This is a genomic window from Bradyrhizobium sp. MV1.5 (assembly GCF_055807615.1).
This window is the reverse complement of the sequence record NZ_JBVVPL010000046.1, coordinates 1-46,499: the sequence shown is the minus strand read 5'-3', so window position 1 is coordinate 46,499 and position 46,499 is coordinate 1. Positions and strand designations below refer to the sequence as shown.

The window sequence follows — 46,499 nt, the reverse complement described above, 5'->3', positions numbered from 1 at the left end:
GCCGCATTGTTGTTCAGGATGCCGCCGCTCAGAACGGCGTTGCCGGTGAGGTCGATCTCGCCGTTGTCCGTGACCGTGCCGGCACCGCTGATCGTGGCGCCATTGACCGTCAGCTTGCCGTTGGCATCGACCGTGACGTTGCCGGTGTTGGCGACGGTCGAGCCCTGGTCGATCGTCAACCAGCCATTCGCCAGCACCTTGATCGTGCCGGCGGAGACGTTGGAGACGGTCTCGTGGGCGAACTCCGCAGTGCCCTTGACGTTGACCGCTCCTGAATTGTTCAGCGTGCCGTCCTCGAGGACGCTGCTGCCATCGAGTTCCAGCGTGCCGGCGATGGTGACCGTGCCGCCGCTGATGGTGGCGGTGTCGACGATCAGCGTCGTGCCGGCATCGGCCTTCAGCGTGCCGCCGGCATTGTTAATTCCTGCAAGCGTCTTCAGCGTGCCGCCGAACAGCTCGATCGTGCCGGAATTGGTGATCGTGGTGCTCTTGGCAAAATCGCCGCCACCCTTGAACGTCAGATAGCCGGCATTGGTGAGCACGCTACTGTCCAGGAACTCGGCCTTGCCACCAACGGAGATCGTGCTTGCCGTGAAATTGGTGAGCTTCGAATCGGCCTTGAGGCTGATCTTGCCCGCAATCGTCAACGCACTTTTGTTGATGACTTCCGGTGCCTTGTGGCCGATCGCGGTGTCGTAATCGTTCATCGTGATCGACTTGGCGTAGGCTGCCGTGTCGATCGTCACCGGATAGGACGGCGTCAGCCCATGCAGCTGGTCGGTGATGACGATGACGTCGTCATTGATGGTCGGGACCGTGCCGGTTGCCCAGTTGGCCGCATCCTTCCAGAAGCCGCCGGAGGGAGCGCCGGGCTTGTCGGTCGCGATCCACACCACGGCGGGAGCGTCGGTGCCGGTGATCGTGACGGTGATGGTCTGCTGCGAGATGGCGCCTTGCGCGTCCTTGAGCGTCACGGTGTAGACCAGCGTCAGCACCTCACCCTTGGGGATGAAGTCGGCGAGATAGACCGGCAGGTCAGCCAGCGACCAGTTGATGGTGCCGGTGCCGTCCCCGGTGCTATCGGCGCCCGCCGCGATCGCGACCGACATCGCGCTCTGGAACGCCGCAAGCGGCCCCGGCGGAACGGTGCCGTCAGGCAGGGTCGCGCTGGTCAACGCCACCGAGACCGTATGTTTGTCGGTGAGGTCGACGTCGGTGAAGTCCAGCGTGCCCGTCGTCGGAACATCGCTGGTGAGCGGGCCACCCGGCACGCTGGTGCCGCCTTCGAAGATGATGACCGGAACGCTGGTGGTGATCACCGGCTTGTCGTTGGTGCCGGTGATCGTGATGGTGATGTCGATGGTCGACGTTTCGGGATTGACCGAGAAATTATTGTTGACGCGCACCTTGTAGGTCAGCGTCAACGTTTCGCCCGCCGCGAGGAAGTCGAAGACGTGGTCGGGAATCGCGTAGGTCCAGACCGCCGAGCCGTTGTTGTTGTTACCGGCGGCTGCGGCGACGCTGATCTGGATCTGCGTTGCCGCGATGTCCTGCTTCTGGAGTGCAGAGAGCGCGCCGGTGACATCCTGCTGGCTGGCGTTCTTGTAGACAAAGTTCGGCGTATCGCCGAGGTCTATGCTCACCGTCGGCAGATCGGCCAGGTTTTGATCGACGAAGGTGATGCGACCGGAGATGGTATCGTAATGCGTTGTGTCGCCGGTCGTGTCCGCACGCTCGGTAATCCCGAACGCCGTCTTCACATTGCCGTTGAGATCGAGGCTTTGACGAACGGGCGGGCCGGGAATGCGGGTGCTGGTCGACGGATTATGGCCGGGCGCCTGCGATCCCGGGTCAGGGAGATGCGTGAAGGTCGCGGTCGCGGTGGCACCGGTATCCGTCTTGATGAAGACAATGTTGCCTGTCTGCGTGATCGAGTCGGTGAAATTCTGGGTCAGCTTGGTGTTGCTGTTGTTGTCCGTGAACTTCAGCGTGAACACGTCCGTGATCAGCTTCTGGATGTCCGGCGACATCAGCGCATTGGAGATCGAGACGTTGCCGCCGCTGATCTGGATCATCTGCCCGGCCTGGTTGACCGTCGCGATCGGAAGCAGCGTGACCTTGTCGAACAGGATGTAGGAGCCCGTCGTGCCGTTCGGCTCGACCAGCACCTGGAAGCTTGCCTGCGGCTGCGGATCGCCGCCGCCGGCGGGAACGACGAAGTTGATCTGGCTCAGCACCGCCGTGCCGCGGATGCCCATGGTGGCGACCGGCGTGTCGACCTTCATGTCGCCGTGCTTGGCGGTCTCGCCGGCAACGAAGGTGATGGTGCCCGCGACCAGGCTGAGCAGAGAGGAATTGTTCGACCCGTTGGGGTCATAGACCATCTCGTTCAGCACCATCCGCGCATTGGAGGACAGGCCGAACACCGTGCCGTCGATGAACGTGATGCCGAGCGTCGAGTCGCCACCGGTCGAGACCACGTCGCCCTTCTCGACATTGTCGCCGTTGTTCAGGATGACGGAGACGCCGTTACGGACCGCAGTCGCGCTGCCGGAGAGCTTGGTGACGTGGCCGATGACCTGCGCGGCGGCAATGCCGGAGGCGGCCTGCGCATATTGCACATGGCCGGTGAGTGCGTTGACGACGTCCCCGGTGAGGTGCGCGCCGTCGGGTGAGGCGATCGCCGCGCGCTTGTCGCCCCTGAAATAATCGTGAACGACGAAATCGTGCCCATCATGGGACAGCACGAGGTCGAGACCGGCGCGCTTAAAATCGCCGTTGAAGATCAGGTTCGGGTCGGGAACGACGAATGCGCCATCAGGCACGTGACCGCGGGCCTTTGCGGTAAAAGAATCGACATGGCCATCGGCGGGCGATCGGGAACCCAAGCCGTCCAAGGAAATCGCGGCGTCAAATTTGCCAGCGTAATTCAATCCGGGCACCAAAAAAGGAGTTAAAATCTAAGTAAGTATCGCTCGCCTAAACTTGCATATCATTACCAAGTCCTTAGCGAAACCACCTATTGCTTGTGTGATTTGGCATCACCAAGCAGTCGATGCTCTCAGGCGGCTGGGCGTCCGCAGAGAAGCCGAAGTAATTTTTGAAATACTCATAAGTAAAGTGGCGATTATTTTCGCTCATTTTCAGTAACCCCATGTATTCCATTGTAGAAATCCCACAATCGATACTTCTGTCATCTTTTGTTCGTGGTGCCCCGCACCACACTGCGGCAAATACGGAGCCAAATCTGTGATCCAACTAACAGAACTCGCGAAATAGCGACCCGTTAGCCATAAGGCGCAGAATCAGTTCCACGACAACTTCTGCCTGCAATCGGTCCTTCCTCGCGGCAGCTGCCGCGCTCCTAGCCGGCGAATCGTAAAATTTTACGCAATTTGAGCAGGCCCGTTTCAGCCTGTTGCCCGGTTTTGGGACCCCAGCCGGGCGCGTTAAGCAGAACAAAACCGCCTGCCTCCCACTATCTCCGCGAAAGCAACAAAGCCCGGCACGTGCAGGTCGAGGGGGACCTGGCGAAGCTGGAAGGGGATGTCAGATGGAGACCGCTGCTCGTTCGCGCGCTTGGCGCGCAATCCTTGTGCTGTGCGGATTGATCCTGTTCGGATCGGCCGCCGAGCTTCGCGCTGGCACGCTGCTGTCACCGGGAGCCGGCGTCCTCGTGCGCAAATCCGCCGAGCCGTTCGGCGTGTTCGCCTTCGCCATCTCCGCCGGCAGCCTGCAGCAGAAATGGCTCGCGTTGAGGTCCAGGCTCGACGATGACATGGTACAGCTCGCGCTGTGCGACGGCGACCGGGACAATTGCGCATCGCCTGCGGCACTCAAGCTGCTCGCCATCGTCGACCAAGCCCGCGCCCGCGACGGCCGCGCTCTGCTGGGCGAAACCAATCGCGCCATTAACCTCGCCATCCGTGCGGCCGACGATGGCTCTGACGACGTCTGGAGCTCGCCGCTCGCGACTTTCGCGCGTGGCGCCGGGGATTGCGAGGACTATGCCATTGCCAAGCTCGCCGCCCTTAAGCTCGCGGGCGTTGCCGCCGAAGATCTCCGCATCGTTGTCGTACGCGACATCCGTGCCGGCGAAGAGCATGCGGTTGCCGCTGCACGGCTCGACGGCCACTGGCTGATGCTCGACAACCGCCGCATGGCAATGGTCGAGGACGACGCCGCACGGAGCTACCAGCCGCTGTTCGTGCTCTACCGGTCGGCCGTGATGAAATATGTCGACGAACCCGTGCGGTTCTCGATGATCGCCGCCGAGGCGCGTTGATTTTCTTGCAGCCCGGATGGAGCCACCGGGTCGGCGCACAGCGCCGCCCGATGACGGGCTCCGCGAAATCCGGGGCTGCCGCCTGTCGCACGAATCCCGGATTGCGCTGCGCTCCATCCGGGCTACCAGTATAAAGTACGGCTTGCCCACAAAGCCATTTCGCCGCGCGATCCGGGACGCTAGCATGCCCGCGGCTATGCGGGGGCGACTGGAATGCGGTTCATCGTGCTGACTATGCTTGCGCTGCTGGCCTTGCCGGCGGCTCCACGTTTCACGCAATCCAGCTTCGCGCAATCCGGCCCGTCCGACCGCTCCGTCGCAGACAGGCTGCCGCTGTTCGCCAGGAACAACTGCCAGCAGATCCGCGATCCCGGCAATCAATTGTTCTGCGGTGATGCCGAGCTCGCCGCCGCCGCCGAGAGGCTGAGCACGGGAATCGAGGCGCGGCTTGCCCGCCTGCCCGATCGCCTGCCTGGAATCGAGGAGAACGCGATCTGGATTCGCCAGCGCAACCTCGGTTGCGGCATCGTCAGCCAGACCGCGATCCGCGCCGACGATTTCGACCGCGTGAAGGCATGTCTTCTCAAGGTGACCGATGAGCGCGCCGCGATCGTGCGCGATCCGGATTTCGATTGTCTCGCGGCCAACACCGCCGCGGGCGCGCTGATCTGTGCGGACCCGTCGTTGGCGCTTGCCGAGACCGAGTTGAACAGCCAGGTCCTCGGCCTGATCCGCAAGCTCGATCCGACCGCGGCACGCTTTGCCTTCGCCGAATATGGCCGGTGGACGCGGGAGCGCGACCGCAAATGCAATCTGGTCGGCAAGGAGAACGTGCCGCTCGGGGAGCTCGAGACTGCGGAGGACTGTCTGGCCGGTTATCTGAAGCACAAGGCCGACGAGATCGGCGCGGCGAAAGGCGATCCGAAGAAGGTGTTCGGCCGGCAGGTCACAGCCCGCGCGCCCGACACCGATGCCGTCGACTTCTGCGCCGCGCGAATCCACGCGGCCAATTCCTGCGGCAACTTCCTCCGCATCAACCGCGTCTACGCGCTCGACAGCCAGGTGGCCGAGCAGGAGGCGCAGGTCACGGGCGAGATCGAGATGGCCGTGCTGGCGCCCTTCGCCACCTGCAGCAAGATCGCCACGACGTGCACGGGCACCTGCTGGGACGCCAGAACGGGTCGTCCGCAGCCTGGTGTCGGCAACAAGGAGCGCTCCGCAGACGCCTTCAACGTCACACGCCGCCTGCGAATCCAGCGCACTTTTGCGTTTGTCAAAGCCGCCGATGGCTGGCGCTGCCGGGAAGACGAGTTGGCCCCGGTGAATTCAGGCACCGCGGGCGGGGGATCGTAGATTCTATCTCGGTGTGTCGCGCCTTCTCCCTTCTCCCTTCTCCCCTTGCGGGAGAAGGTGGCGCGAAGCGCCGGATGAGGGGTTGTCTCCGCGAGTTCTACCGAGAGAGATTCACGCCCGGAGAGAACCCCTCACCCGGCTTCGCTCACGCGAAGCCACCCTCTCCCACAAGGGGAGAGGGTGCAGCGCGCGGGCGGCAAGCGATCAAAACATCAGATTGTCCTTCACCAGAACCCAGCGGCCGCCCTTGACCTGCTGCACCTGGGTGATGGTGTTGGCGAGGTGGTCGGTCTTGGAGAATTTGGTCGGCGGCGAGTTGAAGATGTCGAGGAACTTGTCGCCCGATTCCAGCGCGTCCAGCATCTTCTGGCCGGTCAGATCCTTGCCTGCCTTGTTGGCGTAGAACGCGAATGTCATCACCGCGTTGTAGCCGATGATGGCCTGCGTGTTGGCGTCGGTGCTGAACATCTTCTTGTAATTGACCAACCAATCTTTCACCTTGCCCTTTGCGGTGTCCTCGTAGGGGATCTCGAATCCGGACGCCGCGTAGAGCCCTTCCACGGCCTCCTTGCCGAGCATGGGCACCTCCATCACGTTGGTTGGCGTCGCGCCGAGGAAGGTGACGTCCCAGCCGAGCTTCTTGGCTTCCGTCATCGCACCGATGGGCTCACGGAGCACAGCGCCGAGCACGACGAGGTCGCAGCTGTCGGACTTCATCTTGGCGATCTGCGCGCTAAAGTCGGAGGCACCGCGCTTGTAGCTCGTGATCGAGGCCGGCTGGACCTTCATGGCAGTGAGCTGCTGGTTGAAGCCGTCGAGCACGTTCTTCCCGTACTCGTCGTCCTGATGCATGATGCAGGGCTTCTTGAAGTTCTTCCACTCCATCATGTATTTCAGCGCCGCCCGCGTGCTCTCGACATAGGGCAGCAGATTGTTGAACTTCAGCCGCTCCTGCGGCTTGGCGGGATCGAACTTGAACGTGAACTCCGCTGCCGTCAGCGGGAACAGCTGAAGCACGCCGGCGTCGAGCAGGATATCCTGCGCCGCCAGGACGGTCGGCGAGCCCATTGCCCCCACCATCGCGAAGATCTTGTCGCGCTCGATCAGCTTCTGCGATGCGAGCACGGCCTTCTTCGGATCGTAGCCGCTGTCCTCGAGGACAAGCCGAATCTTTCGCCCCTGGACGCCGCCGGCGGCATTGATCTCCTCGACCGCCATCTTCATGCCGTTCGAGACCGGCACGCCCCAGCCTTTGATCGGCCCCGACAAATCTTGATGGGTGCCGATGACGATCTCGGAGGCCGAGATGCCTTCATTGGTGACCTTGGTTTGCGCGACGGCCGGCAAACAGGTGAGCACCACCGCGCCTGCCGCAAAGCCGAACGCTCTCAACGATCTCGACATTGACGTCTCCTCTCCTTGGGGCCCTTATGGTGCGAAGGGTGGGGCCATCACTCCTTCGCTGTTGTTCAAACAAGATTGTTCAAGCCACCGCCCGCGCCGGGTACATCGCGTCGATTTCGGCGGCGTAACGCTTGTTCACGAAGCCGCGCTTCAGTTTCATGGTCGGCGTCAGCTCCTCGTCCTCCGGAGTGAGCTGGCGTTCGATCAGATAGAATCTCTTGATGGTCTCGACACGGGCGAAATTGGCGTTGACCGCTTCGATCTCGCGCCAGATCAGGTCCTGGATCTCTGTCGCGCGGCACAGGCTGGCATAATTGGTGAAGGGGATGTCGTGGTCTTGCGCGTATTTCTCGACATTCTCCTGGTCGATCATCACGAGGCAGGTGAGGTATGGCCGCTTGTCGCCGATCACCACGGAGTCCGAGATGTAGGGCGAGAATTTCAGCTGATTCTCGATCTCGGACGGCGTGACGTTCTTGCCGCCGGAGGTGATGATGATGTCCTTCATCCGGTCGGTGATGCGGACGAAGCCCTCATTGTCGATGGTGCCGACGTCGCCGGTGTGCAGCCAGCCACGATGGTCGATGGTCTCAGCTGTCCTCTCCGGCTGGTTCAGATAGCCCATGAACAGGAAGTCGCCCCTGATCAGGATCTCCCCCTCGGGCGACAGCGCGACCTCGCCCCAGGACACCGCCTTGCCGACCGAGCCGAGCTTGATCCGCTCCGTCGGCATCATGGTGGCGACGCCGCAATTCTCGGTTTGGCCGTAGACCTCGTGGATGTCGATGCCGAGAGCGAGAAACCAGCGGATCAGCTCCGGTGCGATCGGCGCCGCGCCGGTGAAGGCGATGAGGCATCGGTCGAGCCCGATCATGCGGCGAATGTTGCGGAATGCGAGCCGATAAGCGATGCCGTTCGCGATCCGCAACGACAGCGGCGGCGGTTTCCCTTCGATCCTGTAATCGACCATGCGATAGCCGACGTCGATGGCGCGCCGGTAGACCCATCGCTGCAGCGGGGTCGCGTCCTTCAGCGCGATGGTGATGGCGGAATAGAATTTTTCCCAGATGCGCGGCACCGCGAGGAAGATGGTCGGCTGCACCTCGCGCAGGTTGTCCGGCACCGTCTCGGGACTCTCGGCAAAATTCATCACCGAGCCGAGCGCGACCGAGATGTAATAACCGCCGATCCGTTCGGCGACGTGGCAGAGCGGCAGGAAGATCAGCCGGTCCTCATCCTCGCGCGCCGGAATGAAGTCGTTGGCGTGCCGCATCTGGTGAGTGACGCTGCGATTGCCATGCATCGCGCCCTTGGGCGGACCCGTGGTGCCGGATGTATAGACGAGGACCGCGAGGTCGCTCGCGCTGCGACTGTCGACCATCTCCTGCCACAGCGCCTCGCGGCCGGCCATGTGGTTGCGCCCGAGCGCGCGGAACTCGTCGAGCGACATCACCATGTCGTCGGAGAAGCCGCTGAGGCCCTCCATGTCGAACACGATGATCTTTCGCAGAGACGGACAGCGTGCGCGGCAGGCCAGGATCTTGTCGAGCTGCTCCTCGTCTTCGGCGAAGATCACTTTCGTCCGGGAATCGTTGACGAGATATTCGACTTGGGAGGAGGCATCGGTCGGATAGATCCCGGAAGAGACGCCGCCGGCGCACAGAATGCCCATGTCGACATGGACCCATTCCGGCACGGCGTTGGCGATGATGGAAGCGACGTCGCCGGGCCTGAAGCCGATGGCGTGCAGCGCGTAGGCGACCTCCTTCGAGATCTCCAGCCATTCGCGCCAGCTGGTCGGCTGCCAGATCCCGAATTTCTTCTCGCGTATAGCCGGCCTGTCGCCCCGCGTCTCCGCGGCGCGCAAAAAGCTCTTCGCGATCGTATCTGCGACCGTCAGCACCGCCGGTCGGGCCATGCACATCTCCTCCTTCGCGCTCCCCTCCGCTGCCTGCCTTGCCGGCGGTCTAGTGTTGCGGACGGGTCTCCAGATCTAACGCCAAGTCTTCCTTCAGCGCCAAGTCTTCCTTCAGTTCCTTAGCGCCAAGTCTTCTTCTTTTTCCAGCGCCGCTCGCCTCGTGCGCCGGCTTCCTTGGCGCCAAGGTAGAATTCCTGGATGTCCTTCGAATGCATCAAGCGGTCGCAGCTGTCGTTCATCACGATCCGGCCGATCTCCAGCACATAACCATAATGCGCCGTCTCCAGCGCCACCTTGGCGTTCTGCTCGACCAGCAGGATCGACATGCCCTGCTCCTCGTTGACCCGACGGATGATGGCGAAGATCTCCTTCACCAGGATCGGCGACAGCCCGAGCGAGGGCTCGTCGAGCAGCAACAGCGTCGGCCGGTTCATCAGCGCGCGGCCGATCGCGAGCATCTGCTGCTCGCCGCCGGAAAGCTGTCCGGCCGGCTGGTTGATGCGCTCCTTCAGCCGCGGGAAATAGCCGTAGACGCGCTCCAGATCGTCCGCAACTCCGTTACGATCCTTGCGCGGATAGGCGCCCATCATCAGGTTCTCGCGCACGGAGAGGAACGGGAACACCTCGCGTCCCTCCGGCACGTGGCTGAGGCCCAGCCGCACGATCCTGTCCGCCTCCATGCGCTGGATCGACTTGCCCATGAACTCGATGGCGCCCTTCTGCGGATCGAGAATGCCCGAGATCGTCTTTAGCACCGTGGTCTTGCCGGCGCCGTTTGCGCCCAGCAGCGTGACGATGCGGCCGCGCGGCACTTCGAGCGAGATGCCGCGGATCGCCATGATCGGCCCGTAATAACTCTCGATGTTGGAGAGTTTCAGGATGATGTCTGGTGTCGCCACGGCATCCATCGCGTCAGGCTCCAAGATAGGCGGCGACGACATCGGGATGCTGCTGCACCTCGGCGGGCGAGCCCATCGCCAACACCCTGCCGTAGTTCAGCGCGATGACGCGGTCGGAGACGCGGTTGACCAGCGACATGTCGTGCTCGACCATGAGCACAGTGACGCCGAGCTCGCTCTTCAGGTCGCGGATCCAGAACGACATGTCGTCGGTCTCCTCCACGTTGAGGCCCGAGGACGGTTCGTCGAGCAGGATCAGCTTCGGCTCCGAGCACAGCGCGCGCGCCAGCTCGATCACCTTGCGCACGCCGTAGGGCAGACCCGAGATCAGCTTGTCGCGGTAGGGCTCGAGATCGAGGAATTCGATGACCTGCTCGACCCTGCGTCGATGCAGCTTCTCGTCGGCCCGTACGCCTGGCAGGAACAACAGCTCCTGCCAAAGCTGCGTGGTCGAATGCCGGTGGCGGCCGACCAGCAGGTTCGACAACACCGTCGCGTTCTCGAACAGCTCGATGTTCTGGAACGTGCGGGCGATGCCGAGCCTTGCGATGTCATGGGGCGGCTGCTCCGTGATGTCCTGATCCTCGAAGAAGATGCGGCCCGAGGTCGGCCGGTAGATCCGCGAAATCAGGTTGAAAATCGAACTCTTGCCGGCGCCGTTCGGCCCGATGATCGAGAGGATCTCACCCCTCTCGACCGCGAACGACACCGCATCGACGGCCTTCAGCCCGCCGAAATGCAGCGACAAACTCTCGGCGCGAAAATAGCTCATCGGTTGCGCTCCGACTTCACGTAGATCTTCTGCCGCTTGAAGGTAGCGCGCTTGTAGAGCGGGAACAGCTGGAAGAAGAGTTTGATCTTGAGCCAGCGGCCGTAAAGCCCGAGCGGCTCGAACAGCACGAACAATACGATGATGACGCCGTAGATCGCGCCTTTCAGGCCGTTGAGCGAGGCAAAGGCCGCGACCTTGGACTGGACATTGGCTGCGGTTTGCGTGCCCGCTCCGAAGGTCGCTGCAATGCCGGCGATGATGCCGGGCAGGTCGTCCTTGAGATAGGTCAGGAACGGATCGATCATCACGATGAAGATCGCCCCCAGCACCGCGCCGTGCAGGCTGAAGGTGCCGCCGATCAGGATTACGATGATGAACTCGATCGAGAGCTGGAGCGTGAACATCTCCGGCGAGATGAACGAGAGCTTGTGCGCGAACAGGACGCCGGCGAAGCCGGTGATCGCCGCGGAGATCGCAAAGGACTTCACCTTGTACAGCGCGACATTGACGCCCATGCTGCGCGCCGCGGTCTCGCTGTCGCGAATCGCGACGAAGGCGCGCCCGGTCGGCGAACGCAGTAAATTGAGCGTGCCGACGATGGTCAGCACCAGCACGGCGAGGCAGAGGAAATAGAAGGTCGGGCTGTCGCGCGAGACTGTGACCCCAAACAGCGACACCGCCTTGATTCGCATGCCCTCGTTGCCGTTGGTGACGCTCTCCCAACGCGCCAGAATCTCCTCGACGATGAAGGCGAAGGAGATGGTGGCAATGACGAGATAGATGCCTTGCAGCCGCAGCGCGGGGAAGCCGACCAGCGCACCGATCAGCCCGGTCAGGAGCCCGGCGGCGAGAAAGTAGACCGGAAACGGCACACCATATTTCTGCAAATAGGCCGCCGTATACGCACCGATCGCGAGAAACGCCGCATGCCCGAGCGAGGCCTGCCCAGTGAAACCCGTCAAGATCAACAGCGCCACGCCGACGGTCGCATAGATGCAGACGAATACGAGCTGGCTCATCAGATAGCTGGAGAGCACATAGGGCGCGATCAGCAGCACGGCCAGCAGGAGACCGTATGAGACGTAATAGCCCGAATGCGGAAACAGCCTGATGTCGTCCTCGTAGTCGGTCTTGAACAGGAAGCGCATGCGTTCAGACCTTCTTGCGGACGTGAAGGCCGAACAGGCCTTCGGGCTTGAGCAAGAGCACGGCGAGCAGCACGATGTAGGGCGCTACGTCCTTCCAGCCCTCTGCCAGATAGAAGCCGGCCATGCTCTCGATGACGCCGATCAGGACGCCGCCGACGACGGCGCCGGGGATCGAGCCGAAGCCGCCGAGCACGGCGGCCGGAAACGCCTTCAGGCCCAGCACCAGACCGACATTGGAATGGATGAAGGTGATCGGCGCCAGCAGCACGCCGGCGCAGGTCGCAACCGCCGCGCTGATCGCCCACACGATCGACACCACGCGCTTGACCGGGATGCCCATGTAATAGGCGGCCAGCATGTTCTCGGAACTGGCGCGCATCGCGGTGCCGAGCGTGGTCTTGTTGAAGAACAGCCAGAGCAGCGCGCAGAGGATGACCGTCGCCGCGATTACCGAGAGCTTGTCATGGGCGAGCACCAGCGAACCGATGCGCAGCACGCCCTGGCTGAACGGCGTGTCGATCTTGAAATCGTCGGTGCCCCAGATCATGCCGGAGACCGAGCGCAGGAAATAGCCGAGCCCGATGGTGGCCATGATGATGGAGAATTGCGGATAGCCGAGGATCGGCCGCACCACCACGCGCTCGGCCAGCATGCCGAACAGCGCCATCGCCGCCACCGCGCCGGCAAAGCCGACCCAGTAGTTCAGCCCCATCATGCCGATGAAGGTGAAGGCAAAGAAGCCGCCCAGCATCATCAGATCGCCCTGGGCGAAATTGACGACCTCGGTGGCCTTGTAGACAAGCACGAAGCCGAGTGCGATCAGGCCGTAGACGCAGCCGAGCGCAACACCGCTGACCAGCTGCTGAACGAAATCCAGCATCGTCGCGCATCCTCCCGATACAACTGGCGGTTCTTCATGACCGCCTTGCCGCATCTTGTGTTCAGTCGCTACGCAGTCGTTTCGCTGCGCTCGCGCCATTCGTCCCTTCGCCAATTCAGCCTGAACCGCCAAGCGCTGTCAACAAACGGTGACTTGCCATTAGTCCAATCCGGATGACGGAATTTACGGCAGCGCGATTCACGGTGCCGAAACATCTTCGGGGCATGGTCGCGAGCGATGCAAAACCGCAAGGTGTGGCCGTGATGAAGCGGGACGACTCGGCGCTCGAAGTCCTGGGGTTAACGAAGTGTTTTGACCGTCTGGCGGTCGATAACCTCGATCTCACCATCCATGCCGGCGAATTCTATGCGCTGGTCGGCCCCAACGGCGCCGGCAAGACCACCACTTTGCGCATGGTTGCAGGCCTTTTACGGCCCGATGCCGGCGCGGTCTCCATCTTCGGCGTCGATGCGCTCCAAAATCCCGTCGCCGCCAAGCAGGTGATGGCATGGGTCTCCGACGAACCCATGATCTACGACAAGCTCACGCCGCTCGAATATCTCGAATTCGTGGCCGGTCTGTGGGGCATCGCACCATCGGCCTCGGAACCGGTTGCCGCGGAGCTCCTGAACTCGCTCGGGCTCGAACCGCACCGGCACGAACGCTGCGAGGGATTTTCCAAGGGCATGCGCCAGAAGGTCGCCCTCGCCGGCGCACTGGTGCACGATCCCCGCCTCATCATCCTCGACGAGCCGCTGACGGGACTGGACGCCGTCTCCGCCCGCCATGTCAAGGGACTCCTCAGCGAGCGCGTCCGCGCCGGCTGCACCGTCATCATGACCACGCATATCCTCGAGGTCGCCGAACGCATGGCCGACCGCATCGGCGTGATCGCAGCCGGCCGCCTGGTTGCCGAGGGCACGCTGACCGAGCTGCGCCAGCAAAACGGGCACGCCGATACCAGTCTGGAAGATCTCTTCATCGCGCTGGTGACGCTCCAGGAAGCCGCATGAGCTCGGCCACCGCGCTGTCCTGGTTCGCCCGCCACGAGCTCCGGCTCGCCTGGCGCGAATGGCTCGCCATGATGACCGGCGGGCGGCGCAAACGAACGCGTGCCGCGGTGATCGGCCTGCTGTTCTTCGCGGCCCTCCTGCACGTGCCGGCCTGGGCTGTGATCGGCCGCTTCGCCGACCTGCAATTGCCGCTCGACAAATCCTCGCTGATCGTGATCTCGGCGACGATTTTTCTCGCCTGGACGCTGATGCTGTCGCAGGCGATCGAATCGGTGACCCGGGTGTTTTACGCACGCGCCGATCTCGACCTCATCATGTCCTCACCCGCGACGCTGGCCAATCTGTTCTCGGTGCGCATCGCTGCGATCGCGCTCGCCATCACGGTGATGGCGCTGCTGTTCTCGACGCCCTTCATCGACGTGCTCGTATTCGGGGGCGGCGCGCGCTGGCTCGCAGCGTTCGGCGTCGTCGTCGCGATGGGCCTGTCGGCCGCAGCGATCGCGATCGCCGTCACCATCCTGCTGTTCCGCCTGATCGGTCCGGCGCGGACACGGTTCGTCGCCCAGATCCTCGCCGCCATCATCGGCGCCGGCTTCGTGATCGCGCTCCAGGTGGCCGCAATCATATCCTACGGCACGCTGTCGCGCTTCACCATCCTGACCTCGGGCACGATCGCCAACTACGCGCCCGATGCCGATAGCATCTGGTGGTGGCCGGCGCGGGCGGCGATGGGCGACGCCGAAGCGCTGCTGCTGCTCCTGGCGCTCGGGCTCGTGCTGCTCGGAAGCGTCATGGCGATCTTCTCGGGCCGCTTTGCGGACACGGCGATCGATGCCGCCGCCTATGCCGCGTCCGGCCGTCGCAGCGCGAAGGAGCGCCCGTTCCGCGGCGGATCGCGGCAGCATGCCCTGCGGCGCAAGGAATTTTCACTGCTCTGGCGCGATCCCTGGCTGATCTCGCAGACGCTGATGCAGCTGCTCTATCTGGTGCCGCCGGCGTTGCTGCTCTGGCGCAACTTTGCCGACAGCTCCGCGGCGCTGACGCTGATCACGCCCGTCATCGTCATGGCGGCGGGACAACTCGCCGGCGGGCTTGCCTGGCTGACGATCTCGGGCGAGGACGCGCCCGACCTGGTTGCGACCGCGCCGCTGACGCCGTCCAGCGTCATCCGCGCCAAGATCGAGGTGGTGCTGATCGCGATCGCCGTGATCTTCTGCCCGTTGATCGCGGCGGTAGCTTTCGCCTCGGCGTTCCAGGCCGCGGTCAGCGCCGGTGCGGTGATCGTCAGCGCGGCCTCCGCGACCGCAATTCAGCTCTGGTTCCGGGTGCAGGCCCGGCGCAGCCAATTCCGCCGCCGCCAGACCTCGTCGCGGCTTGCGACCTTCGCCGAGGCGTTCTCCTCGATCGGCTGGGCTGCCAGCGCCGCGCTGGTGCTCACGCTGCCCATCGTCGGTCTCGTCAGCGGCCTGATCACCGCGGGCCTCGTCGCCATCACCTGGAAGTTCAGCCCGCGGCGGGAGTGATAAAGGGCCGGCGTGAGGGTGGGACACTGACGCGCTGTTGATCGCGCGTCGTTGGCCACGCGCTGCATTGCAAGCTAGACTTTCCCCTGAAGTCATCGGGGATGGATTCATGCGACGACTGGTTTCGGCGGCTCTGGCGCTGTTCGGCGCATTCCTCTCGCCTGCCCTCGCCCAACAGCCACAACGCAGCGAATGCCTGGCGATGGCGAATGCGCCGCCGCGCCTCATGTCGGTCGCGTTCAGGCAGGCGGCGGCCGCGCCCGAGGTCGAGATTACCTATGCCGGCCATTCCACCTATTTCATCGACACGCCCGGCGGCTTGCGCATCGCCACCGACTATAGCGGGGCCTACCAGGTGGGCCGGCTGCCCGATGTCGTCACCATGAACCGGGCCCACAGCACGCACTATTCTCTATATCCCGACAAGCGCATTCCTCGTGTGCTGCATGGCTGGGGCGAGGACGGCAAGCCGGCCATCGTGTCGGAGCGCATCGGCGACACCTTCATCCGCAATGTCACCACCGACATCCGCCGCTATTTCGGCGACGATTCCGGCGCCGACATGATCCGCGACGGCAATTCGATCTTCATCTTCGAGGTGGCCGGCCTCTGCATCGGCCATCTCGGCCATCTCCACCACAAGCTCGACGACAGCCACTTTGCCCAGATCGGACGGCTCGACATCGTGATGGTGCCGATCGACGGCACCTACACCATGTCGCTCGACGGCGTCTCCGAGATCACCAAACGGCTGCGCGCCTCGGTCGTGCTGCCGATGCACCGCTTCGCCACCCCGCTCGACGATTTCATGCAACGCATCGGCCAGCAGTTCGAGATCGACCGGCGCATGGAACGAAGTTTCCGGATGTCGAGAGACACGCTGCCGTCGAAGCCGACGGTGATCATCCTCGACGGCGTCTGACGCGCAATTTTCTCCAAGTCGGCTGCCCGCCGGTCGTGCTGATCTCCTCGCAACAGGAGATCGACATGACCGACTTTGCGAGATTATTGCACGCGGACGCACCGAACCCCGAGCACGCGGCGGCGCTCCAGCTTTACGGCCGCTTCGTCGGCGATTGGGACGCCGAGATCACCGCCCACGGAGCCGATGGAACGAAACACACCGCGCCCGGCGAAATCCATTTCGGCTGGGTGCTGGAGGGCCGCGCCGTCCAGGACGTCTGGATCATTCCGCGCCCGGCCGGCAGCCCGGCCTTGCCGATCGCCGGCAATTGGTACGGCACGACGCTGCGGGTCTACGATCCGACCATCGATGCATGGCGGATTTCCTGGTTCGATCCCGGCCGCCGCATATTCCGCCAGCAGATCGGCCGTCCACGCGATGCCGACATCGTGCAGGAAGGCACGACCGAAGCCGGCGACCTGACGCGCTGGAGTTTTACGGAGATCACCGAGGATTTCTTCCACTGGCTCGGCGAGGTCAAGCCGACCAGCGCAACCGATTGGCGGCTGATGGTCGATGTGAGGGCGAAGCGGCGCAAGGGATGACGACGGCGCCGCTGTGCCCGCGATGACGGGTGCGGTTGCGCAATGCGCGCTGCTGCGTGCGAGGACGAGGTGCTAGGCTCCCCAAACAAGAAGCGTACGTAAAGGGAGTGCACGCCGATGGCTGCAAGCGGTCTGCCCGCCAACACGAGCGGGCTATTCGTCGAGCCGCGCGAGGACTGGCTCGCGCTGCATCAGGAGGAGATCATCGATCCCTCGCGGCCGATCGTCGATCCCCATCACCATCTCTGGGATCGCGGGCACCGCTACCTGATCGAGGAGATGGCGGCCGATATCGCCTCCGGCCACAACGTCATCGCCACCGTCTATGTCGATTGCCGCTCGATGTATCGTGCGCACGGGCCCGAAGCATTCCGGCCGGTCGGTGAGGTCGAGTTCGCCAACGGCGTCGCCGCGATGAGCGCCAGCGGCGGCTACGGCAGGGCCGCGATTTGCGCCGGCATCGTCAGCCACGTCAATCTGCTGCTCGGCGATGCCGCAAAACCGGTGCTGGAGGCCGAGATCGCGGCGGGCAACGGTCGCTTCCGCGGCATCCGGCATTCCTCGGCCTGGGACCAGGATCCTGCTGTCGCCGGCATGTATGCGAGCCGGCCGCAGGGATTGCTGCAGGACCCGGCCTTCCGCAAGGGCTTCGCCTGTCTGGCGCCGCTGAACCTGAGCTTCGACGCCTGGCTGTTCCATCCGCAGATCGGCGAGCTGACCGAGCTCGCCCGCGCATTTCCCGACACCAGGATCGTGCTCGACCATTGCGGCGGACCGGCCGGAATCGGCCGCTTTGCCGGGCGACGCGAGGAGGTGTTTCCGCAATGGCGCGCCTCGATCCAGGAGATCGCCAAATGCGAGAACGTGATGGTGAAGCTCGGCGGGCTCGCGATGTGCCTGCTCGGCTACGACTTCCATTTGCGCGAGAGGCCGCCGTCATCCGAGCAGCTTGCCGCCGCGTGGCGGCCCTACGTCGAGACCTGCATCGAGGCGTTTGGACCCAAGCGCGCGATGTTCGAGAGCAATTTCCCGCCCGACAAGGGCCAGTGCAGCTACCAGGTGATCTTCAACGCCTTCAAGCGTATCGCGGCGCCCTTGAGCGAGACCGAGAAGATGGCGTTGTTCTCGCAGACCGCGAGCGATTTCTACCGGCTCGATTTGCCTTAAAGGGATTGGCGCCATGACGAGAACAGGGGCCGGGATGTTGATCCCGGCCCCTGTTCCGTCGTGACCGCTGGGAAGCGTCGTAGAACTGTTTGAACTCTAATTAGCGCCCATCAGCGAGGCCGGACGGCGCTCGCCGGTGGAGACGAAGATCTTCTTGAGCTTGTTGACGACGCGGATCAGGAAGCCGATCATCACGGGATTGGTCTTGCGGCAGAACGCGATCTTCTTGACGTGGCCTTCGACATGCCATTTGGCGTGCGCGCCGTCGCGGAAGAAGATGACGTCCCCTGGGCCGTAGCGCTTCGGCGGCATCCCGTCGCTTTCGAGCACGATCGACCCTTCCATGATCATGATCGTCTCGTCGATGTCATAGTACCAGTTGAAGCGGCCTTCGGTGCAAGCCCAGATGATGGTCGAAGCGGTGCCATCGGCGCTGGTGGATAGGATGTGCGAGCGCGACACCGGATTGCCTTCAATGATCCAGGACGGTTCGATCGGCCGCAGCTCGAGGTCTACATTGCAATTACCGATTTCAATCAACGCACGCGACATCTGTTCCCCCAGGGGATAAAATATGATCCGCCGGGTCTCGGCCCGGATTGTTCAAAGATGGCGGGAACGCTAGTAGCCGGTTTTTAATTCTTTCTTACGCGGGGCCCGACAATCAGCCGCAAGTTGCAGACGCGAAACGGTTAACGTCGCGATTCCCCTGCAATTTCGTGCACATGAACCCTTCTTTTCCGGGGTGCGACAAAGTGCGCGAAGCTACTGAAAGGAGCCAATGCCGATGCCCCTCACCCCGGAGGTTCTCGCAGCTGAAGGCGAGGTCGTGGCCTGGCTCGGCAGCCTTGATGTCTCCTTCGCAACCGACGAGGAGCCCTGGTTCACCGTCGACGGCATCGAAAGCCCCCGGCAGATCGGCAGTGACGGCTCCGGCGGCGCGTTCGTGCTGCTGCCATCCCAGAACGTGCTCTACGTCTCGTCGGAAGGCCGCGCGGGAATCATCGCGGAGAGTTTCGAGGCTTTCGTCCAGCTCGTTGTGGCGCGCCCCTATTGGCTCGACATCCTCAAATTTTCCGCCGGCGGTGACCTCCATGAGATGCGGCGGGCGGCGGACGCGCTGGAGGCCGCACTCGACGACGAGGACGACGTCAACGAGGCCCGCGAGCAAATCCGCGGGAGTCTCGACCTGCCCGAGGCGAATGATCCGGTCGGTGCGCTCTACGACGCGGTGGCGGCCTCCGACACCATCGTGCGGGCTACCGACGGCAGCCCGTTCACGACGCTGTTCAACCGCTTCAGCATCGACAACAGCCCGATGCTGCGCAATGCGGCGGCGTAAGAGGTGCCTTGAGGATCCTTGCTCGGCCTGCATGGTTCGAGACGCGCCGTAACCGGCGCTTCTCACCATGAGGATCCAAGATGTCGCAACGAATCAAGACCTCATCCTGAGGAGCCCGCCAGCGCGGGCGTCTCGAAGGATGGACAGCAAGACGCGCTACTTCGCCCATTCGCCCTTGCGAAACACCGGCACTTTGCTGCCGTCGGCCAGAATTCCGTCGATGTCGGTCTCGGCCGAGCCGATCATCCAGTCGATATGGATCAGGCTCTGATTGCCGCCTTGCGCCGCGATCTGCTGCGGCGTGAGCTGGGCGCCGTTGACGAAGCACTTCGAATAGCACTGGCCAAGCGCGATGTGCGAGGCCGCGTTCTCGTCGAACAGCGTGTTGTAGAACAACAGCCCGCTCTGCGAGATCGGCGAGGAATGCGGCACCAGCGCCACTTCGCCGAGACGCCGCGCGCCATCGTCGGTGTCCAGCACCTTGTTCAGCACCTCCTCGCCGCGCGAAGCCTTCGCGTCCACGATCCTGCCGTCCTCGAAACGCACCGCGATGTTGTCGATCAGCGTGCCCTGGTAGGACAGTGGCTTCGAGCTCACGACATGGCCGTAGACACGCCGGCAATGCGGCGTGGTGAAGACCTCTTCGGTCGGGATATTGGCGTTGCAGCTGATGCCGTTCTTGGACAGCGAGGCACCGCCCTCCCATTCATGGCCGTCGGCGAGGCCGATCGTGAGGTCGGTGCCCGGTCCCGAGTACTGGAGCGCGCGGAAACGCTGGCCGTTGAGCCAGTTGGTGCGCTCGCGCAGCACCGCGTTGTGGCTCACCCAATTGGCCGGTGCGTCGTCGCGATCGACGCGGGACGCCGCGAAGATCGCGTCCGCCAGCTTGCCGATCGCAACCTCTTCAGGATCGTTCGGAAAGACTTGCTTCGCCCAGGACGGGCTCGGATAGGCAATGATGTTCCAGTTGGTGTCGAAATTGACGATCTTTTCCAGCGCGGGCTGATAGGCCATGGAATTCGCCTTGCTGGCGCGCGCGACCTTGGAAGCATCTTCGCCCGAGAGCAGCATCGGATTGTCGCCGACGATGGCGAGACGGGCGGTGTTGTTCGAGAACGCCTTGGCCATGCCCTCATAGAGCCAGTTGGCGGCGCGATCGAAGCTGTCGTCGTGGCCGTGGCGATAGCGCGCCAGCGTCATCTCTTCGTCGGAGAGAATGGGCGTCACGATGCCGGCGCCGGCCTTGTAGGCATGCACGGCAATCCGCCGCACCAGCGGCAACGCGATCGCAGGTGCCGTCAAGAGCAGATCCTGGCCCGGCCGCAAGCCCAGGCCCACCTTCACCGCCACCTCGGCCAGCCGGTCGAGCTTCACGGGATCGATGGGAGTGGAGGTGATGCGTTGATCAGTCATGCCGGGTCCTCTGCCGAACGTCTCTTGCTCAATTTAAGTCTAGCATCGCGAGACACAAGTGCGCGAGTGCCTTGCAACACCCCAAATATACGCAGTTTCGCGCATTTTGGTTTTCAACGTGTTGCCGATTTCAGCACCCGGTCGACCATGGCGGGAGCAAGGCCGAGGTAATTTTTCGGTGATGTCAGCGCCTCGATCGTGGCACGGTCGATTCTGACAGAGACGCGGGAATCGGACGACAGCGCGTCCGCCAGTGTCAGGCCGTTCTCATTGGCGAGCCGGCAGGCGTCGTAGACCACGTCATGGGCCTCCTGCCGCCCGATCTCAGGCGCGAGCCCCATCATGACGGCTTCGGCCACGATCAGACCGCGGCTGACGGCGAGATTCTCGTTCATCTTGCTTTCATCCACGATGAGGCCGGCGAGCGCGAACTTCGCCTGATGCAACGCGCCGGCGGTCAGCACGAAACTCTCTGGGATCGCCATCCATTCGGCGTGCCAGGGCCCGGTGGCGCGCTCGAAATCCTGCACCATGGCATCCAGCATGAGGCCGGCGTGCTGGCGCACCGCCTTCGACGCGGCGAGCATCAGTTCCGAGGAGATCGGGTTGCGCTTCTGAGGCATGGTCGAGGAAGCACCGCGTCCCTTGACGAAGGGCTCGTAGACCTCGGCGAATTCGGTCGAGGCCATGATCATGATGTCGAGCGCGATCTTGCCGAGCGAGCCGGTGACAAGCGCCAGGAAATTCACGGCCTCGGCAAAACCGTCGCGTGCGACATGCCAGGTCGAGGCGGGAACGCCAAGCTTCAGTTCGGCGCAGAGCGCTTCCTGCACCTCGAACCCCTTGTCGCCGAGGGAGGCCAGCGTGCCGGCGGCGCCGGCGAACTGGCCGACCAGGACGCGCGGCTTCAATTCACGGATCCGCTCGGCATGGCGGTCGAACATCGCGAGCCAGATCGCTGTCTTGTAGCCGAAGGTGACCGGCAGCGCCTGCTGGAGATGGGTGCGGCCCGCCATCGGCGTGTCACGGTAGCGCTTCGAGAGGTCGGCGAGGATTGTGCGCAGCGCGGCGATGTCCTGTTCGACGATCTCGAGCCCGGCGCGCAGTTGCAGCACCACGGCGGTGTCCATGATGTCCTGCGTGGTCGCGCCCCAATGCACATAGCGGCCGGCATCGCCGCATTGCTTCACTATCTGATGCACGAGCGGCAGGATCGGATAGCCGACGACATCGGTCTCCTGCCGCAACAGGTCGAAATCCAGCGCGGCAGCGTCGGTCCGCGCCGCGATCTGATCGGCGGCATCCTGCGGAATCACCCCGCACTTCGCTTCCGCCTTCGCCAGGGCCACCTCGACCTCGGCATAGCGCGCGACCGTCGCGATATCGGAAAACACCTCCCGCATCTGCGGCGTGCCGAAGGCATCGCGGAACAACATGGAATCCAGCACGGTGGTCGAGGCATGAAAAGCGGGCATGGGCGTTTCTTCGTGGTTGGTGTTTTGTGCGAGGGCAGCTTACGCACACGGAACCGTTCGGCAATGGACATTCACTATTCGTCAGGTTTTCAGACGTCCAAACTGTCGCCCCGGCATGTTCTTACCCGGGCTGCATTCCTCCCCATAAATCGCATGCCTGCCATCACGCGATCGTGGTGAACCGGACAGGCCCTCCGGCGCACTCACAGAGATCAGCCGAAATCCGTTTGCTTTCATCATTGCCCGATATTGCCTTGAGGTCTGAGTTTTCGCCGTGCAGTTTCTGTTCCGGGATCACCTGCTCGATACCGATCTGCGCGAGCTGAGCCGCGAGCAGGTTCCCGTTGCCGTGGAGCCGCAGGTCTTCGATCTCGTCGTCCACCTCATGGAGAACCGCGATCGGGTGGTCAGCAAGGACGAGCTCATCGACAAGATCTGGCACGGGCGCAGCGTCTCCGAATCCACCCTGACCAGCCGGATCAATGCGGCACGCAAGGCGGTCGGCGACACCGGCGCGAGCCAGGCGCTGATCCGCACCATCTCACGCAAGGGTTTTCGTTTCGTCGGCGACGTCGAGACCAAGCGGGGGGCAACCGCGCCGGAATCCGATTTCGGAGCGAAGCTTCTGCAGGCCCCGCTGCAGCTACCGGACCGGCCGGCGATCGCGGTGCTGCCCTTCACCAACATGAGCGGCGACCTCGAGCAGGATTATTTCTCCGACGGGATCAGCGAGGACATCATCACCGCGCTGTCGAAGCTGCGCTGGTTCTTCGTCATCGCGCGCAACTCCTCCTTCGTCTACAAAGGCCGCGCCGTGCACATGCACGAGGTCGCGCGCGAGCTCGGCGTGCGCTACGTGCTCGAAGGCAGTGTGCGGCGGAGTGGCGATCGCGTGCGCATCTCCGCGCAGCTCAACGACGTCTCGACCGGCAGCCATCTCTGGGCCGAACGATACGACCGCGAGCTTGCCGACATCTTCGCGGTGCAGGACGAGATCACCGAGGCGATCGTCGCCGCGATCGAGCCGCAGCTCTATACCGCCGAGAGTTTTCGCGCCCAGCAGAAGCCGCCGGGAAGCCTGGATGCCTGGGACCTCGTGATGCGTGCATTGTCGCATTACTGGCGCATCACCCGCGAGGACAATGCCGCCGCGCAAGGACTGCTCGAGAAGGCCGTCGCGCTCGATCCCGCCTATGGCAAGGCGCTCGGCCTGCTCGCGACCAGCCACATCTTCGGCGCGCATATGGGCTGGTCCGACATGGCCGCGACCGTGCCGGTGGCCGAGCGCGCCGCGCTCGCGGCGGTGGAGGCCGATCGTGAGGATGCCTGGGCCCATCACGGCCTGGCATACACTTATCTATTCCGCCGCCGCTTCGACGACGCACTGGCGGAATTCGAGCTGGCGCTGAACCTCAATCCGAACTTTGCGATGGCGCATGCCTTCTACGGCGTGACGCTGTGCTACGCCGGACGATGGCAGAACGGCGATGTCGCGGCGCGCCGCGCGCTGCGGCTGAGCCCGCGCGACCCGCTCGCCGCGATCTATTGCGGCGTCGCGGCCTATGCCCGGTTCATCGGCCGCGACTACGAAGGCGCCGCACAGATGGCGCGCGAGTCGATGCGGCAGCGCGCCGATTTCGTCGGCGCGCATCGCGTGCTGACGGCCGCCGCCGGAATGTCAGGGGATCCCGCGCGCGCCGCTTCCGCCCTGGAAGGCTTGCGCCGCGCCCAACCCGGCATCTCGCTGGCCTGGATCACGCGCGAGCTGCCGATGCTGCGGGACGAGGATCGCGAGCATTACCTCGAAGGATTGCGGCGCGCGGGGATGAGGTAGCGAATCTCTCCTCTCCCCGCTGCGGGGAGAGGAGAAGGGCGCCGCTACTCCTGCATCATCTCGCCGCTGCCGCCGAACTCGGCCGGGAAATCCTTGAGCTTGGGCAGGCCGTCGCGCATCGGCAGCACCGTCTCGGCGTAATTGACGTGGACGCCGGGCGCAAACGCGAGCGTGGGGATGGTGGCAGTGAAGACGTCGACCAGGCCGAGCGGGGGATGGTTGGTCATGAGATGACCGCCGCACTTCTTGCAATATTTGCGCTGGCTGAGCGGCGTCTTCGCAAAGGTCTCGACATTCTGAGCACCTTCGGTGATGCGCACGGCCTCGGGCTTCCACAGACTGAAGGCGTTCACCGGACCGCCCGACCACGAGCGGCACGAGCTGCAATGGCAATAGCCCATCGCTTCCGGCGCGCCTGTGACCTCGATCGTGATCGCGCCACAGAAGCAGCTTCCAACATGTTTCATTAGGTCGTCTCCGTTGATGATTGTTTAGATTCCTCTCCCCGCTCCTGTTTGCCGATAACTCGGCAAAACGAATGCGGGGTCGCGACGAGCTTCGCTCGCGCAGGTAACGTCGGGGTGAGGGGATCACCCCGAGAAGCGTTGAAGGTTGCGTCCGGCAAGCTCCGATACGCGCCTCGGCGCCGCCGCGCATCCTCCTTTCGGCGGACGCGACGGAAAGACGCGCAAGCTATACCGACTTGCGCCAGGGAATAAGCATCGACACCCGTTGTTTGTACTGCCGGTACTCGTCGCCGAAGAGATCGATGAGATCGTGCTCCTCCAGCGCGATGCCAACGAAGATGTAGAGCGTGGTCACGGCGGCGAACAGCAGATGGCCCGCGGTCATGACCGGCGCCGCCCAGAACGCGATGATGAAGCCGAGATAGATCGGATGACGGACGAATTTGTAGAGCAGCGGCGTCTTGAATCGCGGCGGCGACGCTTCCTTGCCGACGAGATGATTGGTCACCTGATGCAATCCGAACAGCTCGAAATGATTGATGATGAAGGTCGAGGTAAACACCAGGACCCAGCCTACCAGCGACAGCGTGACGATCGTCACAGCAAGATCCGGGTTCGCGACCTCCCATATGACCGTGGGCAGCGGGCGCCACTGCCAGAACAGGAGGAGCAATGACAGGCTCGCAAACAGCACATAGGTGCTGCGCTCGACCGGCTTGGGGACGTACTGCGTCCACCAGGCCTTGAATTGCCGCCGCGCCATCACGCTGTGCTGGACCGCAAACAGGGCCATCAGGAGCAGATTGATGATGACGGCCTCGGCCACGGGCGTGTCGGTCCCGGTGTCGATGGTCTTCGGCACCACCAGCCCCATGACGAAGCCGATGGCGTAGAGAATGGTGACGAAAAACACGAGATACGCCGCAATTCCGTACAGAAAGGCGATGAACTTGAAAATGCGTGAGCCCGCAACGGGGGCGATAGGATGAACCTGATGATCAATTTGGGTCATAAGCAGCTCCGTTGTGCCAAAACGCCGGCACTTCATTGGTCGCTGCACCATGCCGCACCCGAGGTCCCAGGACTTTCGCGGACGGTTGATTTTCGCCTGAGACGACTTTGATTTTTGCTTGAGACGACAAAAACGTGCGATTTTGCTTTGAAAACAACGTGCTCGACGGCGACCTGCGGGAACTCACCTGCAGCGGAGCCGCCGTGCCGTTGCAGCCGCAGGTGTTCGATCTCCTGCTCTATCTGGTGGCGCAGCGCACCCGTGTGGTCAGCAAGGATGACCTGATCAGCCAGATCTGGAGCGATCGGATCATCTCGGATTCCGCCCTGAACAGCCGGATCAACGCCGCCCGCAAGGCGCTCGGCGACGACGGTGCGAGCCAGCGGCTGATCAAGACCATTCCGCGAAAAGGCTTTCGTTTCGTCGGCGAGGTCCGGGAAGAAGCGGCAGTCGCGACCGCCCCCACGCAACCCGCCGCTGCCCTGCCGCGCGCCCTGGCGGACCGTCCGGCGGTCGCGGTGCTCGCTTTCGAGAACATGAGCGGCGATCCCGCACAGGACTATTTCGGCGACGGCATCAGCGAGGACATCCTCACCGCGCTGTCGAAGCAGCGCTGGTTCATGGTGATCGCCCGCAACTCGTCCTTTACCTACAAGGGGCGCGCGGTCCACATCCGGCAGATCGCCGAGGAACTCGGCGTCCGCTACGTCGTCGAAGGCAGCGTGCGCAAGTCGGACAACCGGGTACGCATCACGGCGCAGCTCAACGACGCCACAACCGGCAGCCATCTCTGGGCCGAGCGCTACGACCGCGAGCTGGTCGACGTGTTCGCCGTGCAGGACGAAATCACCAACGCGATCGCCGCGGCGATCGAGCCGCAGATTCATGCGGCGGAAAGTTTTCGCGCCCATCGCAAGCCCCCCGCGAGCCTGGATGCCTGGGATCTCCTGATGCGGGCGCTGTCGCATTACTGGCGCGTGACGCGGCAGGATCACGAGGCCGCGCAGGCGCTGCTCGAACGCGCGATCGGGATCGATCCGAATTACGGCCAGGCGCTGTCGGTGCTCGCGGCGAACCACATGTTCGGCGTGCATCTCGGCTGGGCCGAGCTTGCCGTGGTGGCGCCGGTGGCGGAAGCCGCCGCGCTCGCCGCGGTGCGCTGCGACCACGAGGACGCCTGGGCGCACGCCGCGCTCGGCAGCGTCTACTTCTCGACGCGAAGGCTTGCGGACGCACTGTCCGAGTTCGAGCAGGCGCTGGCGCTCAATCCGAACTTCTCGCTGGCGCAGGGCTATTACGCACTGGCGCTGTCCTATGCCGGGCGGCCGAAGGATTCATTCGAGGCAGCGCAGAGGGCAATGCGGCTCTCGCCGCGCGATCCATCCCTGGCGATCTATCACGGCATCGCCGGCTATGCCCGCTTCACCGAGCGGCGCTATGGCGAAGCCATCGCGCTCGCGCGGGAGGCGATCCGCCACCGCGGCGACCTCACCGGCGCCTACCGCGTGCTGGCGGTTTCTGCCGGCATGACCGGCGACGGCGTGCTTGCGGAGATGGCGCTGGGCGAGCTCCGCCGCACCCAGCCCAACATCTCGCTGCACTGGATTTCGACGCAATTGCCATGGGCCAACGAGGCCGACCGCGAGCACTATCTGGAAGGATTCCGGCGGGCCGGCTTGCGCTAGACGATCGTCATGCCGGGTCTACGTCGCGCTTCCGCCGCAGATGGACGACAACGTCGAGTCGCGCGATCTCGTGACCCGGGAGCGCTTCGGGGATCCTGGTGAAGGTCAGGCCGTCGGTGACGTCGACCAGCACATCCTCGCCTTCGAGGTAGAAATGCGGATGCACGGACGTGTCGGTGTCGAAGAACGACTTGATGCCGTCGGCTGCGATCCGGCGCAATAGGCCGGCTTCGGTGAACTGGTTCAGCGTGTTGTAGACGGTCGCAAGCGACAGCCGCAGATTGGCGGCCGTCGCTTCTTCATAAAGCCCCTCCGCTGTCACATGACGATGAGGGCGGAGAAACAGCATTTGGCCGAGCGCCAGGCGGTGGCGCGTCAGCCTGAGGCCGGCATCGCCGAGCAATTGCGCGCAACGTGCCGACGCCTCGTCCGCGAGAGAGATGGTGATATCGCCTGAATCGGCTTCGGGAATGGTGGAATGGACGTTCATTGCCGATGCACTCGCAGTTGACCGGGCACGCGGAAACTTCATGCGTCCTGCCATCAGATCGCAGAAGCCGCAGCCCGGCTTTGATCCGAATCAAATCGGGAGCGAGCCCGCCTCTGACCTATCGCAAGGTGGCCAGGTTTATTCCCGGCCAGAATAGCCTGACATCAATGAGGCTCACATGTCCAAGCCGGTTCCCGACAAGGCAGAGATCGCACTCGAATATCCCGACAAATTCTATGTCGGCACGTTCGGGCATTCATCGCGGTTCGAGGCACGACTCGACGGCAGCGGCGTTGCGCTGGTGCTGCAGCAACCGGGCACGGCGGACGAACGCAAATCGGTGCACCTGCACCTCAATTTCGGCTTGCTCGCCGGGATCCTGCGCGAGCTCGCGGGCAGTGTCGCGGCCATCCCCAAGGACGACATCGCGCACCGGGAGCAACTCGCGGACGCGCTTGCCGAGTTGCAACGGGTGCTGCGGCCCTCCTGAAGCCGCGCGGCGCGCCGGCGCCGGTTTGGCCGTCAAACGCCATAACAGGACGCGCTGTACATTTTTTGTGCGAACATTGTCGAGACTTTCATCTTGCGGCGCCGAATGAGACCGTGTGAGCCTCGATCCCGGATGGGGACTGGGATGGGCCGGCCGTAGCTTTGCGCGCCACGACGTGCGAAGCGTTTGCGCTGGTCTCGCTTGAGAAAGATACGACATGTCAAAACGAGTGTTGCTTGGTGTCCTCCTGGCTTGCGGCCTCGCGGCCCCGGCGCTGGCGCAAGAGCCGAAAGCGGGTGGAGCGATCAACGCCGTGATTCAGCCCGAGCCGCCCGGCCTGATGCTGGCGATGGTCCAGAACGGCCCGGTGCAGATGGTCTCGGGCAACATTTTCGAGGGCCTGCTTCGCTACAGCCCCAAGCTCGAACCCCAGCCGGAGCTCGCCGAGAGCTGGAGCGTCAGCGAGGACGCAAAAACCTATACGTTCAAGCTCAGGAAGGGCGTGACCTGGCATGACGGCAAGCCCTTCACCGCCGCCGACGTGCTGTTCTCGCTCGAGATGCTGAAACAGACGCATGCGCGCGCCCGCAACAACCTCGCGCAGGTCGACAAGGTCGAGGCTCCCGACGACTACACGGTGGTGTTCACGCTGAAGCAGCCGTTCGGTCCGTTCCTCGGCATCTTCGAGGTCGGCTCGATGCCGATGGTGCCGAAGCATCTCTATGAGGGCACCGACTGGAAGACCAATCCCTACAACAACGCCCCTGTCGGCACCGGCCCCTTCATGTTCAAGGAATGGCAGAAGGGCTCCTTCATCCGCCTGGTCAAGAACCCGAACTATTACGAGAAGGGCAAGCCCTATCTCGACGAGATCTACTGGCAGATCATTCCCGATGCCGCGGCGCGCTCGGTGGCATATGAGACCGGCAAGGTCGACGTGCTGCCCGGCGGCTCGGTCGAGAATTTCGACGTGCCGCGGCTGTCCAAGCTGAAGGACACCTGCGTCACCGGCGCCGGCTGGGAGTTCTTCTCGCCGCTGGCCTGGCTGTGGCTCAACAACCGCCAGGGTCCGCTCGCCGACAAGCGGGTGCGGCAGGCGGTCATGTTTGCGATCGACCGCGACTTCGCCAAGGACGTGATCTGGAACGGGCTCGGCAAGGTTGCGACCGGCCCGTCCGCATCGACCATCAAATACTATACCAGCGACGTGCCGAAATATCCGTACGATCCGGCCAAGGCCAAGGCGCTGCTGAAGGAAGCCGGTTACAAGGGCGAGAAGATCCGCCTTCTGCCGCTCGCCTATGGCGAGACCTGGCAGCGCTGGGGTGAAGCCGTGAAGCAGAACCTCCAGGACGTCGGCATGAACATCGAGACCATCGCCACCGACGTCGCCGGCGGCAACCAGAAGATCGGCGACTGGGACTACGACATCGCTTTCACCTATCTCTACCAGTACGGCGACCCCGCACTCGGCGTCGGCCGCAACTACGTTTCCAGCGCCATCGCCAAGGGCCAGGTGTTCAACAACGTCGAGGGTTACTCCAACCCGGAGATCGACAAGCTGTTCGCCGACGGCGCGGTGGCAACGCCCGACTCCAAGCGCAAGGAGATCTACGAGAAGGCGCAGAAGATCCTGGTCGAGGACGTGCCGGTGGCCTGGATGCTCGAGCTGCAATTCCCGACCATCATGCGCTGCAAGGTCAAGAACCTGATCACCACCGGCATCGGGGTCAATGACGGCTTCAAGGACGCATGGCTCGACAAGTAATGACAGGCGTTCCAAGCTCCTCTTACCTCTCCCGCTTGCGGGAGAGGTCGCGAAGCGCCAATACCGGAGCCGGGGAGGGTTGGAGACACGTGGGCAAACCACAGCGGAAATAAACCCAACCCAACCCCAACCCCCGGGCGGGGGAGGGGGCGCACCGCGACTGCCGCTGCGTTCAACCTGATTTGATCGCCACCTAACAATGCTCTCCTTCGTCGCTCAGCGTGTCGTGAAGGGCGTGATCGTCCTGCTTGCGATCGTCGTCCTCAATTTCTTCCTGATCCGGCTCGCGCCCGGCGATCCCGCGGTCGTGATGGCGGGCGAGGCCGGCGCCAGCGACCAGATCTTCGTTCAGCAGCTCAGGGAGAAGTTCGGCCTCGACAAGCCGCTGCCCGAGCAGCTCTTCGTCTACGTCAAGGGCGTCGTGACGCTCGACCTCGGCTTCTCCTTTCGCCAGCAGGCGCCGGTCGCGAAGCTGATTCTGGAACGGCTGCCGGCGACGCTTCTGCTCACGCTGACGGCGTTCGCGATCTCACTGGTGCTCGGCATCCTGTTCGGCACATTCGCGGCGCGCTTCGCGGGGACTTGGCTCGATACCGCCATCACGATCTTCGCGCTGATCTTCTACGCCATGCCTATTTTCTGGGTGGCGCTGATGGGCATCCTGCTGTTCTCGGTCACTGTCGATTGGCTGCCGAGCTTCGGCTACGAGACGGTCGGAGCCAATCTCACCGGCCCTGCCCATGTGGTCGACGTCGCAAGGCACCTGGTCATGCCGGCAATGACGCTCGGCCTGTTCTTCATGGCGACCTACACCCGCATGACGCGCGCCTCGATGCTGGAGGTGAAGCGTCTCGATTTCGTCAAGACCGCGCGCGCCAAAGGCCTGTCCGACGCCGTGATCCAGCGCCGTCATGTGCTGCGCAATGCGCTGCTGCCCGTCGTGACGCTCGCCGGCGTCCACTCCGGCACCCTGATCGGCGGCGCCGTCATCACCGAGACCGTGTTCGCCTGGCCCGGCATCGGGCGCCTGATGTACGACGCCCTGCTGCAGCGCGACTACAATCTGCTGCTCGGCGTCTTCGTGATCTGCTCCGCCATGGTGCTGATCTTCAACCTCATCACCGATCTGGTCTATCGGCTGGTCGACCCGCGCATCGAATTCACCACATGAAACAGTTCTGGAAATCGATGCTGAGGAGCCCGAGCGGCGTCATTGGGCTCATCATCCTGCTCCTTGCGATCTCGGTCGCCTTGTTCGGTCCGATGCTGTTCCCGAACTCGCCCTGGCGCATGGTGCAGCGGCCGTTCCTGCCGCCGTTCACGCTCGCGACCGTGCCGCTCGGCACCGACGCACTCGGTCGCGACGTGTTCGCCGGCATGATCTTTGGCGCACGCGTCTCGCTGCTCGTCGGCATGGTCTCCACCCTGGTGGCGCTGGTCGTCGGCGTTCCCATCGGCGCCATGGCCGGCTATTTCGGCGGCAGGGTCGACGACGCCCTGATGCGCTTCACCGAGTTCTTCCAGACCATTCCGAGCTTTGCGCTCGCGATCGTGCTGGTCGCGATCCTGCAGCCCTCGATCTATTCGATCGTCGCCTCGATTGCGCTGGTAAGCTGGCCGCCGGTCGCGCGCCTCGTCCGCGGCGAGGTGCTGTCGCTGCGCACGCGGGAGTATGTGCAGGCCGCCATAGTCACGGGCCAGAGCAACACCTGGATCATCCTGCGCGAAATCCTGCCGAACACGTTGTCGCCGGTGATCGTGCTGGCCTCACTGATGGTAGCGACCGCGATCCTGCTGGAATCCTCGCTGGCGTTCCTCGGCCTCGGCGATCCCAACCTGATCTCCTGGGGCTACATGGTCGGCGCCGGCCGCACCGTGATCCGCCAGGCCTGGTGGATCACCGTGTTTCCCGGTGTCGCGATCCTGATTTCGGTGCTCGGGCTCAATTTGATCGGCGAAGGCCTCAACGACGCGCTCAATCCGCGCCTGTCGCGGGAGGGCCGCTGATCATGACCGCACCGCCCGCCGTCTGCATCAAGAATCTGCGGATCGCATTGCCCAAGGGGGCGGAACGGCCATTCGCGGTCGACGGCGTCTCGCTCGATTTGAGGCCCGGCAAGATCGTCTGCGTCGTCGGCGAATCCGGCTCCGGCAAATCGATGTGCGCGCATGCGCTGATGGGTCTATTGCCTGACACGGTCACCGTCACCTCCGGCGAAATCCGGTTCGAAGGCCGCGACCTGCTCAAACTCGACGACGACGGCTGGCGCGATCTGCGCGGCCGACGGCTCGCGATGATCTTTCAGGAGCCGATGACCGCGCTCAATCCGTTGATGCGGATCGGCGACCAGATGGCGGAGATGTTCGAGGCGCACGGCCTGCTCACGCCGAAGGAGCGGCGCGCCAAGGCGCTGTCGCTGGCGCGCGAGGTCGGCCTGCCCGACCCCGAGCGCATCGTGCGCGCCTATCCGCACCAGCTCTCTGGCGGCCAGCGCCAGCGCGCCATGATCGCGATGGCGCTCGCGCTCGAACCGGCGGTGCTGGTCGCGGACGAGCCGACCACCGCGCTCGACGTCACCACGCAGGCGCAGATCCTCAAACTGATCCGCAACCTCCAGCGCAATCGCAACATGGCGGTGATGTTCATCACCCATGATTTCGGCGTCGTCGCCGACATCGCCGACCAGGTCGCCGTGTTGCGCCATGGCAAGGTGGTCGAGGAAGGCCCCGCCTCGGCGGTCTTCAACGCGCCGCAGCACGACTACACCAAGGCGCTGCTCGCCGCCGTGCCCTCGATGGACCCGCCCGCCCGCGCCCCCCTCGACGACCAGGCCAAGGCGGTCGAGGTGATCGGACTGGACAAGACCTACGTCACCTCGGGCGGCTGGTTTCGCGAGGACCGCCGCGTCGATGCCGCGCGCGAAGTCAACTTCACGATTCTCAAGGGCGAGACGCTCGGCCTGGTCGGCGAATCCGGTTCCGGCAAATCGTCGGTGGCCCGCCTCGTGATGCGGCTGATCGAGGCCGACCGCGGCACCGTTCGGATCGGCGAGACCGATCTCACAAAGCTCTCGGGCAAGGCGCTACGCGCCGAGCGCCATCGCATCCAGATGATCTTCCAGGATCCGTTCGCTTCGCTCAATCCGCGCCGCAAGGTCGGTCATATCATCGCAGACGGCCCGATCGCGGCCGGCACCGATCCGAAAGTCGCGTTCGACCGCGCCCGCGATCTCCTCAAGATGGTCGGCCTCGATGCCGGCGCGCTCGAGCGCTATCCGCATGAATTCTCCGGCGGCCAGCGCCAGCGCATCGGCATTGCGCGCGCGCTCGCGCTTGAGCCCGAGATCATCGTCGCGGACGAGGCCGTCTCCGCGCTCGACGTCTCCGTGCAGGCGCAGGTCCTGAGGCTCCTCGAAGACCTCAAGGCCCGCCTCGGCCTCTCGATGCTGTTCATCACCCACGATCTGCGCGTTGCGGCGCAAATCTGCGACCGCATTGCGGTGATGCAGCGCGGCGTCATCGTCGAGTTGAAGCCGACGGCGCAGCTGTTCGCCGCGCCCGAACATGCCTATACGCGCGAACTGCTCGCGGCGGTGCCGGGGCGCAAGGAGCGCGCGCCGGCAGCGTAAGTCAGCCGATCGCGGCTACTTCGGTCGGGGATTCGTGTTGTTCCAGGTGGGGACTGAGTTCGTTACGCCGACGGAGGGCTGGTTCGACGTTCCGACCGACGGCGCTGTCACGGTCCCGACAGTCTGCCCGGAACTTCCAATAGTCCCTTGCTGTACCGGCGCTCCGGTGCGTCCGCTCGTGCTGCTTGGTGTACCCGTCCCCGATGTTTGTGCGTTTACAGCAAGTGGCGCGGCGGCCAAGCCGAGCGCAATAAGTGCAGCAATGAACCGTTTCGTTCTTGTCATGGCTGATCCTTTCGGGCGCGTTTCTCAATGTCGTCAAGGCGCCCGTGCACTGAGTGACCTTACAACTCCACGCGCTAGAAAATGTGCCGCAGTGCCATCATCCCGCGGGGCTCAACTCTTCATCACGATGCTGCGAAGCGGTCCCGGCCGAACGGATGCACCGTGAGATCGGCGCGGCGCTGAAGGTATCCCGCTCCACCTCAGGAACGGAATGCTCACGGCCTTTTTATCCCACGTGACCGCCCGCACGGCTGCAAAGCCGAAGCCGGCACCCCACATCCGTATGAAATGATTCCCATCATGTGATGATGGATTGAGGATCTAATTGGAGCCGACATGGGCCAGGTTATTGAGTTTGTCTCGAAATCCGAGCGCGAGCGCATTCGCCTCATCCAGGAAGCGCGCGCGATCTACGACAGTATCTTCCCGCCGGCTGATCCGGTGAGCGAGCAATCAAGCGGAGCCTCTGCACGTCGCGGCGACGGAGGCAACCTCGCGTGATCAAGATCATCGCCGTGCTCTGCAACCTCGCCTCTCCAGCGAACTGTCATGAGCAAACCGTCACCACATCCGACTTCGCCGACGTCTCGATGCAATCGTGCCTGATGGGTGCGCCACAGCTCGCCGAATGGATGAACCAGCATCCGGCCGAGCGTCTCGCCGGGTGGCGCTGCGTGATCGGCCAACAGGCCGGCCGGGGAATTTAGGATCCGGGGGCGCGCTGTCCCTGAACGATCCGAAATGCCTGGAGCGGCTACCTCACGGGCGGGTTGGTGTTGTTCCAGGTCGGGACTGCGTTGGTCACGCCGACCGACGGCCAATTATACGTGCCGATCGATGGCGCCGTGACCGTCCCGACCGACTGTCCGCTCGACCCGTAGGCTCTGGGCTGTGCTGCCAACGATCCGGCGCTCCCATAGCCCGGAGCCACCACGCCGGTGCTGTAAGATCGGCTTGACCGGTGCTTCTTGGCTTCAGCCGCGAACGGCGCGGCAAGCAACCCGACGGTGACGAGGGCGGCAATGGCGGATTTGATGCTTGTCATGGCTGATCCCTTCATTCTGTGGGCCCCTTGCCATCTGTTCATTCCGTGGAGGATTCCTATAGGCAGCCGTTCATAACGCCGTGCGCGGGCGCAGGTGCCGGGGAGCGGTCGCACGACTAGCACGCCCGCCCTCTCGCATGCCTCGCCTTCGGATGGACCCGAATCAGCGCTAGTGCATTCACCTCATCGACTTCGCGTATTGAGGCGACATGACCGGCCCCGAACTGAAGCAACTCCGCAACGATCTCTCAGACGTCCTCGAGCGCAAGCTCACCGCTGCCGACATGGCCCGGCTTTGCGGATTGCCGGAGAAGGGCGGCGCCGACACTATCCGGCGCTGGGAAGTGAGCGGCCCGACACCGTCGGCGACCAAAGTGCTGCGCGTGCTGGCAATGGCGAGCGAGCGCTATCCGATCCTGGAGAAGTTCGACGTCTTCGATCGTCATGACGTGCGCGAGGAAGACCGGCCCGCAAAGCGCGCGGCATTCCGCGAACAGATGCGCGATGAGGCACTGCGCCGTCTTGGTTAACGAGATGCGCGCACAAGTTATTCTGATAGCGCTGGGTTAAGCGTTCCTTCACCACTTCTTAAGCCGCCATTAAGCACGAAAATCATTTACGGCCCAATAAGTTAGGTTGGCTGCCGTTGTGCCATGCATGTGACAGCATTTTCGTCAAAAGCGAGCTATCTGCAGAACCAACGACGGCGCGGAAAGCGCGCCTGCCGGGGACCTAAGTGTTGGAGTTTGGACTATGAAGAAGATTCTGTTTGCGACCGTTGCGCTGCTCGTGGTGGGCGCTGCCGCACCGGCGGTCGGTGCCGATCTCGGTAACCGCAATTACTATAAGTCGCCCGCGCCCGCCTATGCCGCGCCGATCTACAACTGGACCGGCTTCTATATCGGCGGCCATGTCGGCGGCGCGTTCTCCAGCGACAACAATTTCAGCGGCCTCTCCACCGGCAATAACGGCAACGGCCGTTTCCTCGGCGGCTTGCAGGCCGGTGCGGACTGGCAGTTCAACCCGAACTTCGTCGTCGGCGTCGAAGGCCAGTATTCCTGGCTCTCCGGCAGCGTCGGCGCGGTGTTCCCGGGTGGCGTCGCCTACACCAACGACCAGCGCGGTCTCGGCTCGATCACCGGCCGCGTCGGCTACACCTGGGGTCCGGGCCTGGTCTACGTGAAGGGCGGCTACGCCTATTCTGACAACAACGAGAAGGTGACCGTCGGCGGCGTGCCGACCGGCTTCATCATTAGCGGCGACCACCGCAACGGCTACACCGTCGGCGCCGGCCTCGAATACATGTTCGCGCCGAACTGGTCGGCCAAGGCCGAGTACCAGTACTACAATTTCGGCGACGCGCACTTCACCGCGGGCCCGCTGGCGGGAACCGGCAACTTCACCACCGACGACCACACCATCAAGGCGGGCGTCAACTACCGCTTCAACTGGGCCAACTCGGCGGTCGCGCGCTACTGAACGGTTACCAAGACCTTATCGTGATGGAAGGGCCGGCATCATTGCCGGCCCTTCTTTTTTAGCTGTGCGGAACGCACCCAAGCGATTGAGCAACTTGCGATTTTTTAACCTGGCCCGAGGATACTCCGCGGCGAAAACATAAGATCACGCGTGGGGGAATTTCGATGGCGATCCGTCTGGGCCTTGGCCGTTTGCTTGGTGGTATCCGGCCTCGTTTCAAAATGCCGACATGGGGCGTGCGCGGCAGCCTGTTCACGGCCTTCGCGGTGATCGCGGGCATGGGCCTCGTGATTGCAGCCGGCGCCGGCTTCGTCTTCAACCATCTCGGCAGCACCATGATGGACCTGAGCGGCCGCGACATCCCGCGCCTTTCCGCCAGCCTTCAACTCGCATCGCAAAGCGCAACGCTCGCGGCGCAGGGGCCGGGCCTCCTGGCGTCGCCGTCCGATGAGGCGCTGAACGAACGCACCAAGAAGGTGCAGGAGATCCAGCAGCTCGCCATGGCCAAGCTTGGCGAGATCATCGAGCTCGGCGCCGACAAGCAGGTCGCAACCGCGTTGCGCGACACCGCCAAGAGCATCGACGAGGCGACCCAGAGCCTGGTGTCGGCCGCGCGCGAACGGCTCGATGCCGGCGCGCTGCATGACAAGCAATATGAAGCGCTCCGCAAGGCACAGCTCACCTTCGTCGGTGCGGCCGGTCCTGCCATGCTGGATGCGCAGACGCGCCTGAACGCGATCCTCGGCGCGGCGGAAGTTTCCGCCGACGATGCCACCGAAGCCGCCCGCACCGTCTCCCAGGTCGCGACCATCTCCGCCAACGGCAATCTGATGGCCGCCGACATGATGGCGGCGCTGTCGGCCAACAACAGCGATACGCTGGAGGCGATCGAGAAAGAGTTCAAGGCGACGCGCGACCGCGTCAAGTCGAACCTCGAGGACCTGCCGAACATGGCCTCGATGCAAGCGGTGCGCGACACCGTGCAAAAGCTGTTCGCCTTCGGTGAAGGCAAGTCCGGCGTGTTCAAGATCCGCCAGAAGGAGCTCGACGCGATCGACTACGGCCAGACCATCCTGGACGAGACCCGCAAGCTCAATGTCGGCCTCGGCATCAGCGTGCAGCAGCTGGTCGAGGGCGTGCAGAAGGAGACCAACGCGTCGACCTTCCAGGCGCGGCATGAGATCTCGCTCGCGACCACCGCGATGCTGGCACTCGGCGCACTGATGCTGGTCGGCTCGGCGCTGTTCGTCTGGCTCTATGTCGGTCGCAACATCCTCCGCCGCATTCGCGAGCTTCAACGCGCCATGCAATTGCTCTCGGCCGGCGACCTCGACACCGAGATCGTCCGCTCCCGGCAGAACGACGAGATCGGCGCGATGAAGGAAACGCTGACGGTGTTCCGCGACAGCATGATCGAAGCCCGGGCGCTTGCGAGCGAGCAGGACAGGGATCGCGTCGCCAAGGCCGAGCGTGCGGCGCAGATGGAGGCGAAGATTGCAGACTTCGAGAGCACGGTGCGCTCCGCACTCGACAATCTCGCGCAGTCAGCCAATTCGATGCAATCGACCGCGCAGAGCATGTCGACCACGGCAGACCAGTCCAATGCGCTGGTGAACGCGGTTGCCTCCGCGGCCGAAGAGACCTCGGTCAACGTGCAGACCGTATCGTCAGGTACCGAGCAGCTCTCGTCCTCGATCGAGGAGATCAGCAAGCAGGTCGTCACCTCGGCCGCGATCGCCAGGAAGGCGGTCGACGAAGCCGGCGCGACCGACGCCACGGTGCAGAGCCTCGCCGACAGCGCGAGCCGCATCAGCGTCGTGGTCGACCTGATCCAGACCATCGCCTCGCAGACCAATCTGCTGGCGCTCAACGCCACCATCGAGGCGGCGCGCGCGGGCGAAGCCGGTCGTGGCTTCGCGGTGGTCGCCTCCGAGGTGAAGAGCTTGGCAAGCCAGACCGCCAAGGCGACGGAGGAGATCCGGAACCAGATCGCCAGCATGCAGTCGGTGACGACTTCGGCGGTCGGCGCCATCCAGGGCATCGGCCGGATCATCGGCGAGATCAACGACGTCACCACGACGATCGCCGCCGCGGTCGAGGAACAAGGCGCGGCCACACGCGAGATCGCCCGCAACATCCAGCATGCGGCCGGCGGCACCAGCGAGGTCTCCAGCAACATCGTCGGCGTCTCCACGGCTTCGGCGGAAGCCGGCGCAGCGGCGAACGAAGTGCTCGGCGCCTCCGACGCGCTCCGCCGCGAAGCCGACATGCTGCGCGGAGAGATCGACGCGTTCCTCAACAACATGCGGGCGGCGTAAGAGGTCGTTCCGTAGCCCGGAATGACCGCTATGCGGGCCGCGCCAGCGTCCTTTTTCGGCTGGCGCGGAGGGAGCGGCGGGTTTAAGCCGGTAGCATGAACGCAAAGACCGACACCGTGCAGTCCTCCGCCGACGCCCTGCGCTATCCCTGGGAACAGCATCCCGGCCCCGAAGAGGTCGTCGAGGTGAAGCCGGGCGTGTTGTGGGCGCGGTTGAAGCTGCCGTTCCGCCTCAACCATGTGAACATCTACCTGCTCGCCGACGGCGACGGCTACGCCATGATCGACGCCGGCTTCGGCAATGAGGAGACCATCGAAGCCTGGACGAAGCTGTTCGACGGGCCGTTGAAGGGCGTCAACATCACGCGCCTGATCGTGACCCATTCCCATCCCGATCATGTCGGTCTGGCCGGGTGGATCGTCGAGCGGTTCAACTGCCCGCTGGTGATGTCGCAGGTCGAATATCTGCAATCGGTCTATCACCAGAACCGCGGCACCGAGGAGCGGAAGGAGGCGCAGCGGCTGTTCTTCCGCCGCCACGGCATGGACGAGTCGCTCACCGAAAAACTGCTCGGCCGCGGCCAGGACTATCTCAAGCGCGTCTCGGTGTTGCCGCCGTCCTACCGCCGCATCTCGCATGGCGAGGACGTCGTGATCGGCACGCGCCGCTTCAAGGTGATCACCGGCGGCGGTCACGCGCTCGACCAGGTGATGCTGTATTGCGCCGACGACAAGCTGTTCCTCTCGGCCGACCAGGTGCTGAGCAAGATCTCGCCGAACGTCAGCGTGTGGGCGGTCGAACCCGACCAGAACTCGCTCGGCGAATATCTGGCCTCGCTCGCCAGCCTCACCACCACGCTGCCCTATGACGTGCTGGTGCTGCCCGGCCACGGCGTGCCGTTCTACGGACTGAAGACCCGCATCAAGCAACTCGCCGATCACCACGAGGAGCGCTGCCGCCTGATCGCGGAAGCCTGCCGCGAGGTGCCGCAGACCTCGCGCGCCTTGGTGCCCGTGGTGTTCAACAAGCACGTGCTGGACGAACACCAGATGGGTTTCGCCGCCGGCGAACTGGTCGCCCACGTCAATTACATGATCGTCGAGGGCCGGCTGACGGCCGAGACGACGGACGGCGTGTTGCAGTTCAGGACGACCTGAGCGCCGACTTCAATTCAGCGGATGGTGCAGAGCAACATTGCATCTCGCGCGAACTTGATCCGGATCAAGTTTCAAATCGCACGATAGGGCATTTTGCCCAGATGTCCCGCAGGTCCAAATGTGGGATAGCGCATAGACATTGGAGCTGGAAAAGCTCTAAGCATATGCGGGTCTTTGGTCGGTTCCGCTGCAGGTTTGACGATGGATTACGCCCAGTTCTTCAATTCCGCCCTTGATCGTCTCCACACCGAGCGGCGCTATCGCGTGTTCGCCGATCTCGAGCGCATCGCCGGCCGGTTCCCGCATGCGCTCTGGCACTCGCCCAAGGGCAAGCGCGACGTCGTGATCTGGTGCTCCAACGATTATCTCGGCATGGGCCAGCACCCGAAGGTGGTGGGCGCGATGGTCGAGACCGCGACCCGCGTCGGCACCGGCGCCGGCGGCACCCGCAATATCGCCGGCACGCATCATCCGCTGGTGCAGCTCGAGGCCGAGCTCGCCGATCTCCATGGCAAGGAAGCCTCGCTGCTCTTCACGTCCGGCTACGTCTCGAACCAGACCGGCATCGCGACCATCGCGAAGCTCATTCCGAACTGCCTGATCCTGTCGGACGAGCTCAACCACAATTCGATGATCGAGGGCATCCGCCAGTCCGGATGCGAGCGGGTCGTGTTCCGCCACAACGACCTCGCCGATCTCGAAGCGCTGTTGAAGGCTGCGGGCCCGAGCCGGCCCAAGCTGATCGCGTGCGAGAGCCTTTATTCGATGGACGGCGACATCGCACCGCTCGCCAAGATCTGCGACCTCGCCGAGAAGTACGGCGCGATGACCTATGTCGACGAGGTCCACGCCGTCGGCATGTACGGTCCGCGCGGCGGCGGCATCGCCGAGCGCGACGGCGTGATGCATCGCATCGACATTCTCGAGGGCACGCTCGCCAAGGCGTTCGGCTGCCTCGGCGGCTACATCGCCGCCAACGGTCAGACCATCGACGCCGTGCGCTCCTATGCGCCGGGCTTCATCTTCACCACCGCGCTGCCGCCGGCGATCTGCTCGGCCGCGACCGCCGCGATCAAGCATCTGAAGACGTCGAGCTGGGAGCGCGAGCGTCACCAGGATCGCGCCGCCCGGGTCAAGGCGATCCTCAACGCCGCCGGCCTGCCGGTGATGTCGAGCGACACACATATCGTCCCGCTGTTCATCGGCGATGCCGAGAAGTGCAAGCAGGCCTCCGACCTCCTGCTCGAGCAGCACGGCATCTACATCCAGCCGATCAACTATCCGACGGTCGCCAAGGGCTCCGAACGCCTGCGCATCACGCCCTCGCCCTATCACGACGACGGCCTGATCGATCAGCTCGCCGAAGCCCTGCTGCAGGTCTGGGACCGACTGGGTCTGCCGCTCCGCGAGAAGTCGCTGGCGGCGGAGTAGGATTCTTCGCCTTCTCTTCGATCTAAGTTTCACCGTCACCGGAGCTACCCCCCTCCCCACCCTCCCCCACAAGGGGGGGAGGGAGCGAGGAGTTTGGCCTCCCTTACGTCGGTAGCCGCACAGTGTAAGGGTCGGTCTCGAATTTCCTGCAACGCGGACGCTCTCTCCGTTCCCTCCCCCCTTGTGGGGAGGGTCAGGGAGGGGGGTACCACGCAGGGACTCTCTCGGTGAGCCCGAGGCAGCGCAGCTTTTGGGGCAGCACCGCTTAACGACAACCCCGGTTCCCGCACCCACACGGCATTTCGCTGTCGCCTCCACCCGTCCAACGCGCTAGATTTACAGCGAAAATGAGATCGGGCGCGGCCAGCGCGCCACCGGGAGAAGCACGCTCGTCATGCTGCACGATTGGGGCGTGATCGCCGCCGCCTTCGGCTATATCGGCTTTCTGTTCTTGGTGGCGAGCCATGGCGACCGCCGCAGGCCGGCCGGGCGCGGCCGCGCCTCGGGGCTGATCTATCCGCTGTCGCTGGCGATCTACTGCACCTCCTGGACCTTCTTCGGCTCGGTCGGCTTCGCCACCCGCACCTCCACCGACTTCCTCGCGATCTATGTCGGCCCGATCCTGATGATCGGGTTAGGGGCCGGCGTCCTCCGCCGCGTGATCCAGCTCGCGAAGGCCCACAACATCACCTCGATTGCCGACTTCATCGGCGCGCGCTACGGCAAGAGCCAGGCGGTGGCGGCAACCGTCGCGCTGATCGCCATCATCGGCTCGGTGCCCTACATCGCGCTCCAGCTCAAGGCGGTCGCCTCCTCGCTCGAAACCATCCTGAGCGAAGACCAGGCCTTCTCCCACATCCCGATCTTCGGCGACGTGGCGCTGATGGTGACGCTGGCGATGGCGGCCTTTGCCGTGCTGTTCGGCACGCGGCAGACCGACGCCACCGAGCACCAGCACGGCCTGATGCTGGCGGTCGCGACCGAATCCATCATCAAGCTGGTCGCCTTCCTCGCCGCGGGCATCTTCGTCACGTTCTGGATGTTCTCGCCGCACGAATTGATCGAGCGCGCGATGAAGACACCGGAGGCGGTGCGCGTCATCAACTATTCGCCGTCGATCGGCAACTTCCTGACCATGACGCTGCTGTCGCTGTGCGCGATCATGCTGCTGCCGCGCCAGTTCCACGTCAGCGTGGTGGAGAATTCCTCGGACGCCGAAGTCGGCCGCGCGCGCTGGCTGTTTCCGCTCTATCTCGTCGCCATCAATCTGTTCGTGATCCCGATCGCGTTCGCCGGCCTCGTCAGCTTCCCGTTCGGCGCCGCCGATCCTGATATGTACGTGCTGGCGCTGCCGATGGAGGGCGGCGCGGATCTGCTGAGCGTCGCCGTCTTTGTCGGCGGCCTGTCGGCGGCGACCGCGATGGTGATCGTCGAATGCGTCGCGCTCTCCATCATGGTCTCGAACGATCTCGTGGTGCCCCTGGTACTGCAACGACGGCCCGAGGGGCGCACCGGCGGCGCCGATTTCAGCGACTTCCTGCTGCGCTCGCGCCGGCTCGCGATCTTCGCCATCATGGTGATGGCCTATTTCTACTACCGCGCGCTCGGCAACACCCAGCTTGTGGCGATCGGTCTGCTGTCTTTTGCCGCCATCGCCCAGCTTGCACCGAGCTTCTTCGGCGGACTGCTGTGGCGGCGCGCGACCGCGCGCGGCGCGATCGGCGGCATGCTGGTCGGCTTCGCGGTGTGGCTCTACACGCTGTTCATCCCGAGCTTCATGGATACTTCGACGGCCGGCATCCTGCTGCTCCAGCACGGCCCGTTCGGAATCGAGGCGCTGCGGCCGCAGGCGCTGTTCGGCGCCGATTTGCCGCCGCTGATGCACGGGGTGGTCTGGTCGCTGTCGCTCAACGTCCTCACCTATGTGCTGCTGTCGCTGGCGCGCCGGCCGTCTTCGATCGAGCTAGTGCAGGCCGATCTGTTCGTCCCCAACACGCTCGCGCCGATTTCCCCGAACTTCCGGCGCTGGCGCACCACCGTCACGGTGCAGGACATCCAGACCACGGTGGCGCAATATCTCGGGCCTGACCGCGCGCGGCATTCGTTCGAGGCATTCTCCGCGCGGCGCAATGTGCGGCTGGAGTCCGGGGCACCCGCCGATTTCGAGCTGCTGCAGCACGCCGAGCACCTGATCGCCTCCTCGATCGGTGCGGCCTCCTCGCGTCTGGTGATGTCGCTGCTGCTGCGCAAACGGACGGTCTCCGCCAAGGCTGCGCTCAAGCTGCTCGACGATTCCCATGCGGCGCTTCATTTCAACCGCGAGATCCTCCAGACCGCGCTCAACCATGTGCGCCAGGGCATCGCGGTGTTCGATGCCGATCTGCAACTGATCTGCTCCAACAGGCAGTTCGGCGATCTCCTCAACGTTCCCCCGCATTTCATCCAGTTCGGCACGCCGTTGCGTGAAATCCTGGAATTCATGAGCGTGAGCGAGCCGGCGGATCCCATCGACCGCGAGGCCATGCTGGCGCGCAGGCTCGCGGCCTACACCACCGATGGCGAGCCTTATCTCGAACGCCTGCCCGATCGTCACATGGTCATCGAGATCTTGACCAACCGCATGCCCGGCGGCGGCTTCGTCATCACCTTCACCGACGTTACGCCCAGTTTCGAGGCGGCCGAAGCGCTGGAGCGCGCCAATGCGACGCTGGAAAAGCGGGTGCGCGACCGCACCGAGGAGCTGACCCTGCTGAATTCCGAGCTGGCGCTGGCCAAGAGCGCGGCCGAAGACGCCAGCATCTCCAAGACGCGCTTTCTCGCCGCCGCCAGCCACGACATTCTCCAGCCGCTGAACGCGGCGCGGCTCTATGTCACGAGCCTGGTCGAGCGTCAGCACAGCGGCGAGGAGACGCGGCTGGTCGAGAACATCGACGAATCGCTCCAGGCGATCGAGGAGATCCTCGGCGCGCTGCTCGACATTTCCAGGCTCGACGCCGGCGCGATGACGACCTCGATCTCGAGCTTCAAGATGGCCGACCTGATGCGCTCGCTGGAGATCGAGTTCGCGCCGATCGCACGCGCCAAGAATCTGGCGCTCGTGTTCGTGCCGTGCTCGCTGCCGGTCGAGTCGGATCGTCTCCTGCTGCGGCGGCTGCTCCAGAACCTGATCTCCAACGCGATCAAATATACCCCGCGCGGGCGCGTGCTGGTCGGCTGCCGGCGCCGCGGCGCCTCGCTCAAGATCTGCGTCTACGACACCGGCGTCGGCATCCCGACGGTCAAGCGCGGCGAGATCTTCAAGGAATTCCACCGCCTCGAGCAGGGCGCGCGGATCGCCCGCGGCCTCGGCCTTGGCCTGTCGATCGTCGAGCGGTTGGCGCGCGTGCTCAACCACGGCATCGCCATCGATTCCAATGTCGGCGGCGGCTCGGTGTTTTCCGTGACGGTGCCGACGGCGAAGGCGATCACCCACACCGCGGCCGTGACCAGCGCGACGCCGCTCGCACGCACCTCGATCTCGGGGACCCTGATCGTCTGCATCGAGAACGACGCCGCGATCCTCGACGGCATGCGCACGCTGCTGAAGGCCTGGGACGCCGAAGTGATCGCGGTGGCCGATCCCGAGGGCGCGATCGCCGCGATCGAAACTGCCGGCCGCCGCGTGACCGGCCTGCTGGTCGATTATCACCTCGACCGCGGCAACGGCATCGCCGCGATCCGCGACATCCGCCGCCGCTTCGGCGACGGCATCCCCGCGATCCTGATCACCGCCGACCGCAGCCCCGCCGTGCAAATGGCTGCGCGCGACGAAAAGGTCGCGGTGCTCAACAAGCCGGTGAAGCCGGCTTCGCTGCGCGCCCTGCTCGGCCAGTGGCGCACGCAGCAGATGGTTGCGGCGGAATAGCTAGTCAGGCGCCGCCGTCGGCGTCGACGACGGCCTTGGCAAACGCTTCTGGGGCTTCCTGCGGCAGATTGTGGCCGATGCCGCCGGTAATCAGGCGGAAGTCGTACCGGCCGGAGAACTTCTTGGCATAGGCGCTTGGATCGGGATGCGGCGCGCCATTGGCGTCGCCTTCCATCGTGATGGTTGGGACGCCGATCACCGGAGCTGCCGCAAGTTTCTTTTCGAGCTCCTCGTATTTCGCTTCGCCCTGGGCGAGCCCGAGCCGCCAGCGGTAATTGTGGATCGTGATCGCGACGTGATCCTTGTTGTCCAGCGCCGCCGCGCTGCGGTCGAAAGTGGCGTCGTCGAACTTCCACTGCGGCGAAGCCAGCTTCCAGATCAGCTTGGCGAAATCATGGGTGTATTTCTCGTATCCGGCGCGGCCGCGCTCGGTCGAGAAATAGAACTGGTACCACCACAGCAGCTCGGCCGACGGCGGCAGCGGCGCGTTGCCCGCGGCCTGGCTGGAGATCAGATAGCCGCTGACCGAGACCAGCGCGCGGCAGCGATCCGGCCACAGTGCGGCGATGATGTCGGCAGTGCGCGCGCCCCAATCGAAACCGGCGACAACAGCCTTCTTGATGTCGAGCTTGTCCATCAGCGCGATGATGTCGGCGGCCATTGCGGCAGGCTCGCCGTTGCGCGGCGTCTCGGCGGAGAGGAAGTGGGTCGAGCCGTAGCCGCGCAGATAGGGAATGATGACGCGATAGCCGGCCTTTGCCAGGATCGGCGCGACGTCGACGAAGGCGTGAATGTCGTAGGGCCAGCCATGCAGCAGGATTGCGACGGGGCCGTTCGCAGGACCGGCTTCCGCGTAGCCGACATTGAGGACGCCGGCATCAATCTGCTTGATCGCGCCGAACGACGCATTCGTCGCGGAAGAGCGCGGCGCTTCCGATTCGGCGCGGGCGAGGCCGATCACGCCGAGGCCGACGGCGACGGTTCCCGCGGCGACGCCGAAAAACTGGCGCCGGTGCTGATCGATGATCCGTTTCATGGTGCTGCTCCCTCGTTGATCGGTCGTGCACTGACTAGCAGCGGCGACCGCGAGACACCCGTTTGGAGTTGTGAGAAGTTGTGAGGTTCCGGCTCCAGCATCTGCGGCCCGATTGTGAGGCGGCAAGCGGGAATCCAGTACGCCGCGGCGTCTCGATTCCATCACAGGCGTCTCTGGGATACGGGATCGTCCGCCTGCCCGGACGATGACACCGAGCGCGAGGCGACAGACATGCGCTCGCATCCTCGCGGCGCGTTTCGCCCGAGCTTTGATTGGTCGCTCCACCCTCAAATCCAAGAGGGCGCAGGGAAGGCCGGGTGCTGACCTCGCACCCGCGGTCCGCTGCGCGAAAAGCACACGCAGGAAAA

Annotated in this window: 38 protein-coding genes and 1 pseudogene; 23 read left to right on the top strand and 16 right to left on the bottom strand. The window is 64.1% G+C overall.

The window, feature by feature from the left end:
• Positions 1-2,933: FecR domain-containing protein (locus AC0L2J_RS29735; protein ID WP_473395379.1), on the bottom strand; the 2,933-nt coding region annotated here is incomplete at its 3' end.
• Between the two features lie 620 nt (positions 2,934-3,553).
• Here AC0L2J_RS29735 and AC0L2J_RS29730 point away from each other — a divergent pair.
• Together AC0L2J_RS29730 and AC0L2J_RS29725 are read left to right on the top strand one after the other, a co-directional pair.
• Entirely contained in the window at positions 3,554-4,285 is a 732-nt protein-coding gene (locus AC0L2J_RS29730) for a transglutaminase-like cysteine peptidase (RefSeq protein ID WP_007605155.1), read from the top strand.
• A 213-nt stretch (positions 4,286-4,498) separates the two neighbouring features.
• Positions 4,499-5,638 carry a lysozyme inhibitor LprI family protein gene (locus AC0L2J_RS29725; protein ID WP_007605154.1) on the top strand — a complete coding sequence of 380 codons (1,140 nt, stop codon included), beginning with the start codon at positions 4,499-4,501 and terminating at the stop codon, positions 5,636-5,638.
• Positions 5,639-5,842: 204 nt separating this feature from the next.
• Here AC0L2J_RS29725 and AC0L2J_RS29720 read toward each other — a convergent pair whose 3' ends face one another.
• From AC0L2J_RS29720 to AC0L2J_RS29695, 6 genes are all read right to left on the bottom strand, one after another.
• Entirely contained in the window at positions 5,843-7,042 is a 1,200-nt protein-coding gene (locus AC0L2J_RS29720; protein WP_473395378.1) for an ABC transporter substrate-binding protein, read from the bottom strand.
• Positions 7,043-7,121: 79 nt separating this feature from the next.
• Positions 7,122-8,960, bottom strand: a complete 1,839-nt coding sequence (locus AC0L2J_RS29715; RefSeq protein ID WP_473395377.1) for an AMP-dependent synthetase/ligase — start codon at positions 8,958-8,960, stop codon at positions 7,122-7,124.
• A gap of 119 nt (positions 8,961-9,079) precedes the next feature.
• Positions 9,080-9,868 (bottom strand): ABC transporter ATP-binding protein, encoded by a 789-nt coding sequence (locus AC0L2J_RS29710; protein ID WP_085349342.1) that lies wholly within the window; start codon positions 9,866-9,868, stop codon positions 9,080-9,082.
• 4 nt (positions 9,869-9,872) lie between these two features.
• A complete protein-coding gene (locus tag AC0L2J_RS29705; protein ID WP_063994587.1) occupies positions 9,873-10,631 on the bottom strand; it encodes an ABC transporter ATP-binding protein in 759 nt (252 codons plus the stop codon).
• Positions 10,628-11,779, bottom strand: coding sequence for a branched-chain amino acid ABC transporter permease (locus AC0L2J_RS29700; RefSeq protein ID WP_473395376.1), 1,152 nt, complete (start codon positions 11,777-11,779; stop codon positions 10,628-10,630). Before AC0L2J_RS29700 ends, AC0L2J_RS29705 begins: the two co-directional genes overlap by 4 nt.
• Before the next feature lie 4 nt (positions 11,780-11,783).
• Positions 11,784-12,659: a branched-chain amino acid ABC transporter permease gene (locus tag AC0L2J_RS29695; RefSeq protein WP_007605146.1), complete on the bottom strand. Its 876-nt coding sequence runs from the start codon at positions 12,657-12,659 to the stop codon at positions 11,784-11,786.
• 263 nt (positions 12,660-12,922) lie between these two features.
• Here AC0L2J_RS29695 and AC0L2J_RS29690 point away from each other — a divergent pair, with 263 nt between their 5' ends.
• From AC0L2J_RS29690 to AC0L2J_RS29670, 5 genes and pseudogenes are all read left to right on the top strand, one after another.
• A complete protein-coding gene (locus AC0L2J_RS29690; protein ID WP_063996784.1) occupies positions 12,923-13,672 on the top strand; it encodes an ABC transporter ATP-binding protein in 750 nt (249 codons plus the stop codon).
• Positions 13,669-15,236: pseudogene (locus AC0L2J_RS29685) on the top strand (permease). The gene AC0L2J_RS29690 and the pseudogene AC0L2J_RS29685 overlap by 4 nt, the downstream one beginning before the upstream one ends.
• A 68-nt stretch (positions 15,237-15,304) precedes the next feature.
• A complete protein-coding gene (locus tag AC0L2J_RS29680) occupies positions 15,305-16,117 on the top strand; it encodes an MBL fold metallo-hydrolase (RefSeq protein ID WP_473395375.1) in 813 nt (270 codons plus the stop codon).
• A 65-nt stretch (positions 16,118-16,182) separates the two neighbouring features.
• Positions 16,183-16,704 (top strand): hypothetical protein, encoded by a 522-nt coding sequence (locus AC0L2J_RS29675; protein WP_473248171.1) that lies wholly within the window; start codon positions 16,183-16,185, stop codon positions 16,702-16,704.
• Positions 16,705-16,821: 117 nt separating this feature from the next.
• Positions 16,822-17,871: an amidohydrolase family protein gene (locus tag AC0L2J_RS29670; RefSeq protein ID WP_473395374.1), complete on the top strand. Its 1,050-nt coding sequence runs from the start codon at positions 16,822-16,824 to the stop codon at positions 17,869-17,871.
• A 96-nt stretch (positions 17,872-17,967) separates the two neighbouring features.
• Here the strand turns inward: AC0L2J_RS29670 and AC0L2J_RS29665 are convergent, their stop codons facing one another.
• Positions 17,968-18,423, bottom strand: a complete 456-nt coding sequence (locus tag AC0L2J_RS29665) for a cupin domain-containing protein (protein ID WP_007605139.1) — start codon at positions 18,421-18,423, stop codon at positions 17,968-17,970.
• 235 nt (positions 18,424-18,658) lie between these two features.
• On the opposite strand from AC0L2J_RS29665, the gene AC0L2J_RS29660 reads away from it, so the two are divergent.
• Positions 18,659-19,213 carry a hypothetical protein gene (locus tag AC0L2J_RS29660; RefSeq protein ID WP_473395373.1) on the top strand — a complete coding sequence of 185 codons (555 nt, stop codon included), beginning with the start codon at positions 18,659-18,661 and terminating at the stop codon, positions 19,211-19,213.
• 156 nt (positions 19,214-19,369) lie between these two features.
• Here the strand turns inward: AC0L2J_RS29660 and AC0L2J_RS29655 are convergent, their stop codons facing one another.
• Both AC0L2J_RS29655 and pcaB read right to left on the bottom strand, forming a co-directional pair.
• On the bottom strand, positions 19,370-20,626 hold the full coding sequence (locus tag AC0L2J_RS29655; RefSeq protein ID WP_473395372.1) for an aminopeptidase: 1,257 nt from the start codon (positions 20,624-20,626) through the stop codon (positions 19,370-19,372).
• 113 nt (positions 20,627-20,739) lie between these two features.
• Positions 20,740-22,101, bottom strand: a complete 1,362-nt coding sequence (gene pcaB, locus AC0L2J_RS29650; protein ID WP_007605135.1) for a 3-carboxy-cis,cis-muconate cycloisomerase — start codon at positions 22,099-22,101, stop codon at positions 20,740-20,742.
• A gap of 274 nt (positions 22,102-22,375) precedes the next feature.
• Here pcaB and AC0L2J_RS29645 point away from each other — a divergent pair, with 274 nt between their 5' ends.
• Positions 22,376-23,935, top strand: coding sequence for a winged helix-turn-helix domain-containing tetratricopeptide repeat protein (locus AC0L2J_RS29645; protein WP_063994580.1), 1,560 nt, complete (start codon positions 22,376-22,378; stop codon positions 23,933-23,935).
• 44 nt (positions 23,936-23,979) lie between these two features.
• Here the strand turns inward: AC0L2J_RS29645 and AC0L2J_RS29640 are convergent, their stop codons facing one another.
• Together AC0L2J_RS29640 and mddA are read right to left on the bottom strand one after the other, a co-directional pair.
• On the bottom strand, positions 23,980-24,402 hold the full coding sequence (locus tag AC0L2J_RS29640) for a GFA family protein (protein WP_473395371.1): 423 nt from the start codon (positions 24,400-24,402) through the stop codon (positions 23,980-23,982).
• A gap of 226 nt (positions 24,403-24,628) precedes the next feature.
• Positions 24,629-25,414 (bottom strand): methanethiol S-methyltransferase, encoded by a 786-nt coding sequence (gene mddA, locus AC0L2J_RS29635; protein ID WP_063994579.1) that lies wholly within the window; start codon positions 25,412-25,414, stop codon positions 24,629-24,631.
• A gap of 134 nt (positions 25,415-25,548) precedes the next feature.
• On the opposite strand from mddA, the gene AC0L2J_RS29630 reads away from it, so the two are divergent.
• Positions 25,549-27,099 carry a winged helix-turn-helix domain-containing protein gene (locus AC0L2J_RS29630; RefSeq protein WP_473395370.1) on the top strand — a complete coding sequence of 517 codons (1,551 nt, stop codon included), beginning with the start codon at positions 25,549-25,551 and terminating at the stop codon, positions 27,097-27,099.
• A 7-nt stretch (positions 27,100-27,106) separates the two neighbouring features.
• Here the strand turns inward: AC0L2J_RS29630 and irr are convergent, their stop codons facing one another.
• A complete protein-coding gene (irr, locus tag AC0L2J_RS29625; protein WP_063994578.1) occupies positions 27,107-27,589 on the bottom strand; it encodes a Fur family transcriptional regulator Irr in 483 nt (160 codons plus the stop codon).
• Positions 27,590-27,767: 178 nt separating this feature from the next.
• Here irr and AC0L2J_RS29620 point away from each other — a divergent pair, with 178 nt between their 5' ends.
• The 5 genes from AC0L2J_RS29620 (at position 27,768) to AC0L2J_RS29600 (ending at position 33,476) form a co-directional block, all read left to right on the top strand.
• The gene (locus AC0L2J_RS29620; RefSeq protein WP_007605124.1) at positions 27,768-28,079 is read left to right on the top strand and encodes a hypothetical protein; all 312 of its coding nucleotides are present in this window, start codon (positions 27,768-27,770) and stop codon (positions 28,077-28,079) included.
• A 217-nt stretch (positions 28,080-28,296) separates the two neighbouring features.
• Entirely contained in the window at positions 28,297-29,847 is a 1,551-nt protein-coding gene (locus AC0L2J_RS29615; RefSeq protein WP_007605122.1) for an ABC transporter substrate-binding protein, read from the top strand.
• A gap of 199 nt (positions 29,848-30,046) precedes the next feature.
• Positions 30,047-31,018 carry an ABC transporter permease gene (locus AC0L2J_RS29610; RefSeq protein ID WP_007605120.1) on the top strand — a complete coding sequence of 324 codons (972 nt, stop codon included), beginning with the start codon at positions 30,047-30,049 and terminating at the stop codon, positions 31,016-31,018.
• Positions 31,015-31,854 carry an ABC transporter permease gene (locus AC0L2J_RS29605; RefSeq protein WP_063994576.1) on the top strand — a complete coding sequence of 280 codons (840 nt, stop codon included), beginning with the start codon at positions 31,015-31,017 and terminating at the stop codon, positions 31,852-31,854. Before AC0L2J_RS29610 ends, AC0L2J_RS29605 begins: the two co-directional genes overlap by 4 nt.
• Positions 31,855-31,856: 2 nt before the next feature.
• Positions 31,857-33,476: an ABC transporter ATP-binding protein gene (locus AC0L2J_RS29600; protein WP_473395369.1), complete on the top strand. Its 1,620-nt coding sequence runs from the start codon at positions 31,857-31,859 to the stop codon at positions 33,474-33,476.
• A gap of 15 nt (positions 33,477-33,491) precedes the next feature.
• On the opposite strand, the gene AC0L2J_RS29595 is transcribed toward AC0L2J_RS29600, so the two are convergent.
• Entirely contained in the window at positions 33,492-33,761 is a 270-nt protein-coding gene (locus tag AC0L2J_RS29595) for a hypothetical protein (RefSeq protein ID WP_007605118.1), read from the bottom strand.
• A 336-nt stretch (positions 33,762-34,097) separates the two neighbouring features.
• Between AC0L2J_RS29595 and AC0L2J_RS29590 the strand changes: the two genes are divergently transcribed.
• Both AC0L2J_RS29590 and AC0L2J_RS29585 read left to right on the top strand, forming a co-directional pair.
• Positions 34,098-34,262, top strand: coding sequence for a hypothetical protein (locus AC0L2J_RS29590; protein ID WP_473248163.1), 165 nt, complete (start codon positions 34,098-34,100; stop codon positions 34,260-34,262).
• Positions 34,259-34,468: a hypothetical protein gene (locus AC0L2J_RS29585; protein WP_007605116.1), complete on the top strand. Its 210-nt coding sequence runs from the start codon at positions 34,259-34,261 to the stop codon at positions 34,466-34,468. The genes AC0L2J_RS29590 and AC0L2J_RS29585 overlap by 4 nt, the downstream gene beginning before the upstream one ends.
• 47 nt (positions 34,469-34,515) lie before the next feature.
• Here the strand turns inward: AC0L2J_RS29585 and AC0L2J_RS29580 are convergent, their stop codons facing one another.
• Positions 34,516-34,806, bottom strand: a complete 291-nt coding sequence (locus AC0L2J_RS29580; RefSeq protein ID WP_007605115.1) for a hypothetical protein — start codon at positions 34,804-34,806, stop codon at positions 34,516-34,518.
• 209 nt (positions 34,807-35,015) lie between these two features.
• Here AC0L2J_RS29580 and AC0L2J_RS29575 point away from each other — a divergent pair, with 209 nt between their 5' ends.
• From AC0L2J_RS29575 to AC0L2J_RS29550, 6 genes are all read left to right on the top strand, one after another.
• Positions 35,016-35,336, top strand: coding sequence for a hypothetical protein (locus tag AC0L2J_RS29575; RefSeq protein WP_007605113.1), 321 nt, complete (start codon positions 35,016-35,018; stop codon positions 35,334-35,336).
• A 223-nt stretch (positions 35,337-35,559) separates the two neighbouring features.
• Entirely contained in the window at positions 35,560-36,285 is a 726-nt protein-coding gene (locus AC0L2J_RS29570) for an outer membrane protein (protein WP_007605111.1), read from the top strand.
• Between the two features lie 164 nt (positions 36,286-36,449).
• Positions 36,450-38,603 carry a methyl-accepting chemotaxis protein gene (locus tag AC0L2J_RS29565; protein ID WP_473395368.1) on the top strand — a complete coding sequence of 718 codons (2,154 nt, stop codon included), beginning with the start codon at positions 36,450-36,452 and terminating at the stop codon, positions 38,601-38,603.
• 95 nt (positions 38,604-38,698) lie between these two features.
• Positions 38,699-39,760 carry an MBL fold metallo-hydrolase gene (locus tag AC0L2J_RS29560; RefSeq protein WP_007605106.1) on the top strand — a complete coding sequence of 354 codons (1,062 nt, stop codon included), beginning with the start codon at positions 38,699-38,701 and terminating at the stop codon, positions 39,758-39,760.
• 201 nt (positions 39,761-39,961) lie between these two features.
• Positions 39,962-41,191: a 5-aminolevulinate synthase gene (hemA, locus tag AC0L2J_RS29555; protein ID WP_473395367.1), complete on the top strand. Its 1,230-nt coding sequence runs from the start codon at positions 39,962-39,964 to the stop codon at positions 41,189-41,191.
• 394 nt (positions 41,192-41,585) lie between these two features.
• Positions 41,586-45,095 (top strand): PAS domain-containing hybrid sensor histidine kinase/response regulator, encoded by a 3,510-nt coding sequence (locus AC0L2J_RS29550; RefSeq protein ID WP_063994572.1) that lies wholly within the window; start codon positions 41,586-41,588, stop codon positions 45,093-45,095.
• A 4-nt stretch (positions 45,096-45,099) separates the two neighbouring features.
• Here the strand turns inward: AC0L2J_RS29550 and AC0L2J_RS29545 are convergent, their stop codons facing one another.
• Positions 45,100-46,131 carry an alpha/beta fold hydrolase gene (locus AC0L2J_RS29545; RefSeq protein WP_473395366.1) on the bottom strand — a complete coding sequence of 344 codons (1,032 nt, stop codon included), beginning with the start codon at positions 46,129-46,131 and terminating at the stop codon, positions 45,100-45,102.
• Positions 46,132-46,499 lie beyond the last annotated feature (368 nt).

Excerpts from the sequence above, each read along its gene's own strand:
- AC0L2J_RS29730 (WP_007605155.1), top strand. The coding sequence starts at position 3,554 with ATGGAGACCGCTGCTCGTTCGCGCGCTTGGCGCGCAATCCTTGTGCTG.
- AC0L2J_RS29725 (WP_007605154.1), top strand. The coding sequence starts at position 4,499 with ATGCGGTTCATCGTGCTGACTATGCTTGCGCTGCTGGCCTTGCCGGCG.
- AC0L2J_RS29720 (WP_473395378.1), bottom strand. The coding sequence starts at position 7,042 with ATGTCGAGATCGTTGAGAGCGTTCGGCTTTGCGGCAGGCGCGGTGGTG.
- AC0L2J_RS29715 (WP_473395377.1), bottom strand. The coding sequence starts at position 8,960 with ATGGCCCGACCGGCGGTGCTGACGGTCGCAGATACGATCGCGAAGAGC.
- AC0L2J_RS29710 (WP_085349342.1), bottom strand. The coding sequence starts at position 9,868 with ATGGATGCCGTGGCGACACCAGACATCATCCTGAAACTCTCCAACATC.
- AC0L2J_RS29705 (WP_063994587.1), bottom strand. The coding sequence starts at position 10,631 with ATGAGCTATTTTCGCGCCGAGAGTTTGTCGCTGCATTTCGGCGGGCTG.
- AC0L2J_RS29700 (WP_473395376.1), bottom strand. The coding sequence starts at position 11,779 with ATGCGCTTCCTGTTCAAGACCGACTACGAGGACGACATCAGGCTGTTT.
- AC0L2J_RS29695 (WP_007605146.1), bottom strand. The coding sequence starts at position 12,659 with ATGCTGGATTTCGTTCAGCAGCTGGTCAGCGGTGTTGCGCTCGGCTGC.
- AC0L2J_RS29690 (WP_063996784.1), top strand. The coding sequence starts at position 12,923 with ATGAAGCGGGACGACTCGGCGCTCGAAGTCCTGGGGTTAACGAAGTGT.
- AC0L2J_RS29680 (WP_473395375.1), top strand. The coding sequence starts at position 15,305 with ATGCGACGACTGGTTTCGGCGGCTCTGGCGCTGTTCGGCGCATTCCTC.
- AC0L2J_RS29675 (WP_473248171.1), top strand. The coding sequence starts at position 16,183 with ATGACCGACTTTGCGAGATTATTGCACGCGGACGCACCGAACCCCGAG.
- AC0L2J_RS29670 (WP_473395374.1), top strand. The coding sequence starts at position 16,822 with ATGGCTGCAAGCGGTCTGCCCGCCAACACGAGCGGGCTATTCGTCGAG.
- AC0L2J_RS29665 (WP_007605139.1), bottom strand. The coding sequence starts at position 18,423 with ATGTCGCGTGCGTTGATTGAAATCGGTAATTGCAATGTAGACCTCGAG.
- AC0L2J_RS29660 (WP_473395373.1), top strand. The coding sequence starts at position 18,659 with ATGCCCCTCACCCCGGAGGTTCTCGCAGCTGAAGGCGAGGTCGTGGCC.
- AC0L2J_RS29655 (WP_473395372.1), bottom strand. The coding sequence starts at position 20,626 with ATGACTGATCAACGCATCACCTCCACTCCCATCGATCCCGTGAAGCTC.
- pcaB (WP_007605135.1), bottom strand. The coding sequence starts at position 22,101 with ATGCCCGCTTTTCATGCCTCGACCACCGTGCTGGATTCCATGTTGTTC.
- AC0L2J_RS29640 (WP_473395371.1), bottom strand. The coding sequence starts at position 24,402 with ATGAAACATGTTGGAAGCTGCTTCTGTGGCGCGATCACGATCGAGGTC.
- mddA (WP_063994579.1), bottom strand. The coding sequence starts at position 25,414 with ATGACCCAAATTGATCATCAGGTTCATCCTATCGCCCCCGTTGCGGGC.
- irr (WP_063994578.1), bottom strand. The coding sequence starts at position 27,589 with ATGAACGTCCATTCCACCATTCCCGAAGCCGATTCAGGCGATATCACC.
- AC0L2J_RS29620 (WP_007605124.1), top strand. The coding sequence starts at position 27,768 with ATGTCCAAGCCGGTTCCCGACAAGGCAGAGATCGCACTCGAATATCCC.
- AC0L2J_RS29615 (WP_007605122.1), top strand. The coding sequence starts at position 28,297 with ATGTCAAAACGAGTGTTGCTTGGTGTCCTCCTGGCTTGCGGCCTCGCG.
- AC0L2J_RS29610 (WP_007605120.1), top strand. The coding sequence starts at position 30,047 with ATGCTCTCCTTCGTCGCTCAGCGTGTCGTGAAGGGCGTGATCGTCCTG.
- AC0L2J_RS29605 (WP_063994576.1), top strand. The coding sequence starts at position 31,015 with ATGAAACAGTTCTGGAAATCGATGCTGAGGAGCCCGAGCGGCGTCATT.
- AC0L2J_RS29600 (WP_473395369.1), top strand. The coding sequence starts at position 31,857 with ATGACCGCACCGCCCGCCGTCTGCATCAAGAATCTGCGGATCGCATTG.
- AC0L2J_RS29595 (WP_007605118.1), bottom strand. The coding sequence starts at position 33,761 with ATGACAAGAACGAAACGGTTCATTGCTGCACTTATTGCGCTCGGCTTG.
- AC0L2J_RS29590 (WP_473248163.1), top strand. The coding sequence starts at position 34,098 with ATGGGCCAGGTTATTGAGTTTGTCTCGAAATCCGAGCGCGAGCGCATT.
- AC0L2J_RS29580 (WP_007605115.1), bottom strand. The coding sequence starts at position 34,806 with ATGACAAGCATCAAATCCGCCATTGCCGCCCTCGTCACCGTCGGGTTG.
- AC0L2J_RS29575 (WP_007605113.1), top strand. The coding sequence starts at position 35,016 with ATGACCGGCCCCGAACTGAAGCAACTCCGCAACGATCTCTCAGACGTC.
- AC0L2J_RS29570 (WP_007605111.1), top strand. The coding sequence starts at position 35,560 with ATGAAGAAGATTCTGTTTGCGACCGTTGCGCTGCTCGTGGTGGGCGCT.
- AC0L2J_RS29565 (WP_473395368.1), top strand. The coding sequence starts at position 36,450 with ATGGCGATCCGTCTGGGCCTTGGCCGTTTGCTTGGTGGTATCCGGCCT.
- AC0L2J_RS29560 (WP_007605106.1), top strand. The coding sequence starts at position 38,699 with ATGAACGCAAAGACCGACACCGTGCAGTCCTCCGCCGACGCCCTGCGC.
- hemA (WP_473395367.1), top strand. The coding sequence starts at position 39,962 with ATGGATTACGCCCAGTTCTTCAATTCCGCCCTTGATCGTCTCCACACC.
- AC0L2J_RS29550 (WP_063994572.1), top strand. The coding sequence starts at position 41,586 with ATGCTGCACGATTGGGGCGTGATCGCCGCCGCCTTCGGCTATATCGGC.
- AC0L2J_RS29545 (WP_473395366.1), bottom strand. The coding sequence starts at position 46,131 with ATGAAACGGATCATCGATCAGCACCGGCGCCAGTTTTTCGGCGTCGCC.